The 57671-nt window shown below is 66.5% G+C and carries 43 protein-coding genes (2 of these 43 cut by a window edge); 26 read left to right on the forward strand and 17 right to left on the reverse strand.

Annotated elements, in window-relative coordinates:
- Together BUF17_RS11060 and BUF17_RS11065 are read left to right on the forward strand one after the other, a co-directional pair.
- Positions 1–187 carry the final stretch of a metal ABC transporter ATP-binding protein gene (locus BUF17_RS11060; protein WP_073628624.1) on the forward strand. The gene continues 737 nt to the left of window position 1, outside the view, so 187 of the gene's 924 nt are visible here — the last part of the coding sequence; its start codon lies beyond the left edge, outside the window; its stop codon occupies positions 185–187.
- Positions 174–1037 (forward strand): metal ABC transporter permease, encoded by an 864-nt coding sequence (locus BUF17_RS11065; protein WP_073628626.1) that lies wholly within the window; start codon positions 174–176, stop codon positions 1035–1037. The genes BUF17_RS11060 and BUF17_RS11065 overlap by 14 nt, the downstream gene beginning before the upstream one ends.
- 117 nt (positions 1038–1154) lie before the next feature.
- Here the strand turns inward: BUF17_RS11065 and BUF17_RS11070 are convergent, their stop codons facing one another.
- Positions 1155–2483 (reverse strand): dicarboxylate/amino acid:cation symporter, encoded by a 1329-nt coding sequence (locus tag BUF17_RS11070; protein WP_073628628.1) that lies wholly within the window; start codon positions 2481–2483, stop codon positions 1155–1157.
- A 314-nt stretch (positions 2484–2797) separates the two neighbouring features.
- Between BUF17_RS11070 and BUF17_RS11075 the strand changes: the two genes are divergently transcribed.
- The 7 genes from BUF17_RS11075 to BUF17_RS11105 all read left to right on the forward strand — a co-directional run bounded on the left by BUF17_RS11075 (position 2798) and on the right by BUF17_RS11105 (position 14325).
- Entirely contained in the window at positions 2798–4774 is a 1977-nt protein-coding gene (locus BUF17_RS11075; protein ID WP_084564483.1) for a sensor histidine kinase, read from the forward strand.
- Positions 4771–6156 (forward strand): sigma-54-dependent transcriptional regulator, encoded by a 1386-nt coding sequence (locus BUF17_RS11080; RefSeq protein ID WP_073628630.1) that lies wholly within the window; start codon positions 4771–4773, stop codon positions 6154–6156. Before BUF17_RS11075 ends, BUF17_RS11080 begins: the two co-directional genes overlap by 4 nt.
- A gap of 186 nt (positions 6157–6342) precedes the next feature.
- A complete protein-coding gene (rbsK, locus tag BUF17_RS11085) occupies positions 6343–7290 on the forward strand; it encodes a ribokinase (RefSeq protein WP_073628632.1) in 948 nt (315 codons plus the stop codon).
- A gap of 120 nt (positions 7291–7410) precedes the next feature.
- The gene (locus tag BUF17_RS11090) at positions 7411–8067 is read left to right on the forward strand and encodes a TetR/AcrR family transcriptional regulator (protein ID WP_073628634.1); all 657 of its coding nucleotides are present in this window, start codon (positions 7411–7413) and stop codon (positions 8065–8067) included.
- A gap of 197 nt (positions 8068–8264) precedes the next feature.
- Positions 8265–9464 carry an efflux RND transporter periplasmic adaptor subunit gene (locus tag BUF17_RS11095; protein ID WP_073628636.1) on the forward strand — a complete coding sequence of 400 codons (1200 nt, stop codon included), beginning with the start codon at positions 8265–8267 and terminating at the stop codon, positions 9462–9464.
- A gap of 14 nt (positions 9465–9478) precedes the next feature.
- Complete coding sequence (locus tag BUF17_RS11100) at positions 9479–12589, forward strand: efflux RND transporter permease subunit (protein ID WP_073628638.1); 3111 nt, start codon at positions 9479–9481, stop codon at positions 12587–12589.
- A gap of 128 nt (positions 12590–12717) precedes the next feature.
- The gene (locus tag BUF17_RS11105; protein ID WP_073628640.1) at positions 12718–14325 is read left to right on the forward strand and encodes a GMC family oxidoreductase; all 1608 of its coding nucleotides are present in this window, start codon (positions 12718–12720) and stop codon (positions 14323–14325) included.
- Positions 14326–14337: 12 nt separating this feature from the next.
- Here BUF17_RS11105 and BUF17_RS11110 read toward each other — a convergent pair whose 3' ends face one another.
- The 6 genes from BUF17_RS11110 to BUF17_RS11135 form a co-directional block, all read right to left on the reverse strand.
- Entirely contained in the window at positions 14338–15858 is a 1521-nt protein-coding gene (locus BUF17_RS11110; RefSeq protein WP_073628642.1) for an efflux transporter outer membrane subunit, read from the reverse strand.
- Positions 15859–15879: 21 nt separating this feature from the next.
- Positions 15880–19128 (reverse strand): efflux RND transporter permease subunit, encoded by a 3249-nt coding sequence (locus BUF17_RS11115; protein WP_073628644.1) that lies wholly within the window; start codon positions 19126–19128, stop codon positions 15880–15882.
- Positions 19125–22226 (reverse strand): multidrug efflux RND transporter permease subunit, encoded by a 3102-nt coding sequence (locus tag BUF17_RS11120; protein WP_073628646.1) that lies wholly within the window; start codon positions 22224–22226, stop codon positions 19125–19127. Before BUF17_RS11120 ends, BUF17_RS11115 begins: the two co-directional genes overlap by 4 nt.
- Positions 22223–23515 carry an MdtA/MuxA family multidrug efflux RND transporter periplasmic adaptor subunit gene (locus BUF17_RS11125; protein ID WP_084564485.1) on the reverse strand — a complete coding sequence of 431 codons (1293 nt, stop codon included), beginning with the start codon at positions 23513–23515 and terminating at the stop codon, positions 22223–22225. Before BUF17_RS11125 ends, BUF17_RS11120 begins: the two co-directional genes overlap by 4 nt.
- Positions 23516–23883: 368 nt before the next feature.
- The gene (locus BUF17_RS11130) at positions 23884–24465 is read right to left on the reverse strand and encodes a hypothetical protein (RefSeq protein ID WP_073628649.1); all 582 of its coding nucleotides are present in this window, start codon (positions 24463–24465) and stop codon (positions 23884–23886) included.
- A 758-nt stretch (positions 24466–25223) separates the two neighbouring features.
- A complete protein-coding gene (locus BUF17_RS11135; protein ID WP_073628651.1) occupies positions 25224–25952 on the reverse strand; it encodes a glucosamine-6-phosphate deaminase in 729 nt (242 codons plus the stop codon).
- A gap of 365 nt (positions 25953–26317) precedes the next feature.
- On the opposite strand from BUF17_RS11135, the gene BUF17_RS11140 reads away from it, so the two are divergent.
- Positions 26318–30331, forward strand: a complete 4014-nt coding sequence (locus tag BUF17_RS11140; protein ID WP_139282498.1) for a Pls/PosA family non-ribosomal peptide synthetase — start codon at positions 26318–26320, stop codon at positions 30329–30331.
- A gap of 444 nt (positions 30332–30775) precedes the next feature.
- On the opposite strand, the gene BUF17_RS11145 is transcribed toward BUF17_RS11140, so the two are convergent.
- From BUF17_RS11145 to BUF17_RS11165, 5 genes are all read right to left on the reverse strand, one after another.
- Positions 30776–31813 carry an ABC transporter permease gene (locus BUF17_RS11145; protein WP_073628653.1) on the reverse strand — a complete coding sequence of 346 codons (1038 nt, stop codon included), beginning with the start codon at positions 31811–31813 and terminating at the stop codon, positions 30776–30778.
- Positions 31810–33315 (reverse strand): sugar ABC transporter ATP-binding protein, encoded by a 1506-nt coding sequence (locus tag BUF17_RS11150; RefSeq protein WP_073628655.1) that lies wholly within the window; start codon positions 33313–33315, stop codon positions 31810–31812. Before BUF17_RS11150 ends, BUF17_RS11145 begins: the two co-directional genes overlap by 4 nt.
- A 115-nt stretch (positions 33316–33430) precedes the next feature.
- Entirely contained in the window at positions 33431–34423 is a 993-nt protein-coding gene (locus BUF17_RS11155; protein WP_073628657.1) for a sugar ABC transporter substrate-binding protein, read from the reverse strand.
- A gap of 94 nt (positions 34424–34517) precedes the next feature.
- Complete coding sequence (locus tag BUF17_RS11160; RefSeq protein WP_073628659.1) at positions 34518–35588, reverse strand: CapA family protein; 1071 nt, start codon at positions 35586–35588, stop codon at positions 34518–34520.
- Between the two features lie 19 nt (positions 35589–35607).
- On the reverse strand, positions 35608–36600 hold the full coding sequence (locus BUF17_RS11165) for an isopenicillin N synthase family dioxygenase (RefSeq protein WP_073628660.1): 993 nt from the start codon (positions 36598–36600) through the stop codon (positions 35608–35610).
- Between the two features lie 233 nt (positions 36601–36833).
- Here BUF17_RS11165 and BUF17_RS11170 point away from each other — a divergent pair, with 233 nt between their 5' ends.
- Positions 36834–37532, forward strand: a complete 699-nt coding sequence (locus BUF17_RS11170; protein WP_073628661.1) for a GntR family transcriptional regulator — start codon at positions 36834–36836, stop codon at positions 37530–37532.
- A 19-nt stretch (positions 37533–37551) separates the two neighbouring features.
- Here the strand turns inward: BUF17_RS11170 and BUF17_RS11175 are convergent, their stop codons facing one another.
- Positions 37552–38367: a GntR family transcriptional regulator gene (locus tag BUF17_RS11175; RefSeq protein ID WP_084564493.1), complete on the reverse strand. Its 816-nt coding sequence runs from the start codon at positions 38365–38367 to the stop codon at positions 37552–37554.
- Positions 38368–38376: 9 nt separating this feature from the next.
- The gene (locus BUF17_RS11180; RefSeq protein WP_073628662.1) at positions 38377–39210 is read right to left on the reverse strand and encodes an alpha/beta hydrolase; all 834 of its coding nucleotides are present in this window, start codon (positions 39208–39210) and stop codon (positions 38377–38379) included.
- 85 nt (positions 39211–39295) lie between these two features.
- Between BUF17_RS11180 and BUF17_RS11185 the strand changes: the two genes are divergently transcribed.
- The 10 genes from BUF17_RS11185 (at position 39296) to BUF17_RS11230 (ending at position 50353) form a co-directional block, all read left to right on the forward strand.
- Entirely contained in the window at positions 39296–40336 is a 1041-nt protein-coding gene (locus BUF17_RS11185; RefSeq protein WP_073628663.1) for an isopenicillin N synthase family dioxygenase, read from the forward strand.
- Positions 40337–40513: 177 nt separating this feature from the next.
- Complete coding sequence (locus BUF17_RS11190) at positions 40514–41542, forward strand: LacI family DNA-binding transcriptional regulator (RefSeq protein ID WP_073628664.1); 1029 nt, start codon at positions 40514–40516, stop codon at positions 41540–41542.
- A gap of 208 nt (positions 41543–41750) precedes the next feature.
- On the forward strand, positions 41751–42764 hold the full coding sequence (locus tag BUF17_RS11195) for an SIS domain-containing protein (RefSeq protein WP_073628665.1): 1014 nt from the start codon (positions 41751–41753) through the stop codon (positions 42762–42764).
- Positions 42765–42865: 101 nt separating this feature from the next.
- Entirely contained in the window at positions 42866–44182 is a 1317-nt protein-coding gene (locus tag BUF17_RS11200; protein WP_073628666.1) for an ABC transporter substrate-binding protein, read from the forward strand.
- A gap of 17 nt (positions 44183–44199) precedes the next feature.
- Complete coding sequence (locus tag BUF17_RS11205) at positions 44200–45144, forward strand: carbohydrate ABC transporter permease (RefSeq protein WP_175563683.1); 945 nt, start codon at positions 44200–44202, stop codon at positions 45142–45144.
- Positions 45141–46001 (forward strand): carbohydrate ABC transporter permease, encoded by an 861-nt coding sequence (locus tag BUF17_RS11210; RefSeq protein ID WP_073628668.1) that lies wholly within the window; start codon positions 45141–45143, stop codon positions 45999–46001. Before BUF17_RS11205 ends, BUF17_RS11210 begins: the two co-directional genes overlap by 4 nt.
- 48 nt (positions 46002–46049) lie before the next feature.
- A complete protein-coding gene (locus BUF17_RS11215) occupies positions 46050–46904 on the forward strand; it encodes a sugar phosphate isomerase/epimerase family protein (protein ID WP_073628669.1) in 855 nt (284 codons plus the stop codon).
- Positions 46901–47770, forward strand: coding sequence for a PfkB family carbohydrate kinase (locus BUF17_RS11220; protein WP_073628670.1), 870 nt, complete (start codon positions 46901–46903; stop codon positions 47768–47770). Before BUF17_RS11215 ends, BUF17_RS11220 begins: the two co-directional genes overlap by 4 nt.
- A complete protein-coding gene (locus tag BUF17_RS11225) occupies positions 47770–49188 on the forward strand; it encodes an NAD(P)/FAD-dependent oxidoreductase (RefSeq protein ID WP_073628671.1) in 1419 nt (472 codons plus the stop codon). The genes BUF17_RS11220 and BUF17_RS11225 overlap by 1 nt, the downstream gene beginning before the upstream one ends.
- A gap of 52 nt (positions 49189–49240) precedes the next feature.
- Entirely contained in the window at positions 49241–50353 is a 1113-nt protein-coding gene (locus tag BUF17_RS11230) for an ABC transporter ATP-binding protein (RefSeq protein WP_073628672.1), read from the forward strand.
- Positions 50354–50402: 49 nt separating this feature from the next.
- Here BUF17_RS11230 and BUF17_RS11235 read toward each other — a convergent pair whose 3' ends face one another.
- Entirely contained in the window at positions 50403–51251 is an 849-nt protein-coding gene (locus BUF17_RS11235) for a MurR/RpiR family transcriptional regulator (RefSeq protein WP_073628673.1), read from the reverse strand.
- Between the two features lie 139 nt (positions 51252–51390).
- Here BUF17_RS11235 and BUF17_RS11240 point away from each other — a divergent pair, with 139 nt between their 5' ends.
- Genes BUF17_RS11240 through BUF17_RS11260 form a run of 5 tightly spaced genes read left to right on the forward strand, consistent with a single transcriptional unit; the run spans position 51391 to position 56241 of the window.
- Positions 51391–52128 (forward strand): 5-formyltetrahydrofolate cyclo-ligase, encoded by a 738-nt coding sequence (locus tag BUF17_RS11240; protein ID WP_073628674.1) that lies wholly within the window; start codon positions 51391–51393, stop codon positions 52126–52128.
- Between the two features lie 28 nt (positions 52129–52156).
- Positions 52157–53146: an ABC transporter substrate-binding protein gene (locus BUF17_RS11245; protein ID WP_073628675.1), complete on the forward strand. Its 990-nt coding sequence runs from the start codon at positions 52157–52159 to the stop codon at positions 53144–53146.
- A complete protein-coding gene (locus tag BUF17_RS11250; RefSeq protein ID WP_073628677.1) occupies positions 53143–53913 on the forward strand; it encodes an ABC transporter ATP-binding protein in 771 nt (256 codons plus the stop codon). Before BUF17_RS11245 ends, BUF17_RS11250 begins: the two co-directional genes overlap by 4 nt.
- Positions 53903–55486: an ABC transporter permease gene (locus tag BUF17_RS11255; RefSeq protein WP_073628678.1), complete on the forward strand. Its 1584-nt coding sequence runs from the start codon at positions 53903–53905 to the stop codon at positions 55484–55486. Before BUF17_RS11250 ends, BUF17_RS11255 begins: the two co-directional genes overlap by 11 nt.
- A gap of 14 nt (positions 55487–55500) precedes the next feature.
- A complete protein-coding gene (locus BUF17_RS11260) occupies positions 55501–56241 on the forward strand; it encodes a 5-formyltetrahydrofolate cyclo-ligase (protein WP_073628679.1) in 741 nt (246 codons plus the stop codon).
- Positions 56242–56306: 65 nt separating this feature from the next.
- On the opposite strand, the gene BUF17_RS11265 is transcribed toward BUF17_RS11260, so the two are convergent.
- A complete protein-coding gene (locus BUF17_RS11265) occupies positions 56307–57329 on the reverse strand; it encodes an LLM class flavin-dependent oxidoreductase (protein WP_073629238.1) in 1023 nt (340 codons plus the stop codon).
- A 110-nt stretch (positions 57330–57439) separates the two neighbouring features.
- A protein-coding gene (locus BUF17_RS11270) for an alpha/beta hydrolase family protein (RefSeq protein ID WP_073628680.1) crosses the window boundary here: on the reverse strand, positions 57440–57671 show its 3' portion. Its footprint extends 755 nt past the window's final position; only the last 232 of its 987 coding nucleotides appear in the window; its start codon lies off the right edge, out of view; the stop codon is at positions 57440–57442.

The following is a 57671-nucleotide window of genomic DNA, read 5'->3' on the forward strand; positions in this document are numbered from 1 at the left end:
CTTCGTCATGAGCGGCCGCCACGACGTCGAGCGCGGCGAACATTGCGGCCATGCCCATTCCCATGAGCACGCGCACGGTGCGCATTCGCACGGGCACGATCACGGTCCGGCGGGCGTGCTTTCCAGTCCCGGCTCCGCCTCGGTCGGACATCAACATCGCGAGCGGTCGCCCCATGCTGAACTATGACTTCATGGTCAACGCCTTCCAGGCGTCGGGCATCGTCGCGGTGCTCGCCGGGGCGGTCGGCTATTTCCTCGTGCTGCGCGGGCAGACCTTCGCCGGCCATGCCCTGTCCCATGTCGGTTTCGCCGGTGCCACCGGCGCCGCGCTGTTCGCCGTCTCGCCCTTCGTCGGCATGACGGGCTTCACCGTTGTCAGCGCCATCGGGATCGGGCTGCTCGGCGACAAGGCCCAGGGCCGCGACGTCGCCATCGGCCTCGTGCTGTCGATGTCGCTCGGGCTCGGGCTTCTGTTCCTGCACTTCTATACGGCCTATGCCGGCCAGGCGACGGCGCTGCTGTTCGGCAACGTTCTCGGCGTCTCGCGCAGCACTGTCGCGACGCTCGCCGTGATGGCGCTCGTCGCGCTGGCGGCGCTGGCTGTCGTGCTGCGGCCGCTCGTGTTCGCCAGCCTCCAGCCGGAGGTCGCGGAAGCGCGGGGCGTGCCAGTGCAGGCGGTCTCGGTCGTCTTCCTGGTGATCGTCGCCGTCGCGGTTTCCGAAGCGACGCAGATCGTCGGGGTGCTGCTCGTGTTCGCGCTCCTCGTCGGTCCCCCGGCTGCAGCGATGCTGCTGACGGCGCGCATCGGCTGGGGTGTCGCGCTGGCCGCGGCGCTGGCCTTGCTCGAAGCCTGGGGCGGGCTCGTGCTCGCCTATTATACCGACTGGCCGGCCAGCTTCTGGATCACGCTCCTGTCCGTGGTGGTCTACGGCTTCGCCCGCCTCACCCGCCGGCTGCTGCCCGCCGCCGGCCGTGCGCCCGTCGCTGCACGGTTCGGCGAAGACGACCTTCCGGATGGCATCCGCTCGGAAGTCTGACCGGAACGAGGTGCGCAAACCGGAAAAGGCCGGCAGGGGCGTTCGCGCGCCACGGCCGGCCTTTCGCTTTTTCCTCAGGAAGAGGGGACGTCCCTCAGGGCGGTGTGACCTCGCGGATCATTCCGCCAGCAGCGGCCGCTCGGTCTCACCGGCGAGGATCGGCTTGCCAGCGAGGGCGCTCGCGAGGCTCGCCCTGTCAAGCTCGCCCTCCCAGCGGGCGACGACGATGGTCGCCACCGCGTTGCCGATGAAGTTCGTCAGCGCACGGCACTCCGACATGAACCGGTCGATGCCGAGGATCAGCGCCATGCCCGCGACCGGAACGGCCGGAATGACCGACAGCGTGGCGGCAAGCGTGATGAAGCCGGCGCCGGTGATGCCAGCGGCGCCCTTCGAGCTCAGCATAGCGACGAGCAGCAGCAGGATCTCGTCGCCGAGTGAGAGTGGCGTGTCGGTCGCCTGGGCGATGAACAGCGCCGCCAGCGTCATGTAGATGTTGGTGCCGTCGAGATTGAAGGAGTAGCCGGTGGGGACCACGAGGCCGACGACGGACTTCGAGCAGCCCGCACGCTCCATCTTGTCGATCAGGCTCGGCAGCGCGGCCTCCGAAGACGAGGTGCCGAGGACGAGCAGCAGTTCCTCTTTCAGGTAGCGGATGAGCGCGAGGATCGAGAAGCCGTTATAGCGCGCGACGAGGCCGAGCACGCCGAGCACGAAGATCAGTGACGTCAGGTAGAACGTGCCGATCAGCATGGCGAGGTTTGCGATGGAGCCAATGCCAAACTTGCCGATGGTGAAGGCCATGGCGCCGAACGCGCCGATGGGGGCTGCCTTCATCAGGATCGCGACGAGGCGGAACATCGCGTTCGACAGCGACTGGAGCACGTTCAGCAGCGGCTTGCCGCGCTCGCCGATCATGCCGAGGGCGATGCCGAACAGCACCGAGAAGAACAGCACCTGGAGAATGTCGCCGGACGAGAACGCCCCCACCACGGTCGAGGGGATGATGTTCGACAGGAAGCCGACCAGCGATTGCTCGTGCGCCTTGGCGGCATAGTCGGCGACCGCCTTGGCGTCGAGGCTCGCCGGATCGATGTGCAGCCCGTAGCCGGGCTTCACGAGGTTGGCGACCACGAGACCGACGATCAGCGCCAGCGTGGAGAAGGTAATGAAATAAAGCATCGCCTTGCCGGCGACGCGGCCGACCTTCTGCAGGTCGCTCATGCCGGCGATGCCGGTGGTGACGGTGAGGAAGATGACCGGTGCGATGATCATCTTCACGAGCTTGATGAAGGCGTCGCCCAGCGGCTTCATCTGGGCGCCGATCGTGGGGTAGTAATGGCCGAGCGTCACGCCGATGGCGATGGCGACCAGCACCTGGAAATAAAGGTGCCGGTAGAATCTGCGGGGCTGGCGCGGCTGTGCGGTTGGGATCGTGGCTACCATCGGACTGTCATTTCCTGCCCAGGGAGCCCGGCGTGTGTCGGCGGTGTGCCGCCGTACACGATCGAGGGCTCATGTTTCGCTTCGGGTTTGTGGGCGGCGTCTCGCGGGTGAACCCGCATGAGCCTCCTGACAAACCCAGAGCAATGCCCGTGCCAGCGTCGGCGGCCTTCTGTGATCCGATTTAAATCGTTGAATTAAAAGATATTTTCACTTTCTGGTATTTCTGGCGGGCTTTGAATTTGTGTGGAAATCCGCACGCTCATGCGGTAGAACAGGCGGAAAGACGCACCGAGCCAGGAGGAGGCCGGACGGAGATGCCGGATCGCGGGGACGCCGGGGCGGCGCAGAGCGCTTCCGTCCCGCCAGCAGTGGACGACGGGGCGGACCTGCGCGCGTCACACGCTGTGTCCCCGTTCCTCGGCAAGGCGCGATGGCTGGCCGTCGCCGCAGTCGCGCTGGTGGCGGGGATCGCGGCCGGCCTTGGCGTTCATCAGGTCGTGCTGTCGCGCGAGCTCGCCGCGCTTCAGAACCGGGGGCGCGAGGCGGCGACGCTGAGCGCGCTGCTGCTGCAGGGCGAACTCGAAAAGCAGCGCGCCGTGCCCCTCGTGCTTGCGGAAGACCCCGACGTGCGCGCCGCGCTGCGGGCCCCGATCCAGGCGCGGGTGGAAGCGCTCGACATGCGGCTCGAAGCGCTGGCCGCCGAGACGCGGGCGAGCGTGATCTATCTGCTCGACGCCCGCGGTGTGGCGATCGCGGCCAGCAACTGGCGCCGGCCGGACAGCTTCGTCGCCAGCGACTATTCGTTTCGTCCCTATTTCCAGCGTGCCGTCGCGGACGATGCGACCGAATACTTCGCTCTCGGAAATGTCAGTCTTCGGCCCGGACTCTATCTCGGCCGGCGGATCGAAAGCGCCAACCGTCTTCTCGGCGTCATCGTGGTCAAGGTCGAGTTCGATGCCATCGAGCAGGGCTGGCGCGAACTCAGTGCGCCGGTGTTCGTTACGGACCCGCGCGGTATCGTCCTCATCACCAGCGTGCCGGAATGGCGCTTCGATACCGATCGGCCGCTCGATGATGCGGTGCGGGCGGAGATCCGGGCGAGCCGGCAGTTCGGGGCCTCACCCCTCGAACCCTTGCCGCTTGGCCCGCCCCGGCAAAGCGGCGGCCAGGCATTGGTCGCGCTGGAAGGAGCGAAGGACCGCCCGCGCGAGCGCTTCCTCGAAGTCGCGGTGCCGGTCGCGACCAAGGATTGGATGCTGCACGTGTTGATGCCGGCCGACGGCCCGGGCCGAAGGGCGTCTGCCGCCGGCTGGGCGAGCGCGGGCGCCGTGTGCGCGGTGCTGTTCGGCGCCGCGGGGATCATCGTCCGGCGGCGCGACCGCGCCCGCGCGAGCCGAGAGGACGAAGCGCGAATGCGCGCGGAACTGGAGGCCCGCGTGCGGGAGCGGACCGCCGCGTTGAGCGCGGCCAACGGGCTACTGCTCGACGAGATGGAAGAGCGGCGCCGCGCAGAGGCCTCTCGCGAGGTGCTTCGCGACGAACTGCGGCAGGCGAACCGCCTCGCCACCCTCGGCCAGATCGCCGCCGGTGTCGCCCACGAGATCAGCCAGCCCGTCGCCGCCATTCGCACCTATGCCGACAATGCCGAGACCTATCTGGCGCGCGGCGACATGCCGGGTGCCCGGCGCAGTGTCGGCACCATCGCCGGCCTGACGGAGCGGATCGGAGCGATCACGGCGGAACTGCGCGGCTTCGGCCGCAAGGCGCCGACGGAAACCCAGGAGGTTTCGATCCGGCAGGCCATCGACGGCGCGCTGCTGCTGGTTGGGCACAGGCTGCGGGCAGGCGGCATCACGCTGAAGGGACCGGTCGGCGACAGCGACATCGTGATCATCGCCAACCGGGTGCGACTGGAGCAGGTGCTGGTCAACCTGCTGCAGAACGCGATCGACGCCCTGGCGGACCGCACCGACGGCGCGATCGAGATCGGCCTTTCCATCGAGGAAGACGCTGTGCCGGAACAGGCCGCGCGGCCGTCCCGCATGGCGATGATCATCGTCGCCGACAACGGGTCGGGGCTGGCGCCGGAGATCCTCGGGGCCCTGTTCACGCCGTTCTCGACGACGAAGCCGAAAGGCCTCGGGCTTGGCCTCGTCATTTCCCACGATATCGTCAGCCGGGCAGGGGGCACGCTTTCCGCCTTCAACCGGCCGGAGGGAGGCGCCGTGTTCACGGTCCGCCTCCCGCTGACGCCGCCATTGCAGGCGGCTTTGGTGGAGGCCGCGTCATGAACCCGTCCCGTTCCGCGTCGGCCGTGCCGGAGGTCGTCGTATTCGTCGACGACGACGACGACCTGCGTGCAGCGAATGCGGAGAGCCTCGCGCTGGCAGGGTTCGAGCCGGTGCCGTGCGCATCCGGGGAGGAAGCGTTGCGGCATATCGGCCCGGATTTCGCCGGCGTCGTCGTGACCGACATCCGCATGCCGAAGATGGACGGCCCGGCCCTGTTCCGTCGCATCAAGGCGATCGATCCGGATATTCCGGTGCTGTTCATCACCGGCCACGGCGACGTCGAGACCGCGGTCGCGGCAATGCGCGACGGTGCATACGACTTCGTCACCAAGCCGTTCGCGGCGGAGCGTCTGGTGTCGTCCGTCCGCCGCGCACTGGAGAAGCGCCGGCTAGTGCTGGAGAACCGCCGGCTGCGCCATGCCGTGGAGGCGGCGGCCGACGATTTCCCGCTGATCGGCGAAACGCCGGCGATGGAGCGTCTTCGGCGAACCCTGCGCCACGTCGCGGCGGCCGATGTCGACGTGCTGGTGACGGGCGAGACCGGATCGGGCAAGGAGGTGGTGGCCACGGCGCTGCATCGCTGGAGCCGGCGCGCGCGCAAGCCATTCGTCGCGCTCAATTGCGGCGCCCTGCCGGAGACGGTGATCGAGAGCGAACTTTTCGGCCACGAGCCGGGCGCCTTCACCGGAGCCCAGCGCCGCCGCATCGGCCGCATCGAGCACGCGAGCGGGGGAACCCTGCTGCTCGACGAGATCGAGAGCATGCCGCTCGCCTTGCAGGTGAAGCTGCTGCGCGTGCTCGAGGCGCGCGAGGTGACGCCGCTCGGAAGCAACGAGGTGAGGCCCGTGGATATTCGGGTCATCGCGGCGACGAAGGCCGACCTGGCGGAGCCGAAGGCGCGCGAGACCTTTCGCGAGGATCTGTTCTATCGCCTCAATGTCGTCAGCCTGCGCATTCCCCCGCTGAGGGAGCGGCGCGCGGACGTGCCGCTGCTGTTCGCCTATTTCCTCGGACGGGCGGCGACCCGGTTCGGGATCGATCCACCTGAGGTCGGCGACGGCGTGCGGCACCACCTGCTCGCCCACGACTGGCCGGGCAACGTGCGCGAACTCGCCCACTTCGCCGAGCGCGTCGCCCTCGGCCTCGGGGAAACCGGCGAGGCGTCGCACGAGGTCGATTCCGATGCTCCCGCCGCCAGCCTGCCGGAGCGGGTGGACAGGTTCGAGGCAGACCTGATCCGCCGGGAACTTGAGGCGAACAGGGGCGATGTCCGTGCCACTGTCGAGGCGCTGGCGATCCCGCGAAAGACGTTCTACGACAAGCTGAAGCGGCACGGCATTCGGCAGGCGGACTATCGCCGCGACCCGGATGGCGAGGCGTAGAGCATGTCCCGTCCGGATCGACGCGATCCGAACGGCAAGGATATGCTCAAGCTGCCAAAGCCCGGGTGCTGCGGATTCGGCCGGATGGTTCCGATCCGGCCGGCTACTCCGGGGCGCTGCGGCGGGACGTGTCGCGCCTTTGGGCGCCACGGCCTCAGAACAACGAGAAATCGCGGGAGGGAATCCATGGCTCAGCGCATCGCCGTCGTCGGCAGCAACAATGTCGATCTCATCACCTACGTGAATCGCATTCCCGGACCCGGCGAGACTCTGGAAGCGCCGAAGTTCCAGATCGGCAACGGCGGCAAGGGCGCCAATCAGGCGGTTGCCGCCGCGCGCCTTGGTGCCGACGTCCTGATGGTCTCCAAGGTGGGGGACGACCTGTTCGCGGACAGCACGGTCGCCAACCTTGCCGCCGCCGGCATCGATGTGCGCCATGTCGGCCGGGCGGCGGGCGTGTCGAGCGGAGTCGCGCCGATCTTCGTCGAGCCGTCGGGCGAGAACCGCATTTTGATCGTCAAGGGCGCGAACGACGTGCTGTCGCCGGCCGATATCGATGCGGCGGCGGAGGATCTCTCCCGGTGCCGCCTGATCCTGCTTCAGCTCGAGATCGCGATCGAGACGGTCTATTACACGCTCGATTTCGCGGCCCGCCATGGCATCGAGGTTCTTCTCAATCCAGCACCCGCCTTGCCGGATCTCGACCCCGCCAAGGTCTCTCTCGCGACCTTCCTGGTTCCTAACGAGAGCGAACTCGCGATCCTGACCGGTCTGCCGACCGGCACGGAGGACGAGGTGGAGGTGGCGGCTCGCGCGCTGATCGCCAAGGGCAACCGCACCGTGATCGTGACGATGGGCGCGCGCGGCGCGCTGCTGGTGACGGCGGACGGCAAGGTTCATGTGTCCTCGGTGCCTGTGACTCCGAAGGACACGACCGGGGCGGGAGACGCCTTCATCGGCGCGTTCGCACGTTACTATGTTGACGGGTTCGATCCGGTGGCAGCCGTAGAGCGCGCGGTCCGTTACGCCGCCGACTCGATCACGCGGCTTGGCACGCAATCCTCCTACGCGACAGAGGCCGCTTTCGAGGACCTGCTGACACGGGAGGGAGCGCTTGCGGACGCAGAAGGCTGATCGCCGCCCAAGCGAAAGATAAGTGATGAATTTTGAATATCGTCACTTATAATATCCGATTATGCGCGGGGAAACGGACAGCGGTGCGGCAAGCACCCCCATGCCAAGGCTGGACTGATCATGAGTAGAGTGACGCGCAATGCGGCTTCGCCGGACGACACCCGCGCCCGGATCATCGAAGTCGCGGAAGAGAGTTTCCGTCGGGTCGGTTACGCCAAGACGACCGTTGCCGACATCGCCAATGCCTTGGAGATGAGCCCGGCGAACGTCTACCGCTTTTTTCCGTCCAAGGCCGCGATCAACGACGCGATCCTGCAAAGGACTCTCGCGGAGATGGAGGAGATCGCCTGGAAGTGCGCGCGCGCCGATGAGCCCGCGCTCGACCGCATTGAGGCGATCGCGCTCGGCATGCTCCGCTTCAATCACAACAGCCTGATGCACGAGCGGCGCGTGCACGATATGGTGACGGCCGCTTTCGACGAAAACTGGCCTTCTATCAATAAGTTCATCGAACGTTTTGTGACATTGATAGAGGGCGTCATCCGCGACGGAATCGCTAAGGGCGAACTGATCGCCGTCGATCCCGGCGAGACGGCGCATGTCCTCAAGATGACGCTGGTCCGGTTCATGCACCCGGTGGTGGTGTCTCAGTGCTGGAAGGAAGGCGACGACCCTGAAGCGGACCTGAGAATGCTGATGCGTTTCCTGCGTCGTTCCCTCGGCAACCGCCCGCCTGCCAAAACGCCGGCCCGTCCGGTTCAGCAGCGCCTGCTCTGATCGCGTCCGTTTCTCGGCCAATCTTTCCCCTTCCGACCGCCGCCTTCGCTGGTGAGGCCTGCGTTTCGTGACCGCGTGGCCCATCGGCAGCGCCCGAACCTGGGCCAGAGGAAGATTTATGTTTTTAAAGTGACGAATTTCAATTATCGTCAGTTCATATTTCGCTGTCGTGAATCGTGATTATGGGATCCTCTGCCATGGTGCGGAACTCCGCCATCTCGCTCGGTGTCGTCGGGCTCGCCCTCGCCGTGGCGGCCTGCAAACCGGAACAGGTGGCCTCGAAGCCCGATCCCGTGGTGCGCGTCACCACCGCCTTCTCCGCGCCCGATGCGGAGGTGCGCAGCTATACCGGCGTGATCCGTCCCCGCACCGAGATCGCCCAGGCCTTCCGCGTCGGCGGCCGTGTCGTCGAGCGGCTGGTGGATGTCGGCGATACGGTGAAGCAGGGTCAGGTTCTCGCCCGTCTCGATCCGACCGATTTCGCGCTTTCGGTCGAAAGCGCCGAGGCCGAACTCACCGCAGCGCAGTCCGCTCTGGTGCTCGCCAATGCGGAGGAAGGCCGCTTCGAGGAACTGCTGAAAGGCGGCCATACCAGTCAGGCGTCCTACGACGCCCGCAAGGTCGCTCTCGACGAGGCGAGGGCGAGGGTCGACCGCGACGAGCGTGCGCTCGATCTCGCCCGTAACCAGCTCGGCTATGCGGTCCTCACCTCCAATGTCGACGGCGTCGTCACCTCTGCCACCGTCGAGGCGGGCCAGGTCGTCGGCCAGGGCCAGGAGATCGTCAAGGTCGCCAAGCAGGCCGAGCCCGCGCAGGCGGCAGGCGGGACGGCGGCGGGCGGCTCAAAAGGGGCCGAGAAGGAGGTGCTGGTCGCCATTCCCGAAAGCCGGCTCGCCGATCTCGATCGTTCCGCCGCCACCGTCACGCTGTGGGCGGATGGCGGGCGCCAATATGCCGCCACGGTGCGCGAGATCGCGCCGCAGGCCGATCCCGCGACCCGAACCTATGCAGTGCGCTTCTCGCTGCCGGATGCCGACGACGCCGTCCGGCTCGGCATGACGGCGACGCTCGCGCTCGCCAGCGGCTCCGACCGGCCGGTCGTCCGCCTGCCGTTGTCCGCCGTGTTCAGCGTGGGCGAGGGCGCTGGGGTCTATGTGGTGAAGCGCGATCCGGAGGAGACCGGGCACGGCGTGCTGGCGTTCCAGCCTGTCGAGATCGTGCGGTACGGCTCCAACGAGGCCGTCGTCACCGGCGTGCCCCACGGCGCGGCCGTGGTGGCCATGGGCGCGCGCCGCCTGGAGAACGGCGAGCGTGTGCGCTTCGAGGCATCCGCCCAGTCCGCCCCGCAGCCGGATGCCGCGGCCGCGGCAACGCCCGGCCTGGCCTCGCGGTCGTGACGGGGGACGGGGGCATGGGTCGTTTCAACCTCTCTCATTGGGCCGTCACGCACCAGCCGCTGGTGCTGTTCCTGATGATCCTGCTGTCGTTCGGCGGCGTGCTCTCCTATTTCAACCTCGGCCGCGCCGAGGAGCCGGATTTCACCGTCAAGATCATGATCGTCTCCGCGCAATGGCCCGGCGCCACGGCGGAGGAAATGCAGCGCCAGGTTGCCGATCCGATCGAGAAGGTGCTGCAGGAGATTCCCCATTTCGACAAGGTGAAGACCTATTCGCGGCCGGGCAGCACCTTCATGCAGGTGCAGTTCAAGGACGATACGCCGCCCAAGGACGTGCCGGCCCTGTTCCTGCGGGTGCGCGACCGCGTCTCCGACGCCCGCGCCAGCCTGCCCGCCGGTGTCATCGGCCCGTTCTTCAACGACGACTTCGCCGACGTGTCGTCCACGCTCTACATGCTGACAGGCGACGAGGGCGTCTCTGCGCGGACCCTGAAGGATGAGGCGGAGGACATCCGCCAGCAGCTTCTCCGCGTGCCTGACGTCGCCAAGGTGCTGTTCTTCGGCGAACAGGACGACCGGATCTATGTCGAGTTCAGCCACACCAAGCTCGCGACGCTCGGCATCACGCCAGACCAGATCTTCGCCTCCGTGGCGCGGCAGAACGCGGTCGCGCCCGCCGGCCGGTTCGAAAGCAACGCCGACCAGATCTATCTGCGCGTCGATGGCGCGCTCGACGGCGAGAAGGCCGTCGCGGACGTGCCGATCTCTGCCGGCGGGCGGCAGTTCCGCCTCGGCGATATCGCCACCGTTCATCGTGGCCCGCCGGATCCGCCGACCTATCTGGTGCGGCAGCAGGGCGTGCCCGCGCTCGGCATCGGCGTCGTCATGGCGAAGGGCGCCAACATCCTCGATCTCGGCGAGAACCTGCATTCCACCATCGACCACATCCGCGCCGACCTGCCGGCCGGCCTCGAACTGATCCAGATCGCCGATCAGCCGAAGATCGTCGAGGAATCGGTCGGCGAGTTCGTCCGGGTGTTCATGGAAGCGCTGGTGATCGTGCTCGGCGTGTCGTTCCTGTCGCTCGGCATCAGGACCGGCATCGTGGTCGCGTTCGCGGTTCCGCTCGTGCTCGCCATCACGATCATGATCATGGATTTCATGGGCCTGTCGCTGCAGCGCGTCACGCTCGGCGCGCTCATCATCGCGCTCGGCCTGCTCGTCGACGATGCCATCATCGCTGTCGAGATGATGGTGGTGAAAATGGAGCAGGGCTTCGACCGCATTGCCGCGGCGAGCTACGCCTGGACCTCGACCGCCTTTCCGATGCTGACGGGCACGCTCGTCACCGCGGCCGGCTTCATGCCCGTCGGCCTGTCCCAGTCCTCCACCAGCGAATATGCCGGCGGCATCTTCTGGGTGGTCGCCATCGCGCTCCTGGTGTCGTGGGTCGTGGCGGTGGTGTTCACGCCCTATCTGGGCGTCAAGCTTCTGCCGAACTTCAAGGCCCACCACGGCGATCCGAATGCCGTCTACGACACGCGCGTCTACCGCGCCCTCCGCCGCGTGGTGGCGTGGTGCGTGCGCCATCGCATCGTGGTCGTGCTGGCGACGCTGGCGCTGTTCGCCTCCGCGATCTTCTCGATGCGCTTCGTGCAGCAGCAGTTCTTCCCAACCTCGGCCCGTCCGGAGGTGATCATCGAGGTCGCGACCCCGCTTGGAAGCGCCTTCGGCACCACCGACGCGGCCGTGAGGAAGATCGAGAAGCTGGTGGCGGCCGACGACGAGGTCGAGACCTACACCTCCTATATCGGCTCCGGCGCCCCGCGCTGGATGCTCGGGTTCAACCCGGAGCTTCCGAAGGAGAGCTACGGCGTCGTCATCGCCTATGCCAAGGACTTCCACGCCCGCGACAGGGTGATCGAGCGGCTGAGGGCCGAGGTGGGCGACGGCGCGGTGCCGGAAGCGACGGTGCGCGTCAGCGAACTCGTGTTCGGTCCGCCGGTCGGCTATCCCGTGCAGTTCCGCGTGATCGGGCCCGACCCGATCGAGGTACGCCACATCGCCGGCGCCGTCCGCAAGGTGATGGAGGCCAACCCCAACACCCGCGACGTCAATCTCGACTGGAACGAGCAGGCGAAGTCGATCCGCATCGAACTCGACCAGGATCGCATCCGCGCGCTCGGCCTGACCCCGGCGGACATCGGCTCGACCCTTCAGACGCTCCTGTCCGGCACGACCGTGACTCAGGTCCGCGACGGCATCGAACTGGTGGATGTCGTGGCCCGCGCGGTGCCCGAGGAACGGCTCGATCTGCGGAAGCTGCGCGATCTCACGATCACGACCCGCGACGGAATCGCCGTACCGCTGTCCCAGGTCGCGAAGGCCGATTTCGGCTTCGAGGAGCCGATCCTGTGGCGGCAGAACCGCGACATGGTGATCACCGTCCGCTCCGATGTTATGGCCGGGCTTCAGCCACCCGACGTCTCCGCCCAGATCGAGCCGGCATTGAAGCCGATCATCGAAGCGCTGCCGATGGGCTACCGCATCGAGGCCGGCGGATCGGTCGAGGAGAGTGCGAAGGCGAATACGGCGCTCGCCAAGATCTTCCCGATCATGGTCGCCGTGATGTTGCTGTTCATCATGATCCAGGTTCAGAGCTTCGGGCGCCTGTTCCTCGTGATCGCCACCGCGCCGCTGGGGCTGATCGGCGCCGTCTATGGCCTGATCCTGTTCGATCGGCCGTTCGGGTTCGTGACGCTGCTCGGCGTGCTGTCGCTCGCCGGCATGATCATGCGCAACACGCTGATCCTGGTCGACCAGATCAAGCACGATCTCGACGCCGGGGTGGCGCCTTTCGAGGCGGTGATCGGATCGACGGTTCGCCGGGCCCGTCCGGTCGTTCTGACCGCGGCCGCGGCGATCCTGGCGATGATCCCACTGTCGCAGAACATCTTCTGGGGGCCGATGGCGGTGTCCATCATGGGTGGTCTGACGGTGGCGACGCTGCTCACCCTGTTCTTCGTGCCGGCCCTCTACGCGCTTTGTTTCCGCGTCCGCGAGGGGGCCGCCCCGGTGGCCGCGACGTCCAACGTCGCGGCCGAACCGAGGCTCGCCGCCGAATGACATCTCCGGCCGGCCTCGACATCCGCGTCGCCGCGCAATAACGAGGTGATCGGGGCGGCGCCGGGATCTGGCCCGGCAGCGCCGATCAAGCGCGCCGCAGAACGAGCGCGGGTGCGGGGAGGGGCGCGATGGCCGAGGACGAGTTCGACTTCGTGATCGCGGGCGCGGGCTCGGCCGGCTGCGTGCTCGCCAACCGGCTTTCGGCCGGCGGGCGTTACCGCGTGGCCCTCGTCGAGGCCGGCGGTCCCGACAACTGGATCTGGTTCCACATTCCGGTCGGCTACCTGTTCGCGATCGGCAATCCGCGGGCGGACTGGATGTTCCGCACCGAGCCCGAGCCGGGCCTGAACGGCCGCGCGCTCGCCTATCCGCGTGGCCGGGTGCTCGGCGGATCGTCGGCGATCAACGCCATGATCTACATGCGCGGGCAGGCAGCCGACTATGACGGCTGGCGTCAGCTCGGTCTCGATGGCTGGGGCTGGGACGACGTTCTGCCGGTCTTCAAGCGCCACGAGGATCATTTCGCCGGGGCGAGCGAGTGGCACGGTGCCGGCGGGGAATGGCGAGTCGACCGTCCCCGGCTGAAATGGGAAATCCTGGATGCCTTCATCGCTGCGGCGAACGAAATCGGTATCCCTCCAACGGCGGATTTCAACACCGGCAGCAACGAAGGCTGCGGCTATTTCCAGGTGAACCAGAAGAACGGGCGCCGCTGGAGTGCGGCGCGCGGCTTCCTCAAGCCGGCTCTGGGTCGGCCCAACCTCTCCGTTGTCACCGGCGCCCTCGTCGACAAGGTGATGATCGCCGAGGGCCGCGCCACCGGGCTCGTGGTGCGGCAGAACGGTCGCGAACGCCGGTTGACGGCCCGCGTGGAGACCATCCTCTCCGCCGGGGCGGTGGCATCGCCGGTTCTTCTGGAACGATCCGGCATCGGCGACGGCGAGCGGCTTACTACCCTCGGCATCGAGACACGCCGGCATCTGCCCGGGGTCGGCCGCAACCTGCAGGATCACCTGCAGATCCGGCCGGTGTTCAAGGTCTCCGGCGTCGCGACGCTCAACACCGATTATCTGTCGCTCTGGAAGCGGGCGCGCATGGGTCTGGAATATGCCGTGCTCCGGCGCGGCGCGCTGACCATGGCGCCGTCGCAGCTCGGCGCCTTCACCCGATCCTCGCCGGAGTTCGCGACGCCGAACCTGCAGTTCCACGTCCAGCCGCTTTCGCTCGGCGCGTTCGGCGAGCCGATGCACACGTTCGGCGCCATAACCGTCAGCGTCTGCAATCTGCGCCCGACCAGCCGCGGCGAGATCCATGCGCGCTCCGCCTCGCTCGACGATGCGCCGGTGATCCAGCCGAATTATCTCTCGACGGATCAGGATCGGCACGTCGCCGTCGCCTCAATCCGCCTTGCGCGAAAGGCGATGGCGGCGCAGGCGATGCGGCGCTACCGGCCGGAGGAGTTCAAGCCCGGCGATCACCTCACCGGCGAGGGCGAACTCGAACGCGCGGCCGGCGACATCGCCACCACGATCTTCCACCCCGTCGGAACCGCGAAGATGGGCATCGAGAGCGATCCGTTCGCGGTGACCGATACGCGGCTCAGGGTGAGGGGGATCGAGCGGCTGCGCGTCGTCGATGCCTCGGTCATGCCCACGATCACGTCCGGCAACACCAACAGCCCGACGATGATGATCGCCGAGCGCGGCGCGGACATGATCCTCGCCGACGCCCGTTGAGCGCGGGGCCGTTCAGGTCCGGTTGCCCGACGCGGGAACGATGGCCGCAGCCTGGGGCGTGCCGGCCGGCGCAGGCGACGGGTCAGGCGCGAGCGGCGCCTTCTTGATGTTGCCTGCCGTCGGCAGGTCCGCCGTCTCCCAGCCGCCGCCGAGTGCACGGATCAGCGAGACGGTAGCGTTGACCCGGTCCGAACGCGCCTGCAGCAGGGTCTGCTCGTTGCTGAGCGCGGTGGTCTGGGCCTGCACGACGGTCGTGTAGTCCTGCGTGCCAGCCTGGTATTCGTTGAGGCTGATGGTGACCGCCTGCTGCGCGGAGGCGACCGCTCGCCGCTGCACGGCGATCTGGCGCGCGAGGATGCGCAGCGACGAGAGTTCGTCTTCCACGTCCTGGAAGGCTGCCAGCACCGTCTGGCGGTAGTTCGCCACGCTCTGCTCGTAGCCCGCCTGCGCGGCCGCCACCGTCGCCGTGCGAAGCCCGCCGTCGAACAGGATCTGCGCGCCGCTCGCGGCGAGGCTCCAGACCTGGTTGGAGGCGGTCAGAAGCTGCTGCATGGCGCCGCCGCCGAAACCGGCCGAGGCCGACAGGTCGATGTTCGGGAAGAACGCCGCCGTCGCCACGCCGATCTGGGCGTTCTGCGCCTGCATGGTGCGTTCCGCGGCCGCGATGTCCGGTCGCCGCTCCAGAAGCGTCGACGGCAGTCCCACGGGAATCTTGGGCACGCGGTCCGTCAGCGCGCCCGGCGGGATCGAGACCTCGCTCGGGGTTTTGCCGACCAGGAGCGCGATGGCGTGCTCGTATTTCGCCCGATCGACCTCGGCCGCGATCGCCCGGGCCTGGGTCGAAAGCAGCTGGGTTTCGGCGGTGATGACGTCGGAGCGCGCGGCGGTGCCCTGTTCGTACTGATTGCGCGCGATCTGGAGCGAGCGCTGGTACGCGGTCGCCGTCTCGTTCAGAAGTCGCTTCAGGGAATCCTGATAACGCAAGAGGAAGTAGTAGTTTGCGAGGTCCGCCTGCGCGGAAAGCCGGGCATTCGCCAGATCCGCCGCGCTGGCCTGGGCGCTGGCGGTATTGCCTTCCACCTGGCGACGGACCGAGCCCCAGATGTCGGGCTCCCAGCTCGCGTTGGCGAGAACGTTGTATGAGACCTGATCGTTGTTGCTGGCGCGCTGGCGCGACACCTCCGGGTTGAAGGTCGCGCTTGGATATAGCCCGGACTGGGCTTCCGCGACGATGGCGCGCGCCTGGCGGTAGGCAGCCTCGAAGGCCTTGAGGTTCTGGTTGTTGACGACGACCTCCGCCTCTAGCCGCGACAGCAGCGGATCGCCATAGAGGTCCCACCAGGGACCTCGGTCGACATGGTCCGACGGGTTCGCCGGCTTCCAGCCGTCGAGTTCCTTGTAGGCGACGGGGACGTCGGCGCTTGGCCGCACATAGTTCGGCCCCACCATGCAGCCGGCGAGAAGGCTCGTTGCCAGCAGCGCCAGGGCGGCGCGCCGGCGGGGATGAGCGACGATCGAGGACCGGAGGTTCATGGGAGGCGTCCGCGCAGGCGATCAGGAGGCGGCGCGGCGGTTGCCGCGCGTGAAGCTGCGCCACTTCGCGGCTGAACGGAGCCGCAAGCGGTCGAGGGTCAGGTAAACGACGGGGGTGGTGTAGAGCGTGAGAAGCTGACTGACGATCAGGCCGCCGATGATGGCGATGCCGAGCGGCCGGCGGATCTCACCGCCTTCGCCGAAATCGAGCGCGAGCGGCAGCGCGCCGAGAAGTGCGGCGAGCGTCGTCATCATGATCGGTCGGAAGCGCTGCACGGCGGCGCGGTGGATCGCCTCCAGCGGCGCGAGTCCCTCGTTGCGTTCGGCCTGCAGGGCAAAATCCACCATCATGATCGCGTTCTTCTTGACGATGCCGATCAGCAGGATGACGCCGATGAGCGCGATGACCGAGAACTCGGTGCCGGAGACGAGCAGGGCCAGCACCGCGCCGACCCCCGCCGAGGGCAGTGTGGAGAGAATCGTGATCGGGTGGACATAGCTCTCATAGAGCACGCCGAGCACGATATAGATCGTGACCAGTGCCGCAAGGATCAGGAGCGGCTGGTTCTGCGACGTGGACTGGAACGTGGCCGCGGTGCCGGAGAAAGAGCCCTGGATCGAGGTGGGCAGGTGGATTTCGGCCGCGGCGCGATCGATAGCCGCGACGGCATCACCCAGCGAGGCGCCGTCGGTGAGGTTGAACGAGATCGTCGCCGAGGCGAACTGACCCTGGTGGCGGATCTGCGTGGGCGTGCGGCCCGGCTCGTAGTGCGCGAAGGCGCTGAGCGGGATCATGGTCTCGTTGCGGGTCGAGACCGCCGCGCCACTCGACGTGCTGGCGCTTCCCCCCGTGGCGATGGCGTTGGTGGCCTGGTTCCGAACGGCCGTTGCCGCGTCGGAGCCCGCGGTCGCCGCGGATGAACTCGTGGTGGAGTTGGTCCGCGACGAGCCGCTCGCCCTTGCGCCGGAACCGCTGACATAGATCGTATCCAGCGTGGACGGGTCCGTCAGGAACTCCGGCGCCAGCTCCATGATCACCCGGTACTCGTTCATGTCGCTGTGGATCGTCGAGACCGAGCGCTGGCCGAACGCGTCGTAGAGCGTCGCATCGATCACGTCCGGTGACAGGCCGTAACGGGCGGCGGTGGTGCGGTCGAGCACCAGCTGCATCTGGAGGCCGCCTTCCTCCTGATCGGAATTCACGTCGGTCACGGACGGCTCGTGGCGCAGCGCCTGCACGAGGCGCTCGGACCAAGCATCGAGCTCGCGAGTGTCGTCGCCCTGCAGGGTGTATTGGTATTGCGCTAAGCTCTGCCGTCCGCCGACGCGCAGGTCCTGGCGCGAGAACATGAACAGCCGCGCGCCCGGGACTTCCGCGAGCTTGGGCCGCAGCCGGGCAAGGATCGCATCCGCCGAATCGCGTTCCGCCCTCGGCTTCAGCGTGATGAAGACGTTGGCCGAGTTGGTCGTCCGTCCGCCGGTGGAGCCGATCACCTGATCGACGCCAGGATCGCTGGCGACGATCTGCTGCACTTGCCGCAGCTTCTGCTGCATGAGCGTGAACGAGATGGCGCTGTCGGCGCGGATGCCGCCCATCAGAAGGCCAGTATCCTGAGGCGGCATGAAGCCTTTTGGAACAATCGCGTAGAGAACAACATTCAAGACGATTGTGATGAGAAGCGAGGTCAATACCAGCCGTGGGTGACCCAGCACCCACCCGAGGGAACGGTCATAGCCCCGCTGCGCGGCCGCCATGGCGCGCATTCCGAGGCCCGGCCGTTTTTCCTTGCGCTCCCGAGGCAGCAGCACGGCGCACATCATGGGCGTGGTGGTGAGCGAGATGACGAGCGAAATGGCGATCGCCATTGAGAGCGTGATCGAGAATTCCTCGAACAGCCGTCCGATGATGCCGCCCATCACCAGCAGCGGCAGAAAAACCGCGATCAGCGACAGGCTCATCGACAGGACAGTGAAGCCGACCTCTTTGGCACCGTTGAGGGCGGCGACGAGGCGCGTCTCGCCTTCCTCCATGCGTCGGGAGATGTTCTCAAGCACGACGATGGCGTCGTCGACGACGAAGCCGGTCGCGATGGTGAGTGCCATCAGTGAGAAATTGTCGAGGCTGTAGCCGGCGAGCGCCATCAGGCCGAAGGTGCCGATGATCGAGGTCGGCACGGCAACGCTCGGGATGATCGCAGCCCTGAGGCTGCCGAGGAATACGAACACCACGCCGACGACAAGCAGGACCGCGATCACCAGCGCCCGCTGGGTATCGCGGAAGGAGGCGCGGATCGTGACCGAGCGGTCGCCCGTCTCGGTGAGAGTGACGTCGCCGGGCAGAGCGGCTCGCAATTGTGGCAGCACCGCCCGGACGCGGTCGACGGTCTCGATGACGTTCGCGCCGGGCTGGTTATAGACCGTCAGCAGCACAGCCGGGTCGCCGTTGATGAAGCCGGCGTTGCGAACGTCTTCGACGGAATCGATCACGCTGGCGACGTCGGTCAGCTTTATCGCCGCGCCGTTGCGGACGGCGACGGTGATGTCGCGGTAGTCCGCGGCCTTTGACGCCTGGTCGTTGGCGTAGATCTGCCAGCGCTGGTTGGAGGATTCGATGATGCCCTTCGGGCTGTTGGCGTTGGCCGAGGCGAGCGCGGCCCGGACGTCCTCCAGCGCGATGCCGTATTTCGCCAGCGAATGGGGGTTCAGCTCCACCCGTACCGCCGGCAGCGACGCGCCGTTGACGTCGACATTGCCGACGCCTTCGACCTGGGAGAGCTTCTGCTGGAGAATGGTGGCGGCGGTATCGTAGATCTGGCCGCGATCGCGGGTCGGCGACGACAGCGCCAGGATCAGGATCGGCGCGTCCGCCGGGTTGAACTTGCGATAGGTCGGGTTGGACCGCAGGCTCGACGGCAGATCCGTGCGCGAGGCGTTGATGGCGGCCTGCACGTCCTTCGCCGCGCCCTCGATATCGCGGCTGAGATCGAACTGCAGCACGATGCGGGTGTTGCCGGAGCTGCTCTGGGACGTCATCTCGGTGACGCCCGCGATCTGGCCGAGATAGCGTTCCAACACGCCCGCGACGCTCGTCGCCATCGTCTCCGGGCTGGCGCCGGCCATCTGCGCCTGCACCATGATGGTGGGAAATTCGACGTTCGGCAGCGGCGCCACCGGCAGCTGCCGATAGCCGAGAAGCCCCGCGATGATCACCGCCACGGTCAGCAGCGTCGTCGCGACCGGCCGGCGGATGAAGGGCGCGGAGAGGTTCACGTCGCCTCCCCGCCGGGCTGCCGCGCGGCGCCGCGGCCGGACAACCGCTCGCCGAGCCGCGCGAAGGCGAGATAGATCACCGGCGTCGTGAACAGCGTCAGCACCTGGCTGACGATCAGGCCGCCCACGATGGCGATGCCGAGGGGCTGGCGAAGCTCGGAGCCTTCGCCGCTGCCGAGCATCATCGGCAGCGCCGCGAACAGCGCCGCCATGGTCGTCATCAGGATCGGCCGCAGCCGCAGGAGGCACGCCTGCCGGATCGCCTCGCGCGGGGTCTTGCCCTCGCCACGCTCGGCATCGAGCGCGAAGTCGATCATCATGATCGCGTTCTTCTTCACGATGCCGATGAGAAGCACGATGCCGATGACGGCGATGATGTCGAGTTCGGCACCGGCCATCATCAGCGCGATCAGCGCCCCCATGCCGGCGGAGGGCAGGGTGGAGAGGATCGTCACCGGGTGGATGAAGCTCTCGTAGAGCACGCCGAGCACGATATACATCGCCACAACGGCGGCGAGCACGAGGAACAGCTCGTTGGAAAGCGCATTCTGGAAGGCCGCCGCCGCGCCCTGGAAGCGGAGCTGGAAGCTCTCCGGCAGCCCGATCTCCGCGGTCGCGGTGCGGATCGCGTCCACCGCCTCGCCGATGGATGCGCCCGGCGCGAGGTTGAACGACACCGTGGCCGCCGGGAACTGGCCGAGATGGGAGATCGACAGCGGTGCCGCACGCTCCTCGACGGTGACGACGGAGGACAGCCGCACCTGCCCCGTGCTCGACATCGACGAGGGCAGGTAGATGGAATCGAGCGCCTTCAGACTGTCGGCGAGCGTCGGGTCGGCCTCCAGGATCACCCGGTACTGGTTCGACTGGGTGAAGATGGTGGAGACGATACGCTGGCCGAAGGCGTCGTAGAGGGCGTTGTCGATGGTGGCCGGGGTAATGCCGAACCGCGCCGCCGTGGTGCGGTCGATGGTGATGTAGGCAGCAAGTCCGCTGGCCTGCAGGTCGCTCGAGACGTCGGTAATGGAGGGAATGCCACGCAGGGCGCTCACTACCTTCGGCACCCACTCCTTCAGCTCGTCGCCGTTCGGATTGTCGAGGATGAACTGGTACTGCGCGGCGCTGAGATTGGTGTCGATGGTCAGATCCTGCACCGGCTGCATCGAGATCGAGATGCCGGGCAGGGCGGAGGTTTCCTGCTGCAGCCGGCGGATGACGCCGCCAGCGGAAGCGGTGCGTTCGTCCCTCGGCTTCAGGTTGATGAAGATGCGGCCGGAATTCAGGGTCGGGTTGATGCCGTCCACGCCGACATAGGACGAGAGTCCGGCAACGTCCGGATCCTTCAGGATGATATCCGCCAGCGCTTCCTGCCGTTGGGACATCGCCCCGAACGATACTGACTGATCGGCCTGGGTGATGCCCTGGATGACGCCGGTGTCCTGGACGGGGAAGAAGCCCTTGGGGATGTAGATGTAGAGCGCGACCGTGACGGCGAGGGTGGCGATCGCCACCACCAGCGTCGCGGCCTGCCGGTCCAGCACCCAGTCCAGCATACGAGCGTAGCCGGCGATGATGCGGTCGAACAGCGTCGGCTTGCCCCCGGCCGCGCCGTGTTCCGGCGCCGTGTGCAGCAGCTTCGCGCACATCATCGGCACCAGCGTCAGCGAGACCACGGCGGAGATGACGATGGTGACCGCGAGCGTGATGGCGAACTCGTGGAACAGTCGCCCGACCACGTCGCCCATGAACAGCAGCGGGATCAGCACCGCCAGCAGCGACACGGTGAGCGAGATGATGGTGAAGCCGATCTCGTCCGAGCCCTTGAGGGCGGCCTCCAGCGGGGAGAGACCCTTCTCCAGATGGCGTGCGATGTTCTCGATCACCACGATGGCGTCGTCGACCACGAAACCGGTGGCGATGGTGAGCGCCATCAGCGAGAGGTTGTCGATCGAGAGGCCCCAGAGGTACATCACGCCGAGTGCACCGACGAGCGACAGCGGGATCGACAGGCTCGGGATGATCGTGGCCGGCAGGTTGCGCAGGAACAGGAAGATCACCAGCACGACGAGCAGGATCGCAAGGCCGAGTTCGAAGGCGACATCCTTGACCGAGGCGCGGATCGAGGTCGTCCGGTCGGTCAGGAGCGAGACCGAGACCGACTGAGGCAGCGAAGCCTCGAGCTGCGGCAGCATCGCCTTCACGCGGTCGGCGACGGCGATGACGTTTGCGCCGGGCTGGCGCTGCACCGACAGGATCACCGCGGGCTGGCGATCGACCCAGGCAGCCAGGGCGCGGTTTTCAGAGGCCTCCACAACCTGAGCCACGTCCGCCAGCCGGACGGGTGCGCCGTTGCGATAGGCGATCACCGACTGGAGATATTCCTCCGGCGACTCGATCTGATCGTTGGCATCGATGGTGTAGGAGCGCGACGGACCGTCGAAGCTGCCCTTCGGCGTGTTGACATTGAGATTGCCGAGCGTGGTCCTGAGATCGTCGATATTGAGGCCGTAGGCGGCAAGCGCCTCAAGGTTCGCCTGCACGCGGATCGATTTGCGCTGGCCGCCCGAAATCGTCACGAGCCCGACGCCGGCGATCTGCGACATGCGCCGGGCGAGCCGGGTATCGACGAGGTCGTGCAGGGCGGTCGTCGAAAGCGTGTTCGACGTGATGGCGAGCGTGAGGATCGGAAAGTCCGCCGGGTTGACCTTGGCATAGATCGGCGGCGCGGGAAGGTCCGAGGGCAGGGAGCTGTTCGCGGCGTTGATGGCGGCCTGCACTTCCTGCTCGGCGACGTCGAGCGGCAGGTCGAGTCCGAACTTCATCGTGATGACCGAGGCACCGCCGGAGGTCGTCGACGACATCTGTTCGAGGTTCGCGACCTGTCCGAGCTGCCGCTCCAGCGGCGCGGTGACCGAGGAGGTCATCACATCCGGGCTCGCCCCGGGATAGAGCGTCCGGATCTGGATGATCGGGTAATCGACCGCCGGCAGCGCCGAGATCGGCAACCAGAGCGCGGCCACCAGCCCGGAAAGCAGGATCGCGACCATCAGCAGCGTGGTCGCCACCGGCCGAAGGATGAACGGGCGGGACGGGTTCACGCCGGCGGCCCCGCGGCATTCTCAGCGAGAGGGCTGCCCTGCCGCGCCGGCCGGTCCTGATTGCTGTCCCCTGGGCCGACAGGCTTGCCGTCGATCTCACGGACGGAAACCCGGGCCTTGTCGCGCAGCCGGTCGACGCCATCGACGACCACGCGATCGCCGACCGCAAGACCGCTGGTGATCACGGTCTCGCCGTTCTGGGTCAGACCCGTCTCGACCGTGCGCAGCGATACGGTGTCGTCGGCGCCGACAAGATAGACGAAGCTGCCGGGCGTGCCGATCTGCACCGCGGCCGACGGCACCACCATCGCGTCGTGCAGGGTCTTCACCAGCAGTCGGGCGTTGACGAACTGGTTCGGGAACAGGGTCTCGTCCGTGTTCGGGAACTCAGCCCTCAACTTCACCGTGCCGGTCGCGGTGTCGATCACGTTGTCGAGGGTCATCAGCGTGCCCGCGGCGACCATCTTGCTGTTGGTGCGGTCGTAGGCGTCGACCTTCAGCGTCTGCCCGGCGCGCACTTCGGCAGCCACGTCGCCGATCTTGTCCTCCGGAAGGGTGAACACCACCGAAATCGGCTGGACCTGCGTCACGACCGCGATGCCAGTGCTGTCGCCGGCGCTGACATAATTGCCGGCATCGACCTGCCGCAGACCGACGCGCCCGTCGATCGGCGAGGTGATGCGGCAGTCGCCGAGATCGACCTGCGCCGCGTCAACCCGCCCTTGTGCCGCCTTCGCCGAGCCTTCGAACTCGCGCACGCTCGCTGCCTGGGTGTCGACGTTCTGCTTGGAGATGGAATCCTGATCGCGGAGCTTCTGGTAGCGGGCAAGGTCGATCCGGGCATTGTCGAGCTGCGCCTGAATCTGAGCGAGATCACCCTGATTCTGCTCGAGCACCGCCGCATAGGAGCGGCAGTCGATTTCGGCGAGAAGGTCGCCCTTCTTCACCGCCTGCCCTTCCTTGAAGGCGACGTTGGTGAGGTAGCCGCTGATGCGGCTGCGGATGGTGACGGTCGCAAGTGGGGTAACGGTACCGAGGCCGTTAAGCACGACTGGAACATCGGCGGTGGTCACGGTGGCGACGGCGACCGGGGTGGGGCCGCCCATCATGCCACGCTGGACCGCCGTAGCCGTGGCGGGACGATGAAGCAGCTTCCAGGGCTGGTAGTGGACGATTGCGGCCGCACCGCCGCCGATGACCACCACGCCAAGGAGGATGCGTAGCCATCGCCGTGCGGGCTTGCGCGGGCGTACGCCGGGCGCAACGTCTGCTTCGGTCTTCTGCAACATGACGTCTTACCGCTCCGAGCCTTGCGTCGACGGGTACGCAGTCGGGAAAACAACCACCGGAACCCGGGGCAGGAGGGAGCCGCAGGGTCCGAAACAAGGCACCACACCTTGCGAAACGTTCCAACCGCCGGTGTCCTACATGTCCCGCACGCTGATCGTCCCCGGATCTGGCAAATTTGCGGTGACAGCCGACAAATCCTCGTGACGCCGCGGACGCCCTCCGCGCGCCGAACTCCGACGGCAGATCATGCCCGATGCCGGACGGCCGTTGTCAAATGGAAGCGGCCGCCCGCGTGTCGTCGCGGACGGCCGCATATCAGGCCATCAGAATGCCGTTCCGGCCTTCAGGGAAGACCGGTGAGATGGAGTCACCAGCCCCAGCCGGGCCGGCAATGCAGGCCGCCCCACGGGCCGCGCCAGCAGTAGCCACCGCGCCACGGGCCGGGGCCTCCCCAGTATGGGCCCGGGCCGGGTCCGTACCACCAGTCGATGAAGAGCGAGATCTCCTTGCCGGAGGACGGAACCGTGCCTTCCAGAATGCGGTAGTCGTAGGTCAGCGCGTCGCCGTCTATTCGCGGGTTTTTCAGCTCCACCACGGCCAGTGCCGTCTTGTCGGCGCTCTGGATCGAGAGCGTGGCGTTCGGCGGATCCTTCTCGAAGCCGTCCTTGCCCTTGGTCCAGAACTCGACGAACTTTGCGGTCAGGGCGTCGCCCGTCATGCGCTCGGGCCGGTCGGTGAACATCAGCGTCTGGGGCGCGACGCCCTTCAGCGTGATGCTCTTGCCGTCGGACGTGAACGTGTCGGCGACCTGAACGAACAGCCAGTTCGCCGCCGGCATCTCGACGCGCTCGCCGACACCGCCGAGGTTCTTTTCCGTGGCGTCCTGCGCATTCGCAGGCCCGATCACGGCGCAGGCTGCCAACAGCAGCCCGCAGAGAAGCGTCTTCATGGAATAGCCTCCTGAAATTGGAAAGGTCGTCGGCGGCACGCCCGACTTCCGCGGACGCCCGTGTCGCCGGCAGCCGTCATTTCTGGCCTGTTTGGACGCAATGCCCTGCGCCCGGACATATCGGAGTTGCCCTCATCTGCCGTTCTGCCGGGTCTCTTTCGAGCTCGCTTCATTCCACCGCGGCGGCGTCGCGGCCTGCGGTCTCATCCGCATTCGCGTCATGGCGCCGCTGTAGCGCTTTCCGATCTGATGGACTCATCAGATCCACAAGAAATCGCTCGAGATTCAAAAGCTTGAGCATATCCTTGTCGTACAGACCGGTTCGATCAGAACGGGATATACTAGCCGGTACAAGAGGCCGAGATCGTAGATGAGACTTATCGGACGTGTGGAGGCCGGATATGCGCGGCATCGAAGTACGATGAAAATTTCAATCTTCGATCATGTGGTAAAGCGCATTTTACTACGCTCCCACATGCGAGTGTTGCCGTTCGCAAACGGCTATTTCAATATAAATTTGCGGGTGTCTAAAATCGACATTCTCGCCACCATCAGGACGGTCAGGCCGATTTAAAGATCCCGGTGACAACTGGAATCTCGCGGGCCGTAACCCGGCCTGATGACGGCTGTGCGACCTCTTCTAGAGCGCTTTCCAATCTGATGGAATCATCAGATCGGCAAGAAATCGCTCCAGATTCAAAGCCTCGAGCATATCCTTGTCGTTCAGATCGGTTCGATCTGAACGACAAGGATATGCTCTAGATGTGCCGCTGCCGGACGTGCCGGTCGGCGATAAACGTCACGTTCGGATGGTCGAGCAGTGCGGTGACCGGCCAATTCTGATCGGGGATACCGCGAAGAAGGGCTGCAACAGCCTCGTCCTTGCCATCGCCGGCGACGAGCAACAGGATGGCTTTCGCCCGCTTGATGGTGGCGACGCCCATGGTCAGCCCTGCGGCCGGCACCTCTGCCGGATCCGGATAGAGCACCGCCTGCGCTGCCCGTGTCTTCTCGGTGAGGGCGACCTGCCGTGTCCCCGCACTCCAGTCGCTACCCGGCTCGTTGAAGGCTATGTGGCCGTTCCGTCCGAGCCCGAGAATTGCAAGGTCGAGCCCGCCAACATCTTCGATGGCGCGCTCGAATGCGAGACACTCCGCATCCGGGTCAGCGGCATCGCCGCGAAGCAGCCGAACTTGGTGCGGCTGTATCTTCAAAGGCCGGAACAGGTGCTGCCACAGGAAATGGCCGTAGCTGCGTGGATCGTCCGCAGGCTTGCCGACAAATTCGTCGAGGTTGAAGAAGCGGGCCCGCTGGCTGTCGAACGTGCCGCTGTCGTGCAGGGCGATGAGGCGGCGATAGAGCCCAAGAGGGGTCGCGCCGGTCGGCACGGCGATCACCGCATCCGGCTTGTCTGCCAGCAGCGCGGCGACATGGTCTGCCGCGCGTCGGGAAAGTGCATCTGAATTCTCAAGCCAGATCGGAGTCATTGTCGCTCGGGTCGTCATGATCGTCGCCGGCCGGTGTTCCGGGGCGGAGCGATGGGAAGGAAGGGTCGAAGGGGGATTTTCGACCTTGCGGCGACCGTTTTGGACCAGGGCCGCCGGTCCCGCAACGCATCTGCTTGTCGCGTGATCCGCAAGGGTAGTGAGTTGAACGGCCGCACGCTTTGCGGCGGTAACGGGATGCCGCGTCGTCTGCGGCAAAAGCGGACCACTCAGCGTTGCCTCAAAGATCTTGAATGTCGTCCAAAAGCGCCGCGCCAGCTTCACATTTTAGCCCTGCCGCTTCGTCAATAACGCGATCGTGATGCCGTGCGTCGGGGGATTTGACGATGAATATGCTGGACAGCAGCATGAGACTGGCTGTTGCAAGCGCCGCGGAAGCAGTTATCGCGCCTCTCCCGCCCGCCGAGGCCGTCTTTGATGGCCGACCTTATGCTCGTGACGAACTGCTTCACGAGATCTTCGACAGCAGTTGCGAAGAGAACAGCTCGCGTACCGCTCTGCGGATGCTCGGTGGCGATCCGGATGACATCCGGCGTGCGACGCTGACCTACGAGGAGCTTCGCGAGCGCAGCCTTCGATTCGCCTGGCAGCTTCGCTCGATGGGCGTGCAACGGGGCGACAGGGTCGTCATCTGCCTCCCGCGCGGGCTCGACCAATATATGGCGATCCTCGGCACGCTCTGGGCCGGCGCGTGCTACGTCCCCGTTGACTGGGGTTATCCTCAGGATCGGATCGACTTCATCGTCGCGGACAGCGGAGCCGTCCTCGTCGTCACCCACGAGGAGAGGGCGGGCGCCATGGCGGTGCGGGTCCTGCCGGTCGACGCGACGCTCGGCGATCTTGCCGCTCACCGCCCGGACCCGATCGGGCGCGCCGTGACCGGCTGCACGCCCGACGACCTCGCCTACATCATCTACACCTCCGGCACGACCGGGCGGCCCAAAGGCGTGATGATCACGCACCGCAACATCTGCCATCTGATCCGCTCGGAAAGCGCGATCCTGGCGGTCACAGCCGAAGACAAGGTGTTCGGCGGCTTCAGCCTCGCGTTCGACATGTCCATCGAGACGATGTGGAGCGCGTTCCTTGTTGGAGCGGAACTGCTGGTCGCCTCCGAAACGCTGGCGAAGGCAGGGCCGGATATCGCGGTCCCGCTTGCGGAGGCCAGGGCAACCGTCTGGCATGTCGTGCCGTCGCTGCTGACACTGGTCGAGGAAGCGATGCCGACGCTGCGCCTCCTCAATCTCGGCGGCGAGGCCTGCCCGCCCGATCTCGTGGAGCGCTGGGCGCGGCCGGGCCTGCGCATGCTCAACACCTACGGCCCGACCGAGACCACGGTCACGGCCACGTGGACCGAACTGCAGCGCGGGCGGCGCGTCACCATCGGCAAGCCGCTGCCGGGTTACACCGCATGGATCGTCGATGACCTGCTCTGGCCAGTACAGGCCGGCACGGAAGGCGAACTCGTCATCGGCGGGCCCGGCGTTGGCGGGGGCTATGTCGGCCGGCCGGACCTAACCGCCGACAAGTTCGTCACCGCGCCCTTCAAGGCACCGGACGGCGCACGGCCGGTCGTCTATCGCTCGGGCGATCTCGTCCGGCTCGATGCCGCCGGAGAGATCGAATATATCGGCCGTATCGACACGCAGGTGAAAATCCGCGGATTTCGCGTCGAACTTGCGGAGATCGAGGCGGTCATCGCCGAGGAGCTGGGTGTCGCGCAGGCCGTGGTCCATCTCTTCCGCGACGACGACAGTGCGGAGTTCCTGGCGGCGTTCGTGGTGGCGCGGGCAGGGACGGCCGTCGATCTCGACGCCGTGCGGACCCGCGTGCGCGACCGCCTGCCGAACTACATGCGGCCCGCCGCCTATCAGCAACTCGATGCGCTGCCGACATTGGCCGCATCCGGCAAGGTCGACCGCAAGGCGCTGCAGCGGCCTGCTGCCGCTCCGGCAAGCGAGACCGACATCGTGCCGCCTTCCGGCCCGGTCGAGACCGAGCTCCAGCGCATCTGGGCGGCGACCTTTGCGCCGCGTCAGGTTTCCGTGCTCGACGACCTGTTCGAGGACCTCGGCGGCCATTCCCTGAAGGCCGCGCGCCTTGTGTCGGCGATCCGCAAGTCGCCCGGCTTCGAGGGCGTCTCCATCCAGGACCTCTACGCAGCGCCCTCCATCCGCAAGCTTGCGGCGCGTCTCGGTGGCGCCGTCTCCGCCGCGCGTGTCGACGAGACGAGCTTCCACCGCATTGCCGAGTGGAAGCGCTGGCTGTGCGTGGCGGCGCAGACCGTCGCGCTGCTGCCGATCTACACGGTGGCTGGGCTGCAGTGGTTCTTCCCCTATCTCGCCTATACCCATCTGGCGGGAGACATGGACCGGGTGCCGGCGCTGCTTCTCAGCGGCCTCAGCTTCATCTTCATCCCGCCGCTGGCGATGGTGATGTCCATCGTGGTGAAGTGGGTGGTCATCGGCCGCTTCAAGGCCGGCAGCTATCCCCTTTGGGGTGCTTATTATTTCCGCTGGTGGCTTGTCCGGCGCCTCTCCGAGGTGATCGCGACACCCTATCTGGCGGGAACGCCGATGATGCGGCTCTATTGCCGCCTGCTCGGCGCGCGGGTGGGCAAGAGGGCGTTCATCGGCCGCGTCGAGGTCGATGCCGCCGATCTCCTGACCATCAGCGACGATGCCATCGTCAGCGACTATGCCTTGCCGGCGACGAGCTCGGTGTCGCGCGGCCAACTTCATCTCGGCCCGGTCGAAATCGGCCCTCGGGCGTTCGTTGGCTCCATGGCGGTGGTCGGCCGCAACAGCCGGGTCGGGCAGGGCGCGGTGCTGGAGGATCTCTCCTCGCTCGCCATCGGCGCTGATATTCCCGACCGCGAGATCTGGAGCGGGTCGCCCGCACAGTCGACCGGCCGGATCGCCACGCCGGCCGAGGCGATGGAAAGTTCGTTGCCGCAGCGCATCCTCTCCACCGCCGTGCTCTGGATCGCGGCGCTTCTCTTGCCGATCGTCGCCGTGCTGCCGATCGCGCCCGGCCTGCTGATGATGATCGAGGTGGACTGGCAGACGGAGAGCTATCTCTATCTGTTGATCTCGCCGCTTCTCGCCGCGACCTATGTGCCGCTGATGTGCGCGCTGACCGTTGCCGTCAAGCGCTGCGTCATGGGGCGCGTCGAGCCCGGCCGGTACGGCATTCACTCTTGGTTCTACGTGCGCTTCTGGTTCGTGCAGCAGGTCAACGATCTTGCCCTGCGGCTGCTGCACCCGATCTACGCCACGCTCTATGTCGTGCCGTGGTACCGCGCGCTCGGCGTGAAAGTCGGCCGTCGTGCCGAGATCTCCACCGCGGCGGCGATCATCCCCGATCTCGTCGAGATCGGGCCGGAGAGCTTCATCGCCGACGCGGTGCTGTTCGGCGCCGCCAAGGCGGAGCCGGGCGCCATCCGTCTGGAACACACGAGGATCGGGCGCCGCAGCTTCATCGGCAACAGCGCGCTGCTGCCGACCGGGGCCACGATCGGCGACGAGGTGCTGATCGGCGTGCTGTCGAAACCGCCGGAAGACGGCGGGGCGGAAACGCCGAACGGCACCTGGTTCGGCTCGCCGCCGATCTCCCTGCCGGTCCGTCAGACCGTTGGCATGTTCGATGAAGGCGCGCGCTTCAATCCCTCACGCAAGCTCGTCGCGACGCGACTGGCGATCGAGGCCGTCCGCGTGGTGCTGTCGCTGACGATCTTCCTCGCGCTGTTCAGCCTGCTCCTGTCGGTCGTCGGCGACCTCGACGATCTCTCCGACGACGGCACGCTGGTCGCCTTCGCGTTCCCGTTCCTCTATTTCGGCTTCGCGCTGTGCTGCGGTCTGTCGGTGGTGGCGCTCAAGTGGCTCGTCATGGGCCGCTACAAGCCGACCACACAGCCGCTCTGGAGCACGTTCGTGTGGCGGACGGAACTCGTCACGTCGACCTACGAGAACCTCGCCGTTCCCAACCTGCTGCAGCCGTTGCAGGGCACGCCGTGGCTGCCGCTCTATCTGCGGCTGATGGGCTGCCGGATCGGCAAGCGCTGCTATATCGACACGACCGACATCACCGAGTTCGATCTGGTCGATATCGGCGACGACGTGGCGCTCAACGACCTCGCGGGTCTCCAGACCCATCTGTTCGAGGACCGCGTCATGAAGGTGAGCCGCGTGACCGTGCGCGACCGCGCGACCATCGGCTCCTATGCCATCGTTCTCTACGATGCCGAGATCGGCAAGGACGCGCAGCTCGGCGACCTTTCCGTCATCATGAAAGGTGAGGTGCTGCCGGACGGGACCGCATGGGAAGGATCGCCGGCGCGCCTGTCGCACAATGCCGTGTAGCGCCACGCGGATTCTCCGCGTGTGCTTCGAGCGACGCTGCAGCCGCCAGACCGGCGGATGCAGCGCCCCGCCATTTCCCGGTCCGGCTGGGAACGGGCGCCGCCAACATGGACCGGCCCGCCGTCGCGGTCGTCCCCGTCCTGCGCAGTATGTTCCATAACCTGTGTTATCGGACTCAACTTCGTCCAGCGGCGAAACCGGAGAGCCGTGATCCGGCGCGCCGAGCCCGTGGAGCCGGTCCTGTGCATCCCGGCCGCTCTGCCGTCCGATGCCGCATCGCCCGTTTGCAAGGTGGGCGCCACGCAAGGTAGGCGCCGCGATAGTCACGGATACCGGCCTCGCCGCTGTTCTGCCGGCCGGGCCGGTATCGTTCCGGCCCGCTTTCCGCGGATGGCATGCGGACGCGCCCAGCCTGTCGACGCGACGGCCCGCCGACGGGTTCGGTCAGTTCGCAAGCCGCGCCAGCTGCTCGCTAACGCGTCGGCGCTGTTCGAGGCGCGGACCGAGGAAGTTGCCGAGGGCATCAAGGCTCGCCGCGAACACGAGCGCCAGGCCGCTCGCCACGAGCTGCACGAACGGCGGCACCGCCAGCAGGACGAGGCCGTTGTCGAGCACGCCAAGGAACACCCAGGCCGTCAGCACGCCGAAGATGCGCCCTCGCCCGCCGGCGAATGCGACGCCACCGAGAAGCACGATGGTGAGCGCCTGCAATTCCATCATCAGCCCGAGCGAACCTGGCGATGCGCCGTCGAGGCGCGCGACGAGCAATACGCCGGCCAGTCCCGCCGCCGTGCCGGTCGCGACATAGAGCCCGAGCACCACCGGCCGGACAGGAAGCGCGGCCAGGAATGCCGCCTGCGGATTGACGCCGATGGCGAACACGTAGCGCCCCCAGACCGTCATCGACAGGAATCCGGCGGAGAGCAGGAACACCGCACCGACAACCCACAGCAGCACGGGAATGCCGAGCAGGTTGCCGTTCCCGATCCAGAAGAAGGTGTCGCCGAGGCCCGCGACTTCGATGGAGTTGGTAAGAAGCGTCGCGCCGCGCAGCACACTCAGCATGCCGAGCGTCACGATGATCGGGCTGAACCGCAAATAGGCGCACAGGATGCCGTTGACGAGCCCGACCAGAGCCCCGGTGCCGACGCCGATCAGCACGCCCGCCCCTGCCGGCATCCCCCACGACGTCATGGCGATGGCCGTGATCATGCCGGAAAAGCCGATATTGGAGCCGACCGACATGTCCACCTGACCTGCGATGACCAGCAGCGCCATCACCGCGGCCACGACGCCGATCGCGGCATAGTTGGTCAGGATCACTTTGAAGTTGGAGATCGTGAGAAAGACGCTGCTTTCCAGAGAGAAATACGTGATCAGCAGCAGCAGCGCGAGAAGAAGGATGTTGTTGACGACGAGCTCGACCGGGGGACCCCGGCGGGCGCGGCTCGACGGCAATGCGGTGGCGGTCTCAGTGCTCATGCGGTCTTCCGTCCCTGATGTTCGACCTCGTGCGCGAGCGCGAGGAGACGGCCTTCTTCGATGTCTTCATGTTCGACGATGGCGGCGACCCGGCCAGCGGACAGAACGACGACCCGGTCCGCGATCTGAACCAGTTCCTCCGGCTCCGACGAGGTGACGAGCACACTCTTGCCGGCATCGGCGCTGGCGCGGATCGCGGCGTAGATGTCGCGCCGGGCGCCGACGTCGACGCCCTGTGTCGGTTCGTCCAGCATCAGCAGCCGGCAGCCGATGGTGTCGTTCAGCCAGCGCGCGATGACGAGCTTCTGCTGGTTGCCGCCCGAGAACCGGCGGGCCTGGAGGTCGATGCGCGGCGGCTGCAGGTTGAGCGGCGTCACGGCCGTGTTGAACGCGAGCCGTTCGCGCGCGAACCGGCGCACGCCGGCCATGGCGAGCGCCGCATAGGACGGCAGCAGCATGTTCTCCCCCGCGGAGAGCGATCCGATGATGCTCTTGCGCAGACGGTCGGACGGCACAAGGGCGACGCCGGCCGCGACGGCGTCGCCGGGGCTCGAAGCCGCGATGGTTCGGCCGTCGATCGAGACCGTGCCGGCGAAGCGGCGGTGGCTGCCGAACAGGGTCTCCACGAGTTCCGTGCGGCCGGAGCCGACGAGACCGAAGACGCCGAGCACCTCGCCTTCGCGGATATCGAGGTCGACGGGGCCGATGCCCGGGGCCAAGAGGCCGCGGACGGAGACGGCCGTCGTCCGCGCTGCGCCTGCCTGAGCGGCCGGCCGCCCACGGGCGATGCGCTCCCCGGCGATGGCATCGACGAGATCGTCACGGTTGAGATCCTTGACGGCGCCGGTCAGCACCACCTGCCCGCCACGCAGCACCGTCACGCGGTCGGCGAGTGTGAACACCTCGGCAAGCCGGTGCGTGACGTAGAGCAGCGGCAGCTTCTGCTTCTTCAGCGCCAGCAACTGCTCGCCGAGCGCCTCGGCTTCCTTCTCGGAAAGAGCGGCCGTCGGTTCGTCGAGGATAAGCACCTTCGGACGGGTGCGCAGCGACTTGGCGATCTCGACGGCCTGAAGACCTGCGTTGCCGAGGGTGGACAGGGCCGCGGTCGGCCGGATGTCGACGCCGAGTTCATCGAGCCAGCGCGCGGCTTCGCGGCGCTGGGCGCGCTTGCGGACGAACGGGCCGATCCGAAGCTCCTGGCCGAGGAACATGTTGTCAGCGACATCGAGGCTCGCGGCCAGCGAGAGGTCCTGATAGATCACGGAAATGCCCGCTTGGCGGGCGGTCCGGGGCGTGAAGCCGTCGAAATGCTCTACGCCGACCATCATCGTTCCGGAGTCCGGCACGATGGCGCCGGAGAGACACTTGATCAGCGTCGACTTGCCCGCCCCGTTGGCGCCGAGCAGGGCATGGATTTCGCCGTCGGCGACTTCGAGGTCGACGCCCTTGAGCACCTCGACCCCGCCATAGGATTTCCGCAAGCCGTAGACGGCAAAGGGCATTGCGCACTCCGCTGCTGATGAGCTCCGTTGAGCTGGCCCCGTCTTCCCGGCGGATCGAGACGATGCCGCCGGGAAGGGAGACCTGCCGATTGGATGAAGAGCAAGTTTCAGGCCGTCATTCGCCCTGCTGCTTCAGATATTCCTCGGCCTTGGGCGACTTCTCGGTGACGAGTTCGAGCGGCACGATCACGTCGCCGGTCTTCTCGCCCTTCAGGAGCTTGTCGCCCGTCTCGACGATGGCGTATCCAACCTGAACCAGCGGGATCGCCATGGAGGCGCGGTAGACCGTGCCACCCTGCTTCAGGAGCTTCAGTGCCGGCACCGTGCCGTCCATGCCGCCGATGAATCCGGTCGGGTCGGCGGGATCCTTGCCGGCGGCAACCCAGGCCTTGTAGGCGCCCTCGGTCGCCGGATCCTCGACGCCCAGGATCACGTTCGCATCCGGGTGAGCCTGAAGCAGCGAGCGGGTGACGTTCAGGCCCTCGGTCGGGCTGATCGCGTCCTGCTCGGCGACGATCTCCACATTGGGCGCCTTGGCGAGCAGGCCATCCTTGATGCCGGAGCCGCGCTGCTGGCCCCAGATGCCCTTCTCATAGCCGAGGATGATGGCCTTGGCCTTGCCGCCGAGCTTGTCCGTCACCCACTGGCCGGCATATTCGCCGAGCTGGCGGCCGTCAGGATATTGCGCGTAGCCGACGGTCGCATCCTGGTTCTCGATCTTCTGGCCGTAGGTGATCCACACCACACCGGCCTCGCGCGCCTGCTTGGCGACGGACTCGAACGCCGCCGGCTGCAGCGTGTTGACGACGATGACGTCGACCTTCTGTCCGATCCAGGTCTTGATGGTGTTGATCTGCTTGTTCAGGTCCGTGCCGGGGTCGTCGACGATCACGTCGTACCCCATCTCCTTGCCCTTCTCCTTGGCGGCGTCGAGCGAGGTGATGACGGCGCCGATAACCGAAGCGTTGGGGAAGCTGACCGCGATCTTCTTGTTTTCGGCGAAGGCCGGACCGAGCGAGGCGGTGGCGGCGACGGCGAACGCCATGCCGGCGATGACGACGCGGCGGGAGAGGCAGAGAGGACCGAGGCCCCGGATGGAAGTCTTCATGCGCATGTTCCCTTCTGTCTGGTTTGATCCGGTTTGTGGTTGATCGGGTGAACCCGGCTCTTGCGGCCGGTATTCGCAAGCGTTCCGGCCGTCGTCAGGCCGGCAGCACCTCGAGCAGGCCGCCCGCGGCCGGGCGAACGATCGCCCCGAGCGGTTCAGAGAGCCGCGCAAGCCTTGCGGCGATGCGGCCGGCGACCTCACCATCCGCCGCCATCGGCAGGCGTTCGGCATCGAGGGTGGTGGGGTGAAGGCGGATCGACGATGGGGCATCGCCGTCCCAGTCGAGCGTGGCGAGGTATCCGTCCGGCGACATGCCGGCCCACAGCGCCTGCACCTGCGCACCGGCCGGCAGGAAGATCTGCTGGCCGATGAACGTGCCTGCGCTGAAGAAGATCGGCTTGCCGGTGTGGAAGCCGATGCCGTGGATGGCATGGGGATGGTGGCCGTGGATGATGTCCGCCCCTGCCTCGATCAGCGCCCTGCCGAGGGGATGCTGGTATTCGGCGATCTCCTCCCCGGAGCCGAAGCCCCAGTGGATCGTGACGATCAGCACGTCGCACTGCGCCCTGGCCCGTTCCACGGCGGCGCAGGCCCAGGCGAGATCGTCGCCTCGTACGCGGGTGCGCACCGTGACGACGGAGATGTCGCCCGGTTCCTCCATCTGGTACCAGGGGTCGATCTCGTAGCTGGTCTCGACATGGATCGGCGACAGGCCCGGCCGGTCGTCCGCCGCGCTCATGCCCGTGGGCGTGAGGCAGGAGAACGCGATGACGCCGACGCGCCGGCCATTCGCCACCGCGAAATGCGGAGCGGCGGCAATCTCCCGGCTCTCGCCGACGCCGACGACCGCGATGCCGCCGGCGGTAAGTCCGGCGCGGGTGTCTGCAAGCCCTTCCCAGCCATAGTCGACGGCATGGTTGTTGGCGAGCGTGAGCACGTCGAAGCCGAGCACCGGCACGTCGGCGGCCAGCCTCGCCGGCGCGCGGATGTTGAGGAGCTTCTGGACCCGCGTGCCCCGATCCGTCGTCGCCATCTCGAAATTGCCGACCGAGAAATCGGCGCCGCGCACGAGACGATAGATTGCCTCCGCCGTGGCCGGAGGCGAGTGGAGCGGCCGTGTCGGCAGGATGTCGCCGCTGAGGGCGATGCGGATCGGCATGGTCATGCCCCCTCCCCGCGCCTGCTCACATCTTCGCCTTCGTAGCGTTCCACTTGTAGTTCCAGTGTTCTTTGTAGGTGATGGCGCCGTACTTGCTGGGATTGTCGGCGCTGAAGCAGGACGGCAGCGTCTCGATGATCGAGTCGTAGTTCGGCTGGTGGAAGAACACGATGGAATGCCGCCGCGAGGTATCCGCCACCTCGCTCGGCGGATTGACCACCCGATGGAGGGTCGAAACCCAACGATCGTTCGTCCAGATCTGCATGATGTCGCCGATGTTGACGACATAGGTGCCGGGCTCAGGGGTCACGTCCACCCAGTAGCCGTCGCGATGCTGGGCCTGGAGGCCGCCGGTCGCCTTGTCCGCCATCAGGATGGTGAGCGTGCCGTAGTCGGTGTGGGCGCCGCTGCGCAGCTGGCCCGGCTCCGGCGCCTGATCCTGTTCCGGATAGCAGATCAGGCGAAGGGCGCTGATGTTCTTGTCGAGCTTGTCGAAGAAGAAGTTTTCCGGAAGATCCAGCGCATGAGCGAAGATCGCCATCAGGTCGTTGGCGAGCCGGTTCATGCGGCGATAATAGGTCTCCATCGTGCCCTGGAAGCCGGCAGGCTTCTCGGGCCAGAGGTTCTTGTAGAAATAATAGCCGGCCTCGGGGCCGCTATAATATTCGCCGACCGGTACGTCCACGGGGCCGATGTCGATCATCTCCTTGAGATCACCCGGCGCCGCCTTGCCGAGGCTCGCGGCGAGCGTCTCGCCTTTGAAGGGGGTGTAGCCGCGCGGAATGTTGCCGGGAGGCTGGCGGATGGTGAGTTTGTCGTCCACCGGCAGCCGGAAGAACGACGAGGCGGCGGCGTAGGTGTCGTCGATCAGATCCTGGTCGACCCCATGTCCCTTGATGAGAAAGAAGCCGATCTCCTCTCCGGCCTGCCGGATCTGCGCCGCCACCTGCTCGCGGCCCTCCGGCGTGCCTGCCAGGAACGGAGCGATGTCGATCACCGGAATGGACGTCATCTTCATTGGGCAAGTCCTGCGTTATTTTTGATTTCAATCAATTTAAAGCAAGCCCTGTGCCACATATTATTTTCCAATGGCTTAGTGGAAATGATGGTGTCGGCGCTCACATATGTCGACGATCATGGGTGGATTGTTGACAATATATGACTAAAAATTGTTCAATACGTCGCGCCGCAAATTCGCTAGGCAGACGGTCGGGCGGGGCGCGTGCCGCACGCGCGATTCCGGGGGACGGCATGGCAGAAATTTCGATCGAGGACCGGCTCTGCCTCAATGTGAAGGAAGCCATGTCGGAGGGCCTGCTGCCGCCTGGCACCAAGCTTCCCGAAGAACTTCTGGCGGAGCAGTGGGGCGTCAACCGCGCCCGGGTGCGCACCGTGCTCCAGCGCCTCGCCTTCGAGGATCTGGTGGACCTGAAGCGCAACCGTGGTGCCTTCGTCGCCAGCCCCGGCATCAAGGAGGCCCGGGACGTATTCGAGGCCCGGCGCGTGATCGAGCGCGTTACCACCGAGATCGTCACGCGCACGATTCTGACGCCGCAGCTACGCGCCCTGCGGGCTTCCATGGAAAACCGCGAGAGGACCTGGCTGCACGGCAACCGTCAGCAGGCGATCGCAAGCATCAGCGCTTTCCACACCTCGCTGGCCGCTCTTGCGCACAACGAATCCCTCGCCTCGGCGCTCAAGACGCTCATCCTGCGCAGCGCACTCATCCTCGGCCTTTACGGCACGCCGCAGACCTTTCCCCTCGCCTCTGCCCACTACGACGCCCTGCTCGTGCTGATCGAGCGCGGCGAGAGCATCGCCGCGGCCCATGCCATGGAGCGCTGCCTGTACGCCCTCGAGCATGGCCTCGACCTGCGCGTTGCCCAGCCACGCGAGGTCGACCTGGCCCGCGTCATCGGCCGCATGACCCGGGCGTTCGCCGATCACTGACCAATCCCGCCGCGGGGCGTCAGTGTTCCTTCGCCAGCACGGACGCGAGGCTGCCGTCATCCTGCAGGCCATGGGCGAGCGCGGTCTCCATGTGCTCGAGATGAGCGACCAGCAGCCGGTCGGCCGCCTCCGCGTCGCCGGCGAGGATGGCGTCGAGCAGCGAACCGTGCTCGGCAATCGAGCAATCGAGATCATGGGAATGGGTGTGGGCCACGATGGCGAGTGACATCTGGGCGATCAGGTCCTGAAGGATGCGGACGAGACGCTGGTTGCCGGCATACGCCGCCATCTTCAGGTGGAACTCGCCCGAAAGCCGGATCTCGGCCGCCCGGTCATCGGCACGGACGGCCGCCGTCTCGTTCTCGATGTGCAGGCGCAGGTTCTCGACGATCTTGCGCCGGCGCGCGGGGCCGAGGCTCGCCAGCGTCTGCACGACGTGGCGCTCGATGAGGCGGCGGCTTTCGAAGGCGTCGCGGCATTCGCGATAGCTCGGCCGCGCGACGAACGCGCCGCGGTTCGGTTCGAGCCGCACGATGTCGTGCTGCGACAGCACCAGCAGGATTCGGCGGATGCGCTCGCGGCTGACGCCGAAGATGCCGGCGAGATCCTCCTCGACGAGGCGCACGCCCGGCAGCAGGCGGCGCTCGGCAATGGCATCCATCAGCTTTGCGAACGCCTGGCGCTCGACCTTGTTGAGGCCGGCGGGACGCAGTTCCAGACCGATCAGTTCAGGCTCGTCCGAAGCGGCCTTTCTGCCGGCCGTGCCACGACGGCGGGGCTTCTGCGGTCCCGGAACGGCTTGCGGCATGGGATCGTTCTTGGCGTCGTCGGCCATGCTGCGTCCTCAGGATGTGCGCGCGACGAGGCTTGCGAGGGCTTTGCATAGCATTCCCTCCGGCGCCGACAACTGCTCCAGCACCGAGAAGTGGTCGCAGCCGGGGACCGGCACGCACGTGACGTCCCTGCCGAGGGACGACAGCACCGCCGCATAGTCGTCCGATTGGCGCCGGATCTCCGGCCGCTCGTCGCTGCCATAGGCGACGATCACTGGCGCGGTTTCGGCCGGCACCTGATGCAGGGGCGAGAACGCGCGCGCTTCGGCGAAATCCATGCCGATCGGGCCGTTGAGGGAGGACAGGCGGATCGGCTCCAAGTCGTAGATGCCGCTGATCAGGAGCGCGCCCCGCACGCCCGGTTCGGCCAAAGCCTGGGCCATCAGATGCGCGCCGGTCGAGATGCCCGCGAGATAGATACGATCTGGGTCACGGCCCCGCGCGGCCAGTTCACGCCGGAGGAAGCCCACCTGCGCCACCGCCTCGCCGCAGATGGCCGCCATCGTTGCCGCAGGTGCCAGCGTGTATTCGCCGATGGCGGCATTGATGCCGTGCGCGAGCAGACCACGGGCGACGAAGGCCTGTCCCTCCTTGTCGTTCCACTGCCAGTACCCGCCGTGAAGGAACAGGCACGTCGGTGCGTCGTCGTCGGCGGCGAGGAACAGGTCCAGCCGCTGCCTGGGCCCGTCTCCATAGGAGAGGTCGCGCGCCGTCGCTTGCTGCGCATAGAGCGGCTTTCCCTCTTTCGCCCAGCGGTCGAGATAGTCCTGCCATCCGGGCACCACCGCCCGATTGTTGTAGGCGACGTCGAGGGCCGCCCGGTCCATGCCGCGATACCGTTCCATCCGTGTCCTCCGACCGTGGAACGGACTTTACAGCGCCGAATTATGATGCACAAGATTGTGCACGATTTTGTTCATGGAGAATGCCATGGCGACCCCGGAAGACGCGGCATCCGCACACCACGGCCCGGCTACCCTTGATCGCGTGCCCATCGTCGACATCTCGCCATTCCTGCACGGCTCGCCGGCCGAGCGGGCGGCGGTCGCCGATCTGGTCGATCGGACCAACCGCGAGATCGGCTTTCTCGTGATCACCGGCCATGGCTTCGATCTCGAACTGCTCGACCGGTGGTTCGAGATCTCGCGCCGGTTCTTCGAGGGGCCCGGAAGCGCGAAGCGCGCCGTGATGCACGCCGGCCCGACGGCGCACCACGGCTATCACGGGCAGGGGCTGTCCGGTCTCGCGGCCAAGGAGGGCGAGGAAGCGCCGCCGGACCTGCGCGAATATTTCATGATCGGGCAGACCGATCTCTCAGCCGCGCCGTTCCGGACACCCGAGGCCGGCCGGTTCCACCGCCCCAACCTCTGGCCCGACGAACCCGCGGAGTTCGCCGCCGTCGGCGGCGCCTACTACGCGGCGATCAGCCGGCTCGGCGCCGAGCTCATGCGGCTGTTCGCCGTCTCGCTGGGGCTGCCGGAGCACTGGTTCGACGACAAGATCGACCACCATTTCTCGATCGTCAGCTCGATTTATTATCCGGAGCAGAAGACCGCGCCGCTGCCCGGGCAGCTTCGCGCCGGAGCCCATACCGACTATGGCAGTCTCACCATCCTGGCGCCGACGGCGGCGCCGGGGGGCCTGCAGGTGCGCACGCTCCAGGGCGAGTGGGTGGACGTGCCCCATGTTCCCGGTGCCTTCGTGATCAATATCGGCGACATGATGCAGCGGTGGACCAACGACCGCTGGCTTTCCAACATGCACCGCGTCGTCAACCCGCCGAGCGCGGTCGCCGCGACGAGCCCGCGCCAATCGATCGCGTTTTTCCTGCATCCGAACCACGACGCCGTGATCGAATGCATCCCGACCTGCATCGAGCAAAATGCCCCGGCGAAATATCCCGCGATCCTCGCCGGCGAGTACATGATCGAGAAGGAAGCCGCCATCGCGACGGCGACCACGAAGAAGTAGCCGGAGCGACGCATGCCGGCGGAACGCCGGCCGGCTCCGCCCGAATTCCCGCCGCGACTTGGCTGTTTGAGAGCGCAGTGATATGCGGCTCCATGGCGACTCGCGAGGTTGGGTCGTCGCCGTCCGCAAGGGAACGGCGGCGGCTGCTCACTGCCAGCCGCACGGCCGGGAGGACAGATGCCTGCGACGCGAAAAGGGGTCACCCTCAAGGATGTGGCGGCTGCCGCGAACGTCTCGCGCGCGACGGCGGCGCGGGCGCTCAACAGCTATGGTTATGTGGGTGACGAGACCGCCACGCGCGTGGTTGAGGCCGCAGACCGGCTGGGATACCGCGCCAATCGCGTGGCGCAGGCGCTGCGCAGTGGCCAGCTTCCCATTGTCGGCTTCGTGCCGGGCGACATCCAGAATCCGTTCTTTGCCCGGATCGCCCACGACCTCGAGGTCGAATTCCGCAAGCAGGGCCACGGCCTGCTGATTTCGAGCAGCGAGGAGAATGTCGAGCAGGAGAAGGCAGTGCTGGAAAGCCTGCGTTCGCTCAGCATCCGGGGCTTTATCCTCGCGCCGACCTCGGCGACCGACAACCGGCACATCGTCAAGCTCGCCCGCGAGGGCGCTCCTCTCGTGCTGATCGATCGCGTCGCCAAGGATGTGCGCTGCGACAGCGTCGTCGTCGACAACGAGGGCGGCGCCCGGGAGGCGGTCGACTACCTCATCGCCAACGGCCACCGCCGAATCGCGCTGCTGCGGGACGAATCGCGCATCTTTACCGCGCAGGAGCGCTTCGCCGGCTATCAGGGCGCGCTGCAATCCCACGGCATCGCGCTCGACGAGACGCTGGTGACCGTCTCTCGCTCGACCGTCGAACATGCCATCGAGGCCACCATCCGCCTGTTCAGCCGACGCGACCGGCCGACGGCGCTGTTCACCGTCGACAGCCTGATGACCCAGGGCGCGCTGCTCGGCCTGCGCTCGATGGGGCTGACCATTCCCCACGACGTCGCCCTCGTGGGTTTCGACGACTTCAATCTCGCCACGTTCACCGATCCGCAGATCACGGTCGTCGCGCAGCCGATCGCCGAGATCGGTCCGCTCGCCGCGAGCTTCCTGCTCGAGCGGCTCGCCGGCCAGAAAATCCCGCCCCGCAACGTTCGCTTTCCGACGAGACTTGTCGTGCGCGGCTCGGTTGCTCCCCTGAACAAGGCCTGACGGGCGCCGCCCATGTCGACCGCGAGACAGGCGGATTAATTTCCGCTCGACGCTTGTCAGCCGGGAAAATATATGCGTCTATATCGATGTGAGATCGATCTCACGTCGAGAACTTATGAAAGACAGTTCGCTTTTGCGCTGTCAGCATTGCGCTGTGCGCGTTTATCCCGCGCACATGCCGAATTTCCGAAGTACAGGGAATGATCAGATGTTGAACTTCGACAAGGACCGCTTTGTGCGTATTGAGAGCGGCGCCGTCTCCATCGCTGGTGACGTGCGTTCGCTTATGCGCAAGCTGGTGTCGGATGGTGCAGAGCGGCTGTATTTCATGGGAACGGGCGGCGTGCAGATCCTGACGCAGCCCGCTATCGAACTGGCGCAGCGCTATTCGACGTTCCCTGTCGGCGCGCAATATCCGGCGCAGGTCGTGCTCGATCCCCCGGCAGGACTGGATGACAAGGCCATCGTGGTCATCCCTTCCCTTTCGGGCACCACCAAGGAAAGCGTCGAACTCCTGAGCTTCCTGAAGAAGCGGGGCGTTCGCACGATTTCCCTGACCGGCCACAAGGATACGCCGGTTGCCCGTGAGACGGACTACAACTTCACCAACTTCGCCGAAGACGACACGTCGTCGGAATCGTTCTATCTGCAGACGATGCTGATCGTTCTCGCACTGCTCGACGCGCGCGGCGAAATCGACGACTTCGACGCCATCGTCGCCGAACTGCAGCGCCTTCCTGCTCTGCTCGTCGACGCCAAGGCCGCGTTCGAGGATCAGGCCGCCAAGCTCGCCCGCACCATCAAGGACGAGACCTACCACATCTTCACCGGCGCGGGCTCTGTCTGGCCGGAGGCGAACTATTACGGCATGTGCATCCTGGAAGAGATGCAGTGGATCCGCACACGGCCCGTTCATGCGGCGGACTTCTTCCATGGCACGCTCGAACTGGTCGAGCCCGGCGTCAGCGTCTTCGTCTTCAAGGGCGAGGACGTCTATCGTCCGCTTTCGAACCGCGTCGAGAACTTCGTGAAGCGCTACACCGACCGGGTCTGGGTGCTCGATGCCGCCACGGTCGAACTGCCGGGCATCTCGGCGCGCGTGCGCAGCCTGATCTCGCCGATCCTGCTCGCCACGCTGCTGGAACGCCTCAGCGCACATCTGGAGGTGCTTCGCGACCATCCGCTGACGACGCGGCGCTACTACAAGCGCGTCGAATACTGAGCGCGGCCAAGCCGCGCCCGGGACCGTGACTTCGAGCCTGCCCATAGAGCCCATCAATTGAGCCTGTGATCCCAGAACCAATGACTCGGAAGGAACTGCCCATGAAACGTTCGTTGCATGTCGTAGCGGTCGCGATGACCGCGGTCTCGGTGCTCGGCCTTATGGCCGGCAAGGGTTACAGCGCCTCGAAGCCGGTGGTGGCCGAGCCGGATGCGAAGGTCGACTATAACGGCACCATCTCGGTGCTGACGAAGTTCGGCCTCCAGCAGCTTTCTCCTTATTTCGTGAATATCGCGAAGGAATACGAGAAGCTTCATCCGGGCGTTAAGGTCGAGCTGATCCAGGAGAGCGACGACAGCGTCAAAGGCAAGACCAAGGCGCTGGTCGCCTCCAATTCTCTCCCGGACATCTACTTCACGTGGACCGGAAGCTGGGGCGAGAATTTCGTGCGTGGCAACCGGGCCGTCGATCTGACTAAGGTCATCGGCCCGGATACGGAGTGGGGCAAGACGCTGGCGCCCGCCGCCGTCAAGGCCTTCACCTACAACGGCAAGGACTATGGCATCCCGCTTTATCTCGATGCCAAGTTCATGGGATACAACAAGAAAATCTTCTCCGATCTGGGGCTTTCCGTCCCCGGGACTCTGGACGATCTTCTGAAGAGCTGCGACGCGATCCGCAAGTCGGGCAAGACGCCGATTTCGTTCGGCAACAAGGAAGCCTGGCCGGCGGTGCATTATGCCGGCCAGCTGCTCGCCTATAACGTGCCGCAGGCGACGCTGGAGCGCGACTTCGACCCGAAGACCGCCGAGTACACCGATCCGGGCTACGTCGCAGCGCTCAAGCAGTTCAAGGACATCATCGACCGCTGCACCGACGGCGCCGCGACCAACGGCACCTCCTATGCTTCGGCCCTTCAGGCGCTGAGCAATACCGACTCGGCGATGTATTATCAGGAGATCATCGAGTTCGATCAGAGCGCCGGGGCCGACACGCCGCTGAAAGTGGCCGATTTCGGCTTCTTCCGCCTGCCGCCGCCGGCCGATGCGAAGGGCGACGTCAAGGCCATCGAGGGCGCGCCCGAGGGCTACATGATCAACACGGCCTCGGACAACGTCCCGCTTGCGATCGACTTCATGAAGTTCGTCACGTCGGTGCCGAACGCGAAGGTGCTGTCCGCCCCGCCCTACGGACAGCCCAGCGCCACCATCGGCGGCGCCGACGAGGCGGATATGAACCCGGCCGTGGTCGCAGGCCTCAAGGACATCAGCGAGGCTTCCTACCTGATGCCCTGGCTCGACACCGCCAACGGGCCGCGCGTCGCCTCTGCCTGGCTCGCCAGTCTCCAGGCGCTGGTCGGCGGCACCATGACGCCGGAAGACGTCATGAAGCAGGTGAAGCAGGCCGCCCGCAAATGACGGGAACGGCTGCAGCGATGGGACGTGCCGCCTTCACGCAAGGCGGCACGGGTTCCGGCGGCGGGCCGAGGGTTCGGTCCGTCCGCCTGCGCCGGTGGCTGTCCTTTCGCTGGGCCGCCGTCGCGATGATCCTGGTCGGCTGGTTCGTTTACTATCCGATCGTCGACAATTTCCTCGTCAGCACAACCGAACAGGACATCTTCACCGGCGAGGTGACCTATGTCGGGCTCGGCAACTACGCCCGCCTGCTCGACGATCCGGTGGCGTGGACGGCCCTCTCGAACAATCTGCTCTACGCCGTGATCTCCATCGTGTTCCAGGTGTTCGGCGCCTTCCTGTTGGCCGCGATCATCGAGGGGCTCAGCAGCGAATACTGGCGGAGATTCTGGCGTGCGGTCTATTTCGTGCCTTCCGCGATCTCGATCACCGTCACGGGCCTGCTGTTCTATTTCATCTACCAGCCGAAGGTTGGCCTGCTGGACGTCGTGCTCGTCCACCTCGGCCTTCAGGACTTGATCCTGCCGTGGCTCGGCAGCGAGCGCTCCGCGATCTACGCCGTGATCGCCATGAGCCAGTGGCAGGGTTTCGGCTATTCGACGCTCCTGTTTGCCATCGCGATCCAGAAGATTCCGCGTGAGCTCTATGACGCCGCCACCATGGATGGAGCCGGGCCGCTCAGGAAGCTCTGGAGCATCACCTTCCCGCTCACCCGCGAAATGACCGGGCTCATGGTGATCGTCACCATCACCGGCGCCTTCCAGGTTTTCAACGAGGTGATGGTCATGACAGCCGGCGGCCCGAACAACAGCAGTCAGGTGCTCGGAACATGGCTCTATCAGCAGGGCTTCATCGAGAACAACTTCGGCTACGGAGCGGCGATCGCGGCCGTGATCTTCATAGCGACGATGCTCACGGGGGCGGCGCAGCTCTGGTACACGCGGCGTCGGAGGGTTCAGCTATGACGGCGGCTGGCTCAGCCGTCCGCGGCCGGTCCGCGAACGTGTGGGCGGTGATCGCCCGCGTGTTCCTCCACGCCTTCCTGATCTGCCTCGGCATCGTGGTGATCTATCCGCTGATCTGGATGACGCTGAACGGCTTCAAGGACAACGTCCAGATCTTCGGCAATCCGTTCGCCCTGCCCTCGCACTGGGTCTGGCAGAACTACGTTCAGGCCTGGAACCAGGGCGTGCGCAACTACGTCGCCGTCAGCCTTCTGGTCACGGTCGCGTCGGCCGCCTGCACCGTGCTTGTCAGCGCCTGGACGGCCTACGGACTGACCCGCACCAGGATGCCGATGAAGCCGCTGGTGGTCGCGATGGTGCTCGGCGGACTGATGCTGAGCCCCACCGTAGCCCTTATTCCGCTTGTGCGGATGCTGCAGGCACTCGGCCTCTACAACACATACTGGGCGCTCATCATCCTCTATACGGCGTTCCGCATCCCGTTCACGACCTTCCTGATCCGCGCCTACATGCTCGACCTGCCGAAGGATCTCGACGAGGCGGCAACAATGGACGGCGCCAGCGAGGGTCAGATTTTCTGGCGGGTGACGCTGCCGCTCTGCCGCCCCATCATCATCTCGTGCGTCATCCTGCACGTGCTGTTCGCCTGGAATGAATATCTCTTCGCGATGATCTTCACGAGCGGTACGGATCTTCAGACGCTTCCAGTCGGCCTCACCTCCATCATGGCGAAGCACGGGACGAATTACGCCGTCGTCTTCGCGGCAATGACGGTCTCGGCACTTCCGATCGTCGTCGTGTTCTTCGCCGCGCAGCGCTACTTCATCCGCGGCCTGTCCGAAGGCATGGGCAAGTAAGCCGGACAACCTGCGGCGCTACGACAAGATCGCCTGAGAGGAGCCTTTATGCCTCAGCTTGCCTTACATCAGCTCATCGGGGCGAACTTCAGCTTCCAGCATTTCCCGTTCGAACGCGTCGCGGCCGTGCTCAGCGGCTTCGGCTTCAGCGAGATCGAGCTCTGGGGCGTCGCACCCCACCTCGACCTTTACCATGCGACCGATGCGCGGTTGGATGCGGTTCGCGGCGTGCTTGGAGACAACGGCCTTTCGGTCTGGTGCTTCACGCCCGAGCAGGTGCTCTATCCGCTCAACATCGCCTCGGGGGACGCGGAGATCAGGCGCGACAGCATCGATCGCTTCCGACGCGCCGCCGATATCTGCGCGACGCTCGGCGCCCGCTATCTGTTCCTGACGCCCGGCCGCGGCTTCGAGGACGAAGCGCCGGATGTCGTCTGGGACCGTTCAGCCTCCGCGCTGCGCGAGATCGCTGGCCACGCTCGAGCCAACGGCGTGCGCTGCCTGCTGGAACCGCTTCAGCGGGTCGAGACCAACGTCTTCACCGACGCCGCGGGCCTCAGGCGGATGCTCGACGAGGTCGATGTGGACACCATGGACGTTGTGCTCGATTCCGTCGGGATGGCAACCGCCGGCGATACGGTTGCGACCTATATCGAATTGTTCGGGTCGCGGCTCGCCCATGTGCAGCTCGTCGATGGCAATCCGGCAGGTCATCTCGTCTGGGGCGACGGGTCTCTGCCGCTCGGCCGCTATGTCGAGGACCTTGCCGAGGCGGGCTATCGCGGCAAGATCACGTTCGAGCCCTTCGGCAACGGGTCCTACGCACTCGATCCGGTCGCCGCGTGGAAGCGCTGCCTCGACGGGATTGCCCCCTATCTCGACCGCTCCATGGTGCCGGCATGAGCGCGGTCAGGACAGCAAGGCTCGTCGCGGTCGGTGACAACTGTCTCGACGCCTATCTCACCCACGGCATCCTCACGGTCGGCGGCAACGCGCTCAATGTCGCTGCGCAATGGCGGCGGAATGGCTGGGCTGCGCGTTATTTCGGCGCCGTCGGCACCGATGGCGAAGGCGATATCGTACTCGCAGAACTCGCACAGGTCGGGCTCGATCCGGCCGATGTGGAACGCCGCGGCGGCGACACCGCGGTGACGCTGATCCGCGACGACAACGGCGACCGCACCTTCCTGCTCGAGGCCTTCGGCGTCGGCGAGAACTACATGCCGACGCCGGACCGCTACTCCGCGGCCGCGACGGCCGACTGGGTCCACCTCGGCACCAACGCAAATGCCGATCTCCTGCGCCGTCTCGTCTCCGACGGCGTCGCCTTCAGCGTCGATGTCTCGACGGCCCACTTCAAGCTGCCGCTTGCCGGCGTGCCGCTGGTGTTCGCCTCCGGCCCGGATGATCCCCACCTACCCGTGGAGCCGGTGTTCGAGAGGTTCCGGGCCGCCGGCGCAGGTCGCGTTGTGCTCACCTGCGGCAGGCGCGGCGCCTGGCTGGACGATGGCGGTACGCTCCACCACGCCCCCGCCACGCCAACCGATGTGGTCGATACATGCGGCGCCGGCGACAGCTTCATCGCGACGTTCGTGACGGCGTTCTGCTGCGAGCGGCGTCCCGCCGCCGAGGCCCTGCGCATGGCCTCGGTCGCAGCCGCCGAAACGTGCATGCATCGAGGCGGCTTCCCGCAGGCGCCGCGTCCCATCCCGGACTGGCTGCCGCGGAAGTATGCGGCCGTCGTCCCCCTCGCGCACGGAGACCGGTGATGTCGACGTTTCACATGCGCCAACCCGCCGTCGCCGCCCCCGCGGATCGCTCGTTCTGGCTCCAGGATATCGGCGCCGAGGTTGCGACACAGCCGCTGCGGGGTGCCACCGTCGCCGATGTCGCCATCGTCGGCGGCGGCTACGCAGGGCTGTGGACGGCGCTGCGCATCCGGGAACTCGCCCCCGAAACCCGCGTGACGGTGATCGAGGCCGACCTCTGCGGCTCCGGCGCGTCCGGTCGCAACGGCGGGCAGGTGCATTCCTGGTTCGCCGAACTCGACCTGATCAGCCGGGTCGTCGGCACGGACGAAGCGCGCCGGCTCTGTGCCGACACGGTCGACGCGATCGCGGATCTTGCCGACCTGCAGCGCACCGGCACCATCGACATGGATCTGCGGCTCGACGGCTGGCTGTGGACGGCGAGTTCCATTGCCCAGGAAGGTGCATGGTCGCGCGCGCTCGCCATGACCGAGGCCGCCGGCGACGACCGTTTCAAGGTGCTGTCGGCGGAGGAGATCGAACGCCGCACCGGCTCCTCGGCATCCTATGCCGGCATCATCGAGCCGAACGCAGGCACCGTGCATCCCGCGAAGCTGGCCGCCGGGCTGCGCGCCCTTGCCATCGCCCGGGGCGTGACCATCCACGAGCGCAGTCCGGTGACTGCCATCGTTCCGGGCAGGACCTGCACGGTGCGCACAGCGCACGGCGAAGTGCGCGCCGAGAAGGTCGTCCTCGCGGCCAATGCCTGGCTCTCAGCGCTGCCGGAGCTGCGTCGCCACCTCTATGTTGTCGGAAGTCAGGTGATCGCGACGGCGCCTGTGCCGGATACGCTCGATCGCATCGGCTGGCGCGACGGCGCCTCGATCTGCGACTCCCAGAGCCATGTGCTCTATTACCAGCGCACTCCGGGCGGGCGGGTGATCTTTGGCCGGGGTGGCGGCAACATCGCCTTCCGCGGCGATTTCGGGCAGGCGTTCAATCGCAGTCCCGACCGCGGCCACCACAACCTGCGGGAACTGCACCGTGTCTATCCGGCGCTGCGCGGCGTGCCGGTCGAATACGACTGGGCCGGGCCTATCGATTGCGTGCCCGAGCATATTCCGGTGTTCGATCACCTCTCCGGACATCCGAACATCTTCTTCGCCATGGGCTTCAACGGCACCGGCATCGCGCAGACGCCGATCGGTGGCCGCATCCTCGCCAGCCTCGTGCTGGAGCGGAAGGATCGCTGGAGCGAGAGCGGACTGGTCGGACTTTCGCGGCGCAAGACCCTGCCGCCGGAGCCCTTCCGCTATCTCGGCGCGAAGCTCGTCCGCAGCGCGGTCAGCCGCAAGAACGAAGCCGAGATCCGCAATCTCCAGGCGGGGCCGCTGACGCGGGCCGTGCTGCGCCTGATGCCGGGCAGCGGCGAACACTAAGCCCGATCGTCGCCCGCCCATCCCCGCCGACACTCGAAGCAGGAACGACACGATGGCCGACCTCATGCTCCGGAACGTCCGCAAGTCATACGGCAGCCTGGACATTCTTCACGGCATCGACCTGACGATCACGTCGGGCGAACTGATCGTCTTCGTCGGTCCTTCCGGATGCGGCAAGTCCACGCTGTTGCGCGCGATCGCGGGGCTGGAGGACATCACGTCGGGCGAGTTCCGCATCGATGGCGCGCTGATGAACGATGTGCCGCCCTCGCGCAGGGGCATCGCCATGGTATTTCAGTCCTACGCGCTCTACCCGCACATGACGGTCTACGAGAACATGGCGTTCGGCATGAAGATCGCCCGGGAGAGCAAGGCCGAGATCGATCGCCGTGTGCGGCAGGCGGCGGAGATCCTGCAGCTGACGCCCTATCTCGACCGGGTTCCGAAGGCCCTGTCCGGTGGGCAGCGCCAGCGCGTCGCCATCGGTCGGGCCATCGTGCGCAATCCCAAGGTCTTCCTGTTCGACGAGCCGCTATCGAACCTCGATGCCGCGCTGCGCGTCGCGACCCGGATCGAGATCGCCAAGCTCAAGCAATCGATGCCGCAGACCACGATGATCTATGTCACCCACGATCAGGTGGAGGCGATGACCCTCGCCGACCGCATCGTGGTGTTGAAGGATGGCCGCATCGAGCAGGTCGGCACGCCGATGGAACTCTACCGGACGCCGGCGAACCTGTTCGTGGCACGCTTCATCGGCTCGCCGGCGATGAACATCCTGCCGGCCACCGTGAAGGCGGCCGGTGCTACGACGACCGTCGCCCACGCCAGCGGCCCGGAGACGGTCGTGCCGATTGCGATGCCATCCGCAACGAAGGGAACGCCGGTCCGCGTCGGCGTTCGGCCCGAGGATCTCTTCCTGAGCGACAGTGGAACACCGCTGTTCGAGGGCCTCGTCGACTTCATCGAGCAACTCGGCGAGGTGCAACTCGTCTATCTCGATATCGGCCGCGAGGGCGAGCCGGTGATCGCCAAGCTGCCCGGCAGCGCCAGGATCGAGCGCGGTCAGTCGCTGAAGCTCTCCGCCCTGCCCGGGAACCTGCATCTGTTCGATGCCGAGGGCCGTTCGCAGCATCCCGCCTTCCACCCGCCCCTCGCGGCCTGAACCGGCGCTCCAGAGTCCCGGGCGACGGGCGCCCGATAGAAGTGCCGCCTCACTCGAGGTCGCCGAGTTCCTCGTGGATGCTGGCGACGATCTCGCTGCGCTGCTCGGCCGATTTTCCGACCTTGGCGGCGAAGGTCAGCGCGAGCAGCCGGATGGCGCTCGATACCGCCGTGTGGGATGGCCCCAGCGCAAAGCTCGAAACATGGCATGGCAGCACCACCTTCGAATGGCGCTGCGCTTCGAGCATCGACGTGCGGTCGGTGATGGTGACCACATTGAGCCGGCTCGTCGCGGCGAAGCTCAGGATCGGCTTCAGCACGCTCTGATGCGGCGGCAGCGTGATCAGGAGCAGCACGTCCTTCGGGCCGGTCATGGCGAGGTCTTCCGCCCACGAGCCCTGGTTGATGCCCAGAATCATCACGCCGTGACGCAGCCGCGCGAACAACAGGCGCGCATAGCGCGCGAAGCCCTCCTCCGGCCCGAGCCCGAGCACCCAGACCCGCGGCGCATCGGCGATCAGTTCGGCGGCCTCGCGCACCTTGTCCGACCGCAATTCCTCGAAGGTCTTGGTGAGATTGCGCAGTTCGAGTTCCAGATGGGCGCCGATGGTGCGCCCCATCGCGACCTGCTCGGACTTCGTCACCGAGAACTCATAGGGCTGGGTGCGGTTGCGCTCCTCGCGCGCCTGCAGCTTCACCTCGTTGAAGTCGGCATAGCCGAGGTGCTGAAAGAACCGCGCCGCCGTCGCCTTGGAGACGCCGGCCATTTCGGCGATCTCGGTCGCCGAATGGGTGAGGATGTCGTCCTGCCGGTCGAGGATGAGCTGGGCGAGCTTCTGCTCGCCGCTCGTCAAGCGGGAATACCGTTCCTGAATCCGCAGAACCAGTCGAGAAGCCATCAGCCTGCCATGCCCATCCGGCGCCCATAAAAAGATCTATCACGACCCTTGCAAACATGAAACTGATGTTTCATTCTCGCGAAACGTTGAAACCAACGGCTCGCGGCCCGACCCGCACGCGACCGCCCGGGATGCGTCCATGTCGAACGCACGCCTCACACGCCAGCGTATATGGGACCGGTTGAAGGACGCCGCGCGCCCCGACACGCGGTTCCATCTCGACTTCGCTGAGTTCATTCCGGATTTCGACGGTGCCGAGGCGGCGACGGATCGCATCACCGCGCTGCCGACCTTTGCGGACTGCCGACTGGCCTTCGTCACGCCGGACAATTCCATGACCGCGCTGCGCCGCCGGCTGATCGCGGCGCGGGTGCCGATGGTCACGGCGACCTACAATATCCAGCGCGGCTTTCTCTATCTCGCGCCGGACGTGGTTCCCGAAGGCGCGGAGCTTTATGCCTCGTGGCTCGACGGCATCGAGCACTTCGCCCGACCGGTGACGCTGGAGGACATCGTCGCGCTCGGACGGTTCGACTTCATGGCGACCGGCGCCTCCGCCGTCTCTGTCGATGGGGTGCGCTTCGGCAAGGGCCACACCTTCTTCGATCTGGAGTGGGGGATGTTCACCGATCTCGGGCTGGCCTCCGAGACGACGCCGGTTGCCGCGATCGTCCATGAATCCCAGGTCGTCGAGGATCATCTCCAGATCGGCGAAACCGATATGCCGGTCGACATCATCGCAACGCCGGGCCGGCTCATTCGCGTGGATCGCGCCGGCCGCCGGCCGCGCGGCATGAAGTGGGATCTCCTGACGCCGCAGGAAATCAACCAGATACCGCCCCTGCGGGAGCTCGCCCGCATCCGGGGAATCGCCTGACCGACATCCAGCAAGGGGAACGACCGCAATGAGCTTCAAAGTCGACAGACGCCGCTTCCTCGGCCTCGCAGGCGGCCTCATGGGCGCCGCCGCGGCCTATCCGCTGCTTGGCCGGGGCACGGCGCACGCGGCCTCGCCCTTCGCCTTCCAGGCGTCGTGGATCAACGACGCCGAGTTCTCCGGCTACTTCCTCGCCGCCGACAAGGGCTTCTACAAGGATGAGGGCCTCGATCTCACCTACCTCTCCGGCGGACCGGACGTGATCCCGGAAAGCACGCTGATCGCCGGCAAGGCCGACCTGACGCTGACCACGCCCGACACCACCATCAAGGCCATCGTCGAGCAGAACGCGCCTTTCAAGATCATCGGCGCGCAGTACCAGAAGAACCCGCTGGGCGTGATCTCCCTCGCCAAGAACCCGATCCGCGAGCCGAAGGACCTCGTCGGCAAGACGCTCGCCGTGCCGCCGGTCAACGTGATCTCGGTCGAGGCAATGCTGAAGATCTCGGGCGTCGACCGGTCCCAGGTCAAGATCGTGCCCTACGCCTACGATCCGACCCCGCTCATCAAGGGCGAGATCGACGCTTCCGTCGACTTCACCACCAACGTGCCCTTCACCATCGAGCAGGCCGGCGAAAAGGCTGTGTCGTTCCTGCTCTACGACTACGGCTTCACGATCTTCAACGACACAGTCGTCGTGACCGAAGAGACGTTGAAGACGAAGCGCAAGGAAATCGTCGCCTTCCTCAAGGCCAGCCGCAAGGGTTGGGTGGAGAACCTCAAGGACCCGGCCGTCTATCCGCCGACCTTCGCCGATACCTGGTTCAAGGGCACCGGGCGCTCGGTCGCCAACGAGGTCTACTTCAACACGGCGCAGAAGCCGCTGATCGAGGCCGCCGGCGGCATCTTCTCCATGAGCGAGGAATCGATCGAGGCCAACATCAAGGCCCTGTCGGAAGTCGGTATCCCTGCGAAGAAGGACTATTTCGACACCACCGTTCTCGCGGAACTCGAATGAACCCGCCTTCCGGCATCCGTCTCACGGCGGTGTCGCGGTCCTTCTCGGGCCGCGGCGCCGCCGTGCAGGCGCTCGACGCGGTGTCGCTCGATTGCCCGGCCGGATCCTTCACGGCACTCATCGGCCCGTCCGGGTGCGGCAAGTCCACCCTGCTCCGCATCGCGCTCGGCCTCGACAAGCCGGACGGCGGCGAGATCGCCATCGGCGGTCTTGCACCGACGGAAGCGGCGCGTGCGGGCATCACCGGCGTTGCCTTTCAGGATGCCGCGCTGATGCCTTGGCGCACCGTCGCCGACAATATCGCCCTTCCACTCGACGTGCTCGGCCGCCCGCGCAGGGCGAACGCCGCAAAGATCGCCGAGCTGATCGGGCTCGTCGGCCTCGCCGGGTTCGAGAACGCATTGCCGGGCGAGCTTTCCGGCGGCATGCGCCAGCGCGTCGCCATCGCCCGCTCGCTCGTCACCGATCCCAAGGTGCTGTTTCTCGACGAGCCGTTCGGCGCGCTCGACCAGATCCTGCGCCGGCAAATGAATATCGAACTGCAGCGCATCTGGATGGAAAGCGGCACCACCACGCTGCTCGTCACCCACGGCATCGACGAGGCGGTATTCCTCGCCGACCGTGTCGTCGTGATGCAGAGCCGCCCGGGCCGCATCGGGCGCATCGTCGACATTCCCCTGCCCCGCCCGCGCCACCCCGACATCTTCACCGCCGCGGAATTCCATCGCCTCGAAGACGAGATCGCCGGAGCGCTCGATGGCCACTGAGGCGCGAGGCGCGACCTCCGCGCGATGGGCGACGTGGCGCAATTGGCTGATCCTCATCGCCGTGTGGGAGATCGTCGGCCGCTTCGGCCTCGTGGCGCACGGCGCGCTGCCGGCGCCCTCGGCGGTGCTGATGCGGCTCTGGGTCGACCGGGCCGACTATCCTCCCCATATCGGCGCCACGCTCGCCGGCGCCGGCCTCGGGTTCCTGATCGGCAATGCCGTGGCCATCGCGGCAGGCGTACTGTTCGCGCTCGTGCCCGTCGCCTCTCGGCTCGGCCGTGGCATCAATATCGCCCTGTTTGCGCTGCCGCCGATCGCCATCTCGCCGCTCCTGGTCCTGACCCTTTCCGGAATGACGCCGCGCGTCGTGCTGGCGGCGGTCGGATGTTACTTCGTCACCATGACGGCGACCGTCACCGGTCTGACCCAGGCCGACAGCCGGATGTTGGACGTGGTGCGCGCCTATGGCGGCCGCCGGCTCGCCCTGCTGCGGTTCGTGCAGTTTCGCGCGGCGGTACCCTCCATTCTCTCGGGCCTTCGCATCGCGGCGCCGAACGCGGTGCTCGGGTCCATCCTCGCCGAGTTCGGCGGCGGCGGCCGCTTTGGTCTCGGGGCCTATCTCATCGGTTCGCTCGGTCGCGCCGAGCCTGACCGGCTGTGGGGCATCGGGCTTGCTGCCACGCTGATCGCTGGGCTCGCCTACGGCCTGTTTTCGCTGATTGCGCTGCGCTTCACCGGGGCCACCCGCGCCGTCACCATCCCCGCGAGCCCGCCCGCGGTGGCAGACGCAGCCGGCCCGTTGTGGTTCTCGGCTCTCATGACGCTCGGATCGGTGATGATGCCGCTGGCGCTGTGGTGGCTGCTGCTCGCCGCCCTCGGCGCGCCCGCCATGATCGCCAAGACGCCGGCCGGTCTGTTCGAGTACCTTTTCCTCCTGCCCGGCTCCGGCACGGCGCAGGCGAGATTGCTGGCCGCGCTCGGCGAAACCCTGCCGATGGCCGTGCTCGGCATGGTCGCTGGCATCGGCTTCGCCGCGCTGCTCGCGATCGCCTCGGTGGTGCGGCCTGGAATTACCCGGGCTCTGATGCCCGTCGCGCTCGTCACACAGACCATGCCGCTCGTCGCGCTGACGCCGCTGCTCGTGCTGATGCTCGGCCGCGGGCCGTCGGTGATCCTGTGGATCACCGTTTCGGTGACGTTCTTCCCCGCCTTCGTCACCATCGCCCAGGGGCTTGCGCTCGTGCCGCAGTCCGCGCTCGACGTGCCGCGGGCCTACGGCGCGGGACCGCTCAAGCAGCTTCGGCTGGTCTCGCTGCCGGCTTCCCTGCCCTATCTCTTCGCCGCCACCCGCCTCGCCGTGCCGCGGGCGCTGCTCGGCGTGATGATTGCGGAATGGCTCGCGACCGGCACCGGGCTCGGCAACCTCCTGAACCAGTCCCGCGGCTATCTCGATTACGGGATGATCTGGTCGGTCGCGGTCGTCTCGGTGCTGATCTCCGTCCTGTTCTACCAAGTCGTCGTTCTCGTCGAACGGCAGGTCCTCTCGCGCCGCGGCATGCGCGCCGCCGACTGACAAGGAGCCTTTTCATGGAAATCGCCGATCACAAGGCTTCTGTGCGCGAGCGCGTCTGGACGGAACTGCGCAAGGTGGCCGTGCCCGACAGCCGCTTCCACTTCGATTTCGGCGAGTTCATCGCCGACTTCGAAGGCAGCGACGCCGCTGTCGCGCGCCTCGTCGACCATCGCTTCTATCGCGACGCCGATTTCATCTTCATCACGCCGGACAACTGCCTCGACCAGCTTCGCCTGAAGGCCCTGCAGGACGGCAAGACCATCCTGATGACGACCTATTCCATCAAGCGCGGCTTCTGGGTGCTCGATCCGGCGGCGATCGCGCCCGATCTCCATCTCTACGCCTCCACCCTCGACGGAATGGAGCGGGTCGGCCGGCCGGTCACGCTCAAGGACATCGCCACCATGCCGCCGGTCGACTACATGGTCACCGGCACAGGCGCCATCAATCTCGAGGGTGTCCGCTTCGGCAAGGGCCACGGCTTCTTCGACGCGGAATGGGGTATGCTCTACCGCATCGGCCGCATTTCGGCGTCAACGCCTGCCGCCGCAGTGGTTCACGATTGCCAGGTGCTGGACGAGACGCTGACGCCCGACGTCTACGACACCGTCGCCGACGTGATCTTCACGCCGACCCGCACCATCGAGGTCTCGTCGCCCCATAAGCCGACCTGCGGCATCCTGTGGGACCGACTCGACCCGCACATGTACGAAACCATTCCGCCGCTCCAGGAACTGAAGGCGATGGGGCTCTGAAGCCGAAAGGCCGGCGGATCGCTCCGCCGGCCTTTCTGCGTGCGCGTCGCGTCAAAGACCGGTGCTCAGCGCCAGCCGAGAGCGGGCGCGACGTGGGTCAGGATCGCCTCGATCACATGGGCGTTGTAGGCGACGCCGAGCTGGTTCGGGACGGTGAGGAGCAGCGTGTCGGCTTCGGCTATGGCCTCGTCCTGACGGAGTTGCTCGACCAGAACGTCCGGCTCGGCGGCATAGCTGCGGCCGAAGATTGCCCGCGTCTTCTCGTCGATGAAGCCGACGGAGTCGTTTTCCTGACCGCCGCCGCCGAAATAGGCGCGGTCGCGGTCGTCGACCAGCGCGAAGATGCTGCGGCTGACCGACACCCGCGGCGTGCGCTTGTGGCCCGCTTCCTGCCACGCCGCGCGGTAGGCGCGGATCTGATTGGCCTGCTGGACGTGGAACGGCTCGCCGGTCTCGTCGTCCTTCAGGGTAGAGCTCTGCAGATTCAGCCCCAGCTTTGCTGCCCAGACCGCGGTCGCGTTGGAACCGGCCCCCCACCAGATCCGCTCGCGCAGCCCCTCCGAATGCGGCTCGAGCCGCAGCAGGCCCGGCGGGTTCGGGAACATCGGCCGCGGATTGGGCTCGGCGAAGCCTTGGCCCTTCAGCACGTCCAGCAGCACCTCGGCGTGGCGGCGGCCCATATCGGCATCTGTCTGGCCGTCCGTCGGGGCGTAGCCGAAATAGCGCCAGCCGTCGATGACCTGTTCCGGCGAGCCGCGGCTGATGCCGAGCTGGAGGCGCCCACCGGCGATGAGGTCCGCCGCGCCGGCATCCTCCGCCATGTAGAGCGGATTTTCATAGCGCATGTCGATGACGGCCGTGCCGATCTCGATGCGGCTCGTCCTCGCGCCAACCGCGGCGAGCAGCGGGAACGGCGACGCGAGCTGGCGGGCGAAGTGATGCACCCGGAAATAGGCTCCATCGGCACCGAGCTGTTCGGCCGCGACCGCGAGCTCGATGGATTGCAGCAGCGCATCCCCCGCCGAACGCGTCTGGGAATGAACCGAGGGCGACCAATGGCCGAACGAGAGAAAGCCGATCTTTTTCACAATGAGCCTGCCGAACCGGGAAAGGGCGCGCGCAGGGTAGGCCCGGGTGGCAGCGAAAGCATCCGGAAAATGGCGAGGATGGCGCGCGGCAGCAATGCGCCGGCGATGGATCAATTCGTCAGCCGCGGCTTCTGCTCGGGCATCTGTTCAAGCGTCTTGATGATATCATCGGTACTTGCGCCGGCCGCGCACATTTCCGTCGCCGTCTCTCCGAAATCGACCAGATCGTGATGCCGACTGTCCGTCGCCCTCTGCAAGGGGATCAGCCATGCGGCATGGCCGCGTGCCACGATGCCCTCGAAGAACTGTTTCTGCGCTGAGAACGGAACATTCTTCTCCCGG

It is taken from the genome of Pseudoxanthobacter soli DSM 19599 (assembly GCF_900148505.1).
Lineage (GTDB): Bacteria > Pseudomonadota > Alphaproteobacteria > Rhizobiales > Segnochrobactraceae > Pseudoxanthobacter > Pseudoxanthobacter soli.

What these genes read in the sequence shown, in the direction of transcription:
- BUF17_RS11065 (WP_073628626.1), top strand. Translation starts at nt 174, where the DNA reads ATGCTGAACTATGACTTCATGGTCAACGCCTTCCAGGCGTCGGGCATC.
- BUF17_RS11070 (WP_073628628.1), bottom strand. Translation starts at nt 2,483, where the DNA reads ATGGTAGCCACGATCCCAACCGCACAGCCGCGCCAGCCCCGCAGATTC.
- BUF17_RS11075 (WP_084564483.1), top strand. Translation starts at nt 2,798, where the DNA reads ATGCCGGATCGCGGGGACGCCGGGGCGGCGCAGAGCGCTTCCGTCCCG.
- BUF17_RS11080 (WP_073628630.1), top strand. Translation starts at nt 4,771, where the DNA reads ATGAACCCGTCCCGTTCCGCGTCGGCCGTGCCGGAGGTCGTCGTATTC.
- rbsK (WP_073628632.1), top strand. Translation starts at nt 6,343, where the DNA reads ATGGCTCAGCGCATCGCCGTCGTCGGCAGCAACAATGTCGATCTCATC.
- BUF17_RS11090 (WP_073628634.1), top strand. Translation starts at nt 7,411, where the DNA reads ATGAGTAGAGTGACGCGCAATGCGGCTTCGCCGGACGACACCCGCGCC.
- BUF17_RS11095 (WP_073628636.1), top strand. Translation starts at nt 8,265, where the DNA reads ATGGTGCGGAACTCCGCCATCTCGCTCGGTGTCGTCGGGCTCGCCCTC.
- BUF17_RS11100 (WP_073628638.1), top strand. Translation starts at nt 9,479, where the DNA reads ATGGGTCGTTTCAACCTCTCTCATTGGGCCGTCACGCACCAGCCGCTG.
- BUF17_RS11105 (WP_073628640.1), top strand. Translation starts at nt 12,718, where the DNA reads ATGGCCGAGGACGAGTTCGACTTCGTGATCGCGGGCGCGGGCTCGGCC.
- BUF17_RS11110 (WP_073628642.1), bottom strand. Translation starts at nt 15,858, where the DNA reads ATGAACCTCCGGTCCTCGATCGTCGCTCATCCCCGCCGGCGCGCCGCC.
- BUF17_RS11125 (WP_084564485.1), bottom strand. Translation starts at nt 23,515, where the DNA reads ATGTTGCAGAAGACCGAAGCAGACGTTGCGCCCGGCGTACGCCCGCGC.
- BUF17_RS11130 (WP_073628649.1), bottom strand. Translation starts at nt 24,465, where the DNA reads ATGAAGACGCTTCTCTGCGGGCTGCTGTTGGCAGCCTGCGCCGTGATC.
- BUF17_RS11135 (WP_073628651.1), bottom strand. Translation starts at nt 25,952, where the DNA reads ATGACTCCGATCTGGCTTGAGAATTCAGATGCACTTTCCCGACGCGCG.
- BUF17_RS11140 (WP_139282498.1), top strand. Translation starts at nt 26,318, where the DNA reads ATGAGACTGGCTGTTGCAAGCGCCGCGGAAGCAGTTATCGCGCCTCTC.
- BUF17_RS11145 (WP_073628653.1), bottom strand. Translation starts at nt 31,813, where the DNA reads ATGAGCACTGAGACCGCCACCGCATTGCCGTCGAGCCGCGCCCGCCGG.
- BUF17_RS11150 (WP_073628655.1), bottom strand. Translation starts at nt 33,315, where the DNA reads ATGCCCTTTGCCGTCTACGGCTTGCGGAAATCCTATGGCGGGGTCGAG.
- BUF17_RS11155 (WP_073628657.1), bottom strand. Translation starts at nt 34,423, where the DNA reads ATGAAGACTTCCATCCGGGGCCTCGGTCCTCTCTGCCTCTCCCGCCGC.
- BUF17_RS11160 (WP_073628659.1), bottom strand. Translation starts at nt 35,588, where the DNA reads ATGACCATGCCGATCCGCATCGCCCTCAGCGGCGACATCCTGCCGACA.
- BUF17_RS11165 (WP_073628660.1), bottom strand. Translation starts at nt 36,600, where the DNA reads ATGAAGATGACGTCCATTCCGGTGATCGACATCGCTCCGTTCCTGGCA.
- BUF17_RS11170 (WP_073628661.1), top strand. Translation starts at nt 36,834, where the DNA reads ATGGCAGAAATTTCGATCGAGGACCGGCTCTGCCTCAATGTGAAGGAA.
- BUF17_RS11175 (WP_084564493.1), bottom strand. Translation starts at nt 38,367, where the DNA reads ATGGCCGACGACGCCAAGAACGATCCCATGCCGCAAGCCGTTCCGGGA.
- BUF17_RS11180 (WP_073628662.1), bottom strand. Translation starts at nt 39,210, where the DNA reads ATGGAACGGTATCGCGGCATGGACCGGGCGGCCCTCGACGTCGCCTAC.
- BUF17_RS11185 (WP_073628663.1), top strand. Translation starts at nt 39,296, where the DNA reads ATGGCGACCCCGGAAGACGCGGCATCCGCACACCACGGCCCGGCTACC.
- BUF17_RS11190 (WP_073628664.1), top strand. Translation starts at nt 40,514, where the DNA reads ATGCCTGCGACGCGAAAAGGGGTCACCCTCAAGGATGTGGCGGCTGCC.
- BUF17_RS11195 (WP_073628665.1), top strand. Translation starts at nt 41,751, where the DNA reads ATGTTGAACTTCGACAAGGACCGCTTTGTGCGTATTGAGAGCGGCGCC.
- BUF17_RS11200 (WP_073628666.1), top strand. Translation starts at nt 42,866, where the DNA reads ATGAAACGTTCGTTGCATGTCGTAGCGGTCGCGATGACCGCGGTCTCG.
- BUF17_RS11205 (WP_175563683.1), top strand. Translation starts at nt 44,200, where the DNA reads ATGGGACGTGCCGCCTTCACGCAAGGCGGCACGGGTTCCGGCGGCGGG.
- BUF17_RS11210 (WP_073628668.1), top strand. Translation starts at nt 45,141, where the DNA reads ATGACGGCGGCTGGCTCAGCCGTCCGCGGCCGGTCCGCGAACGTGTGG.
- BUF17_RS11215 (WP_073628669.1), top strand. Translation starts at nt 46,050, where the DNA reads ATGCCTCAGCTTGCCTTACATCAGCTCATCGGGGCGAACTTCAGCTTC.
- BUF17_RS11220 (WP_073628670.1), top strand. Translation starts at nt 46,901, where the DNA reads ATGAGCGCGGTCAGGACAGCAAGGCTCGTCGCGGTCGGTGACAACTGT.
- BUF17_RS11225 (WP_073628671.1), top strand. Translation starts at nt 47,770, where the DNA reads ATGTCGACGTTTCACATGCGCCAACCCGCCGTCGCCGCCCCCGCGGAT.
- BUF17_RS11230 (WP_073628672.1), top strand. Translation starts at nt 49,241, where the DNA reads ATGGCCGACCTCATGCTCCGGAACGTCCGCAAGTCATACGGCAGCCTG.
- BUF17_RS11235 (WP_073628673.1), bottom strand. Translation starts at nt 51,251, where the DNA reads ATGGCTTCTCGACTGGTTCTGCGGATTCAGGAACGGTATTCCCGCTTG.
- BUF17_RS11240 (WP_073628674.1), top strand. Translation starts at nt 51,391, where the DNA reads ATGTCGAACGCACGCCTCACACGCCAGCGTATATGGGACCGGTTGAAG.
- BUF17_RS11245 (WP_073628675.1), top strand. Translation starts at nt 52,157, where the DNA reads ATGAGCTTCAAAGTCGACAGACGCCGCTTCCTCGGCCTCGCAGGCGGC.
- BUF17_RS11250 (WP_073628677.1), top strand. Translation starts at nt 53,143, where the DNA reads ATGAACCCGCCTTCCGGCATCCGTCTCACGGCGGTGTCGCGGTCCTTC.
- BUF17_RS11255 (WP_073628678.1), top strand. Translation starts at nt 53,903, where the DNA reads ATGGCCACTGAGGCGCGAGGCGCGACCTCCGCGCGATGGGCGACGTGG.
- BUF17_RS11260 (WP_073628679.1), top strand. Translation starts at nt 55,501, where the DNA reads ATGGAAATCGCCGATCACAAGGCTTCTGTGCGCGAGCGCGTCTGGACG.